Source organism: Sulfitobacter undariae (assembly GCF_014196805.1).
GTDB lineage: Bacteria > Pseudomonadota > Alphaproteobacteria > Rhodobacterales > Rhodobacteraceae > Sulfitobacter > Sulfitobacter undariae.
Map to the genome: position 1 here is coordinate 1 of NZ_JACIEI010000011.1, position 57,671 is coordinate 57,671.

Genomic DNA, 57,671 nt, shown 5'->3' on the forward strand with positions numbered 1-57,671 from the left:
CGCTCCATGGAGAAACTCCCTTATAATCCATCTGTCAGGGCTGAATCTCAGATCAGGGGCTCACAAGGAAGGTGGGGTGGGCGCACCGCTTACTGTAGACTCTCATCACGTCTGCAAAGCTTTTGCTCTGAAGGTCTGCGCGATCTTCCGATGTGTTGCAGGGGATGTCGTGGAGTATTTGTTTCCTCAGGTCCTCAATCCTCGGCTGCCGCAGTGCTCTCATTTCAAGCTTTCTAATAAAACGTTCCGGTTGTTCGTATGTTAGCCGCAGTCGAAGTTGTATTCGATAAATAAAGCGGACATTTGTACAACTCGCAGCATCGGCCATTCCGGGCTCGAAGCGGAGTTTAGCTGCAATTTGCACCCATGACCGCTTTCGGGAAAAGACAAATCTATGCGCCGAAATTTCACAACCAGATGGCTTTTAAAAAAACGTGGCCTTGGGGTAGCGTTGGAAAAATTGTTTGGAGATTATTGATGAAGTTTGTTTGAATCGCTTTGGCGCTTGGTTTGGCTGGATGTGTTACAAGCGAGCCATCTGTTAATAACACGGGACGTCCTGCGCAGGGGGCTTTGAGTACGGCAAGCCAAGATGCCACCGCTGCGTTTATAACTGCATGTATTAACACTTCAAAGGATCCGAACGCAGCGCTGCCAGCTTTGCTATCACTCGGTTTTAAAGAAATAGGTACGCGCAAAGGGATGCGACGTTTTAAGAGCGCCACGGCGACCGCTGCTCTTTCAAGTGATTCAAATGGTGGTGGGCTGGGCCAATGTTCGGTCACGCCCAAAGGCGGTAATTTTCCTTCCAGTGTGGCTGCCCTTAATCAACAAATTGGTCGTGCAACAATCTCGGCAAAAAAACTCTCAGGTGAAGCGGCTTGGCTAATCGGGGCCACAGGCGCCATCGCGATAGTCGCGCGCCAAGAGGGTGCATTTACACGCACACAGTCCAACGTTCTTAGCAACTGAATATCTGATCATTTAAGAAACTAGTATGAAACGACTTGTAACAGTACCGATTTTTCTAGCGACAGCTCGGTACGATTGTACCGAAGTCTAAGACGTCCAAGCGTTAAATCGCGTTCGTCAACTCTGGGGGAATGGTTGGTTCCGCCAGAGGTGTCGTTGATAATATCCGTTTGCATCAGCCGTTCATTGCACCCAGACAGTTTTCCAAAAAATTACTGTTAGCGAACGCCAGCAGGCCGTGTCTCAGCCGATTTTCATAACAATGCAGGTGGTGGAGCCTGTGGCGTAGAGTTTGCCGTCTTCGACGCCTCTGATTTCGCCATGTGCAACGCCGGTTGAACGGCCCACGTGGTCCGCGATGCCTGTGCAATCTACGGTCATGCCCAAGGGGATCGAACGCAGGATGTTAATCTTGTATTCCAAGGTGGTGTAGACCGATCCGCGCGGCACCCGTGTCATGACAGCGCAGGCCATGGCGCTGTCCAAAAGCGTGCCGTACCAGCCGCCGTGTACGGTGCCCATCGGGTTGGTCATGGAGAATTCGGGTGTGCCGCGGAACACGCAGTGGCCTGCTTCGACGCTGTGTAATGTATAACCGATGGTTGCGCCGATGGGTGGGCCAGGGTTGGTGCCATCCAGAATTTTTTGCATGAATTCCAAACCGCTGAGTTCAAGCGCTTCGGACGTGCTGAGCAGATCGGCGGGGGATGTGGCGATACGTGGCATAGGGGACTCCGAGTGTGACGTTTGCCACAGCCTAGAGCCCCGCAATGGCGCGTGGCAAATGTTACGCCACGTTTGAAAGGTCGGATTGTGGTGTCACACCCAATGCGCGGCAGACATTGCGTGTCAATTCGGGGCGGTTGAGGGTGTAGAAATGCAGGGCGTCGACGCCTTCCGCCACCAATTCGCTGCACATTTCGGTGCAAAGTGTGGTGGAGAGCAGTTCGGTCCGGCCATCGCGTTCGGCAGCACGGTAGGCTTCGTCCATCCACTCGGGGATGTTTGTGCCACACATGGCAGCGAATTTACGGGCCGAATTCCAGTTGGTGATCGGCATGATGCCCGGCACGATGGGTTTGGTGATACCTGCGGCAGCGCATTGATCGCGAAAGCGTAAGAAGCTTTCTGTTTCAAAGAAGAACTGCGTCAGAGCTTCATCCGCACCTGCGTCAAACTTGCGTTTGAGGTATTGGATATTGGCGTGCTGGCTGACCGCGTCAGGGTGGCTTTCGGGATAGGCGCCTACGCGGATGGTGAATTTATCCAGCAAGGCCAAAGCCTCAATCAGCTCAACCGAGTTTTTGAACCCTTCGGGATGGGGGGTGAATTTGGACGCGCCGCCTTCTGGATCACCGCGCAGGGCGACGATTTCGGTCACACCGGCGGCGTGAAACTTCTCGGCGATTTCCATGGTCTCGGCGACGCTGGCACCAACGCATGTCAGATGCGCAGAGACGGGCAGCTTGGACGTGCGGTGCAGCACATGGGCGGCGTCATGGGTCAGATCACGAGTGGTGCCGCCAGCGCCGTAGGTGACAGAGAAAAACCGTGGTTCAAGCGGCGCCAGAGCCTGTGCCGTGTCCCACAGCTTGAACGCAGCATCGACGGATTTCGGTGGAAAGACTTCGAATGATACGGCGGGGGTTGTCATGACTGGCATCCTTGTTGATTTCACCCCTTGTTGCATAGTATTGCGCATGAGACAAATTCATAACTCTCATCATTTACATGAGTCCAGCCTCATGAGGGATTTAACATGCATATCGAATTTCGCCATCTGCGTACCATCCAAGCCATTGACCGTGCAGGCGGTTTGGCCAAAGCGGCAGAGATGATGAACATCACCCAATCCGCGCTGAGCCATCAGGTGAAGGGGTTGGAGGACCAAGCAGGGGTCGAGCTGTTTGTGCGCCGTTCCAAGCCGTTGAAACTGTCTCCGGCGGGGCAGCGGCTGTTGAAGCTGGCAGAGCAAGTGTTGCCGCAGGTGGCGGCGTTGCAAGATGAGTTCAGCGGTCTGCGAGAGGGCAGCACCGGCCGCATGCACATCGCGATTGAGTGTCACGCGTGTTTTGAGTGGCTGTTTCCCGTGCTGGAGCAATTTCGCCGCAGCTTTGGCGAGGTAGATGTGGATATCCGCCCCGGTCTGGCGTTCGACGCGCTGCCTGCGCTGTTGCGGCAGGAAGTGGATTTGGTGATTTCCTCGGACCCAGAAGAGATTGATGGTGTCGATTTCATCGAGTTGTTTGATTACAAAGCGGTTTTTGTCGCAGCTAGCACACATCCTTTGGCCAAGAAGCCCTATGTAGAAGCAGAGGATTTCCGTGACGAGACGTTGATCACGTATCCGGTAGAGCGCACAAGGCTGGATGTCTTTAGCCAGTTGTTGATCCCTGCCAAAGTGGAACCCGCACACATTCGGCAGGTGGAATTGACGGCGGTCATCTTGCTGTTGGTTGCATCTAATCGCGGTGTGTCTGTGCTGCCGGATTGGGTGGTGCGCGAGGTGAAATATTCCTCGGATTATGTGACACGGCCTTTGACCAAAGGGGGGATCACGCGCAGGCTTTATGCTGCGATCCGCAGGGAAGACCGTGAAAAGCCGTTTATGCAGGAATTATTGGGATTGGCGGGGAAAGAGGCGCGTAAGCTACAGGCGGTTTGACTGGTTTGATATCTGCCACATCACGTGCATCTGGCGCTATGGCTTAGCGTATTTGAGGGTAACGATTATGAGCGAAACTGAACTATTCCTGACGCCATTGCCTGAGGCGGTAGAGCGTGCGGTTGCCATCGCCCAAGAAGCCCTGAGCGAAGCGGGGGGGCAGATGGTGGAGAAGGCGTATCAAGACCAAACCGAGCGGATGCTGGCGGGGTTGGATATGACGATGGAGGAGCTGGATAAGCTGGGTGCGCCGACATCCTGGATCGGGCCTATGGCTGAACGTGTGCAAGATTGGTGGTGGGATAAAACCGCTGCGTTCAAAGACAGCGAAGAGGATGCAGATGAGGATGAGCTGGCGTTAATGTTCTTCATGCCCATTCCAGTGCTACAGACCTGCCCGTTGCAAGAGACGCCTTTGGAGTATGATGAAGTTGATGAAAAAATGGCTGCCGCGGCATCGGAGATTATGGCGGCCATAACCCAAAGGACCGATTGGCAACCTGTACCGTTCCAACAGCCGGAACCTGACTTTGAGAGTGAATTTGACAATCCAATGGAGCAGGTTTTAGGGGTTTGGAAAACGCGCGAAGATGACGGGTTTCTTGTTCTTATTGATAGTTTTGAAGAAGATCCGATGCTTATGGGGAATGCTATTGGGTTGGTGCATCTGGTTGGCGAAGGATGCTCAAATTTTTCGGCACGGTTGCAATAAGGCACCCAAGCCGGCCCTAAACACAGCGGTCGGAAGCTGTTTGTGCTGAGGGGGAATGCTGCACAAAGGCACGCGCGCCACCTGTTCGGCGGCGCGCGTCTTGTTTTGGGTTAGATGACTTTTACCATGGCTTTGCCAGTGTTGCCGCCTGTGAGCAGCTTGATAAAGGCGTCTGGCGCATTTTCCAGACCTTCGGTGATGTCTTCTTGCACAGCAATGTCGCCCTTTGCGATCATCGGGCCAACTGCTTTGTGGAAATCACCGAGGCGGTTCCAGAAGTTGGAGATGATGAAGCCGTTCACGCTGAGTGAGCTGACGAGGATGTGACGCCAGATTTGTTGACCTGACAGGCCGTTGTCGACTTCGGAGGTGCCGTTGTACCATGCGATCATGCCGCAGATAGGAATACGGCCATGAAGGTTCATCAGGGGCAATACTGCTTCCAGCACTTTGCCGCCGACGTTTTCAAAGTAGATGTCGATGCCTTTGGGGCAGGCGGCCTTGAGGTCTTTGCGCAAGGCAGAGGCGGTATCATAGGCGTAGTGGTCAAGGCATTCGTCAAAGCCGAACTGCTCAACCGCCATTTTGCATTTATCCGGCCCCCCTGCGATGCCCACAACGCGCAGGCCCATGGATTTGGCGACTTGACCCACCATAGAACCAACAGGGCCTGTGGCCGCTGCAACAACAAGTGTTTCGCCTGATTTTGGTCTGCCAAATTCGGTCAGGCCCAACCATCCCGTAAAGCCGGGCATGCCCATAACACCAAGCGAATAGGTGATAGGAGCGGTTTTCGGGTCTACTTTGGCAAGACCTGTGGCGGGAACTGCGGCATGTGTGGCCCAACCAAAGCCGCCCATGACAAATTCACCTACTTCAAAACCGTCTGCATTGGAGGCGATGATTTCGCCGACCGAGCCGCCTTCCATTTTGCCATCAACGGGGATGTTGGCAGCGTAGGATTTCGAATCATCCATGCGGCCGCGCATATAAGGGTCGAGCGACATATAGTGAACGCGCACAAGGACTTCGCCTTCACCCGGTGTGGGGATTGGCAGTTCTTCGAGGCGGAAGTTTTCAGGAGTTGGCGCACCGTTGGGGCGGCTGGCGAGGGCAATCTGTTTCATCATTTCAGTCATGGGGGCTCCTTTTGTTTCATTGCAACGGTAGTGCAGTTGAATCGAGGTGCAAGGGGCACGCTGCGTCACTGGGTCTTGGCTTTTTGTGGGCTTCGTCCTATGAGGACGTTTAATCCATTCAGAAAAGGCCGAAATGACATGGTTGGCAGTGCAAATCTTAACATCATGATCAAAGCCGCGCGCAGAGCCGGCCGCGCCTTGGTTAAAGACTTTCGTGAAGTAGAACAGCTTCAGGTATCCATGAAAGGTGCGGGCGATTTCGTCAGCCGTGCGGATATCAACGCCGAGAGCATCCTTAAGGAAGAACTGCGCGGTGCGCGTCCGACTTATGGCTGGATCGCCGAAGAGGGCGGTGCAGAAGAGGGCGAAGACCCAACACGCCGTTGGATCGTTGATCCGCTGGACGGCACCACCAACTTCTTGCACGGCTTGCCGCATTGGGCAGTGTCCATCGCGCTAGAGCATAAAGGCCAGATCGTCGCGGGGGTTGTTTTTGACGCCGCTAAAGACGAAATGTTTTATGCCGAGAAGGGGGCAGGTGCATGGCTGAACGAGAGCCGCTTGCGCGTGTCGGGCCGCAACAAGATGATCGAATCAATCTTTGCAACGGGGATTCCTTTTGGCGGACGTTCGGACCTGCCAGCCACGTTGCAAGACATGGCGCGTATTGCGCCGACCTGCGCAGGCGTGCGCCGCTGGGGCGCTGCGGCGCTTGATTTGGCTTATGTCGCTGCGGGGCGCTATGATGGGTTCTGGGAACGTCGTTTGAACGTTTGGGATCTGGCCGCTGGTGTGATCATCGTGAAAGAAGCCGGTGGGTTGGTCGAAGCGATTAATCCGCGCGGTGATGTGTTGGTTGACGGTGAAATCATTGCCTCCAATGAAGCGATCTTTACCAACTTCTCCAAAGTTGTGCGCGGCTGATTTAGCTGCGATCTGACGGATGGTTGACGCCATCCGTCCAAGGGAGCGGTTCATGCTCCCATGTGTTTACACCCTCGATACAGCCCAGATTGATTCCGCATTGCGCAGGGTCACTACGGCGTTGATGGTAGAGGTAGATGCCACAGGTTTTGCAAAAATAATGTTTCGCGGTGTGTGTTCCCCAACTGTAGAGTTGTAGGGAGTCCGCGCCTTTGATGACCTGTACGCTGGCGGTTGTGGCCGTAACGGCGGCAGCCTGACGGCGTGCGCAAAACGAACATGTACAGCGGGCGGCATCGGTGAGCCCGTTTGGCACTGTGGCACTGATCGCACATGCGCCGCAGTGGCAGCTGGCGGTGATGTCCATGCTCATTTGCGTTTTACCTTGGGCAAGGAACTGGGCAGGATATATTGCGCCTCAGGGTGGGGCGGGTGGCCGTCGGTAACGCGCCAGAAACGCGGGCCACCAAGGCGCAGCCATAGGGGCAAGGACAGCAGGATACCTGCGATGAACCCCCCTGCATGGGCCCAATAGGCAACGCCCCCTACACCCGCAGGGGTGCCGATACCGCCGACAAATTGCATACCAAACCAGAGCATCAGCATGATCCACGCCGGGATTGGAAAGATCCGAAAGAAGATGATGAAAAACACAAAGATATCGACTTTGGCTTTGGGAAACAGCAACAGATAACTACCCATGACGCCCGCAATAGCACCAGATGCGCCCACCATCGGGACATAGGATGTGGGATCGGTTGCGACTTGGGCGAGGCCCGACAGGACGCCTGCCAGCAGGTAGAATCCCAGAAAGGGCATGTGGCCCATCTCGTCTTCAACGTTGTCACCAAATATCCACAAAAACAACATGTTGCCTGCCAGATGCATGTAACCTGCATGAAGGAATTGTGAGCTGAGCAGCGCGCCGAGGCCGTCACCTGCCATCACACGGCGCGGCAGCAGAGCGTAATTGTAATAGAACAGATTAAGCGCCTGTTGATCCTCGGAAATCGGCAACATGCTGAGAAAAATGCCGATGTTTGCGGCCATCAGCGCGTAGGTCACATAGGGAATGCGGCCAGAAGGGTTATGATCACGGATTGGAAACATAAGCGCCACGTTCTGCGATTGCTGTGCGGGCGTCAAGGCCATGTTCTGGCGAGGTTTCCCCGCGCGGTGTGATCCGCACGGGGAGGCGTAGTTTAGGCAACCGCGCCCAGCAGATCGGCGTTGCCACCAGAAGCAGTCGTATCGACGCAGACGTGACGCTCCAGCCGGACACGGGCGGTGTCGGGTAGGCCACGCATCAGCGGGATGATCGGGCCACTGCGGGTTGCCAGTGCTTTCTCATAGCTGCGTGCCGTATCTGCATCGCCCCACCACAAGATGCCGCCAAAGTCTGGCCCAGAGGCGAGGGCATCTGCCGTGATGCCACCACTAACTTCGACAGCAACACCGCCCAAAGCTTCGACTGCGCGTTTTTGTGCCGCTGCGGTGTCGGCTGTCGGGCCAAGGCAGAGGATTGCGGGGCGTGGCAGCGTCGAGAGGCGGTTGCTTTCGCCCGTTGGGCCGGGGAGAGAGAGCGTATCGAGGAAGACGGTTGTGTGATCTGGCAGGGCGGGCAAGGTGCCTGCGTTGTCCCATGCGGGGGATTGCTCAGCCATGTCTGGCGCCGAGAAGCGCGGCAGATAGTTAGGGCCGCCTGCTTTGGGGCCTGTGCCAGACAAGCCTTCGCCGCCAAAGGGTTGCGAGCCGACAATGGCACCGATCTGGTTGCGGTTAACATAAATATTGCCCGCCTCGATCCGTTCAGAGACGTGTTGCACACGGTCATCAATACGGGTGTGAAGGCCAAAGGTCAGGCCGTATCCGGTGGCGTTGATGGCGTCGATGACCTTGTCCAGCTCATGCGATTTGAAGGTTGCGATGTGCAAGACAGGACCAAAGATTTCACGCTTGAGATCGCTGATGCCGTTTACGCGGATGATGGTCGGGGCAATGTAGGTGCCGTGATCGGGTGATTTTAACTCGGCAATCAGGCGGCCTTCATTGCGGGCCGTTTCGATATGTTCGGCGATGCCTTTGCGGGCGGCCGCGTCGATGACGGGGCCGACATCGGTGCTGAGGTGCCATGGGTCACCCATCTTCAGGGTTTGCATCGCGCCGATCAGCATCTTTTGCAGCGGTTCGGCGATGTCTTCTTGTACATAAAGGCAGCGCAGCGCCGAGCAGCGTTGGCCTGCGGATTTAAAGGCGCTCTCTACTACGGCTTGCACGGCTTGCTCGGGCAGGGCGGTGCTGTCGACGATCATCGCATTCAGGCCCCCTGTTTCGGCAATCAGCGCGGTGCCGGGTGCGCAGTGATCGGCCATGGCGGCACGGATGCGCTGGGCGGTGGCGGTGGAGCCGGTGAAGGCCACACCATTGATCCGCACATCCGAGGTCAACGCAGCCCCCACATCGCCGCCGCCGGGCAGCAGTTGCAAGGCAGTGTCGGGCACGCCTGCTTCATGCAGGATGCTGATGGCCAGATGGGCGATCAGCGGTGTTTGCTCGGCTGGTTTGGCAAGAACGGCGTTGCCAGCGGCCAGCGCGGCGCTGATCTGGCCTAAGAAGATCGCAAAAGGGAAGTTCCACGGTGAAATGCATGTGAAAACACCTGCGGGTGGCATGTTGGTGGCTTGGGCGGCGTAATAGCGCAGGAAATCCACGCCTTCGCGCAGTTCGGCAACGCAATCGGGAATGCCTTTGCCTGCCTCACGGGTGAGCAGGGCGAAAATCTCGCCATAGCGTTCCTCATAGATGTCGGCGGCACGCAAGAGCGCGGCGTTGCGTTCTTCTAGCGGTGCCGCCCAAGGTGTGGCTGCGTCTAAGGCTTGGGCCACGTCTGCGGCTGTTGCGGGGTGGACTGTGCCGGGGGATGCGCCAACGCCCGCGGGGTTTTGGACCTCCTGCGCAGGGCCACCAGTTGCGCCGCCTGCGACCAGTGGTGCGCAGGCCCATGTGTGATCTGCGAATGCTGCGCGTGCTTGCTCAATGGCCGTCAAGGTCGGGGTATGGGTGATGTCAAAACCGATGGAATTCACGCGCAATGGGTGAAACATCTCGGCCCCTGTGGGGATCACGGGAACCGTATCTGCGAGTTTGGTAAATGGATCAGCCGCGACTTCTTCGGGCGGCACGTTTTCATCAACGATCTGGTTGACGAAGCTGGAGTTTGCGCCGTTTTCCAGTAGGCGGCGGACCAGATAGGCCAGCAAATCTTTATGCGCGCCCACAGGCGCATAGATGCGGCAGCGGCTGTTGTATTTGGCCAGCACGATCTTGTGTAGGGTTTCGCCCATGCCATGCAGACGCTGGAACTCATAGGTTTCTTTATCGTGGCCCATGTGCAGAACCGCAGCGACCGTATGCGCGTTATGAGTGGCGAATTGCGGGTAAATCCTATCCGTCATGCCCAATAATTTGCGTGCATTGGCGATATAGCTGACGTCAGTGGCGGCTTTGCGGGTGAAAACGGGAAAACCATCCACGCCCTCAACCTGTGCGCGTTTGATTTCAGTGTCCCAATAAGCGCCTTTGACCAGACGCACCATAATACGGCGATCATGGGTTTGGGCGATTTGGTAGAGCGCATCAATCGCGTCGCCTGCGCGGGGGCCATAGGCCTGCACGACAACGCCAAAGCCGTCCCAGCCCTCAAGTGCGGGTTCTGACATCACGGCGTTGATCACATCCAGCGACAGACCAAGGCGATCTGCCTCTTCTGCATCGACGTTCAGGCCCATGCCTGCAGATTTGGCCAGCAAGCACAGCGCGCGCAAGCGTGGCACCAGATCGCGCATCACCGAGGTTTCTTGCGCCACTTCATATCGTGGGTGCAGTGCAGACAGTTTGACAGAGATGCCCGGATTGCGGCGGATGTCTTCGTGCGTGCAGCCCCGCGCAATGGACGAGATCGCGTCAGAATAGCTCAGGTGGTATCGGCGGGCGTCGGATTCGGTGCGGGCGGCTTCTCCCAGCATGTCGTAGGAATAGGTGAAGCCCTTGGCCTCCATCCCCGCAGCGCGTTTCATTGCGCCTTTGATGTCTTCACCCAAGACAAACTGGCGGCCCATTTCTTTCATGGCCCGCGCCACAGCGGTACGAATCACAGGTTCGCCCAGCCGCTTGATCGCGGCGCGCAGGTGGCGCACGGGGCCGGGTTGTTCATCGTCCAACACGCGGCCTGTCAGCATCAGCGCCCAAGTGGAGGCATTTACCATCGTCGAGGTGGAATGCCCCATGTGACGGCCCCAATCGGAAGGGGCGATTTTATCCTCAATCAATGCATCCATGGTTTCGGCATCGGGCACACGCAACAGGGCCTCGGCCAAACACATCAGCGCAACGCCTTCGTCGGTGGAGAGACCATATTCCGCAAGAAAAACTTCCATCAGGCCCGGCGCAGTAGAGTTGCGAATGTCACGGACCAATCCAGCCGCTGTTTCGCTGATTGTGGCGCGGTCTGTTTGGGTGAGGGCTGCTGACTCAATCAACGTCTCTAAAACGCTATTCGCATTACTATAGGTGTTGTTATCAATGGTAGCGCGGAGAGAAGAGGGGGTATTGCGTGCCATTTGGCCACTCCAAACAAAAGGGATATACCTCGGTGTACCTTAGGTCTTGCAGTCAAGTTTCCTGAAGATTACCCTGATGCAATAGTTTTTGACTTTATTTTGGAGGAAATCGTGGTTCAAAACACTTCTGACTTGGATCAGTTCGATCAAGCGATTCTCAGTACTCTGGCAGAAGATGGTCGCATAAGCATCACGGATCTTGCAAAGCGGATAGGATTGTCAAAATCTCCAACCCAAGCGCGGCTGCGTCGGTTGGAGGAAAACGGCGTTATTCTGGGCTACCGCGCGATGTTGAACCCTATCCGGTTGGGGGTGGATCACGTGGCATTTGTAGAAGTGCGCCTGACCGACACGCGAGAAGCAGCGCTGACGGCGTTCAACAAAGCTGTTTCGCGTGTGCCGCAGATCGAACAGGCGCATATGATTGCCGGTAATTTCGATTACCTGCTCAAGGTACGCACCCGCGATATGAACAGCTATCGCTCGTTTTTGGGCGATACGATTTCCGCGCTGCCGCATGTTGGCTCGACTTCGACCTATGTGGCGATGGAGGCGGTTAAGGAAGTGATGTTATCTGAGGGCACATAAGGCGCTAAATGCACTTGGTTTTGTGACGCAATACGTATACCAACCGACGTGTTGACGCGCAGAACCCTGCTGCTCTCTCTATTTGGGGCGTATGGGACTGAGCTAAACCGCCGGTTGCGGGCGTGGTGGAATGGTAGACACACCAGACTTAAAATCTGTTGGGCGTATGCCCGTGGGGGTTCGAGTCCCCCCGCCCGCACCACTTTAGCTACTTATCTCATTGAGAAATAAGAAAAATAAAAAGGGGCCGCAGATGCAGCCCCCAAGCTGACCGCTATACTATGGGAAGCGTTTCAGCTGTGGCATTTGTTGTAATAAATAGGCTCTACAAGTATTGTTTTCTTTTGTTTGCCAGCACCGCCAACTGCGCTGCACACAAAGCGTCTACAAATCTAGGGATACCTCACTATTTGGAAACCTGCATTGCGCAGGCTGTTAATGCAGAAACGCCGACGCCTGACAGGGCGCCCCTAAAGGTTATTGTGATGTCTTAAGGGAGGGTCGCTTTTTTTTGCTGACGCTAGGTTTGTTCTGTCGCGTTATGCCAACCGAGAACCTCCCTCTAAATATCAACGCCAAAGTTGTTCAGTGGGTTGCGCTCTTTGGCGAGATACTTTCTCGGGCCCATTTCCATGGGAGCGCGGGCAACAAATTTGCCTTGGCCTTCTTGCGCGATCAGCTTGCCCTTATGTGTAACAAAGGCCCCTCGGTTCAATACAGTCTCCGGAACCCCTGTCAGTTCCATTCCCTCAAACGGCGTGTAATCCATGTTGTCGTGTTGATCAGCGAGGCTCATCGTGCGGCTCGTTTCAGGATCCCAAATTGCAATGTCTGCATCCATGCCCGGGGCGATGCTGCCTTTGTTGGTCATGCCAAACGTGCGGGCCGCATTTGTTGAAGACAATGCGACAAACTGCTGTAAACTGATCCGCCCTTTCACCACGCCTTCAGAAAACAAGTAGGGCAGGCGCGCGGCGATGCCGGGCATGCCATTGCTGATCTTAGGGTAAGGGGCATCGAAGCCGTTTAGAAATTTGCCTGTCTCGTCATAACGGTACGGTGCATGATCCGAGCTTACAGACGTAAATGTACCTGATTGCACATGCTTCCACAGGGCGTCTTGGGTGGCCGTGTCACGCAGGGGCGGCGAGCAGATGAACTTGGCCCCCTCCATTCCGGGGCGGTCCAGATCATCACGTGTCAGGGCAAGGTATTGTGGGCAGGTTTCTGCAAACAAGCGCGTGCCCGATAGAATTTCGCGTTGCACAATCTGTGCGCCGCCAGCGGTAGAAACATGGACAATGAATAAAGGCGCATCCACCAGTTTGGCCAGAGAGATTGCCCGATTTATGGCTTCTTCTTCGGCGAGTTCGGGGCGGGATACGGCGTGGAACTTGGGGGCGGTATGGCCACCATCGGCCAAGCGCTTGTTCATCCATTTTACCATATCGTTGTTTTCGGCATGGACCATGGTGATGGCGCCATGCTGGCGGGCAACGGTTAGAATATCCAACATGCCAGCGTCACCGATGTTCATCAAATCATAGGTCATGAAGACTTTGAATGACGTAATACCGCGTGCAAAGGCGCGGGGGAGTTGTTCGTGCAACACCTCTGGGGTCGGGTCGGAAATGATCAGATGGTAACTGTAATCCAACACAGAGCGTGCACCGCGTGCATCATAGGTTGCAATAACATCGTCAATGGATTGGCCACGTTGCTGTGCGGCAAAGGGAATAAAGGATGAATTGCCACCAAAAGCCGCCGAGATAGAACCGCTTAGGTAGTCATCCGCTGACATGACGCCAGAGGAGCTTTCTTGCGCGATGTGGGCATGTGCCTCGATGCCTCCTGGCAGAACTAAACGCCCGCCTGCGTCGATCCGCTGCGCCCCACCTGAAAGATGCTCTGCGATGGCGGCAATGCGGCCATTTGCTATGCCAATGTCTGCCTTGAAGGTATCGGTTGCTGTGCTGACTGTGCCGTCATGAATAACTGTATCAAATTCCATTATCATTTCCTTTTCAAAAGCTACTGGAGAGGCGGTTTTGTTACCGCCGCAGCAAATCTCGTGCGTCCTGATAGGCATACCATTTCGTCATTAATCCGGCCACTGCGCCTGAAATTGGCATGAACGGCACAGGGGTAAAAGACAGATCGTCAAAGGCCGTGTCTGCATCGGGTTCGCCGAGAATCTTGCGAGCCAGTTTCATGCCGAAATAAATGCTGCGGGTTACGCCCGATCCGCAATACCCGCCTGCAAGCCAAACGCCATCCTCAAATCCAATATGGGGGCTGTGATCCGTCGTATAGGCCACATCGCCAGACCAAACATGGCTGAATGCCACATTTTTAAGCTGCGGAAACACTCTGGTGGCGGATGTGGCAAACGCTTTGCGCTGTCTATCAGGGCTGCCGCCGGGCGTTCCGATACGGCCTCCAAAGATAAAGCGTTTGCCGTCTGGTGTGGGGCGAAACCACATAAAAACCCGCCCCGATTCCCCAAGGGAGCGTCCCTTGGGGGACAATTCGGCCATCATCTGGGGAGATAACTCTTCGGTGGCGACAGCCGCAGTACGGATTTGCACAATGCGGCGCTTCATCGCTTTGGCGGCGCGGTCCGAATAGGCATTGGTGGCCATGACCACTTCGCCAGCCTGAACTGTTCCAAGGCGGGTTTTAACTATCGTTTTCTTGTCATTGTGGCACAGGGCCGTGACTGGACAATTGGTAATGATCCGCACACCGGCAGCCACGGCGAGATCAGCCAATCCCAGTACTAATTTGCGGGGATGGATATTACCGTCGCGGTGATACACAACGCCGCCTCGGTAAAAATCGCTGCCTATTTCCGAGCGTTGGTCCGCCTGCGGAACCATGTCAAATGGCAGCCCCAGATTTTTGCCCAGCCAGTCACATTCACGCGCTGTGCTGTCGTAATCGGCACCTGTACGCGCGCCCCTAAAGCGACCTTGCATTTGAAGATCGCACTCAATGCCCTCTTGCTGCACAAACTCTTCGAAATACGCCAAAGCCATTAGCCCTTCGCGCATGATACTTAGGGTCTTTTGCTCGCCGTAACGAGAGAGCAAGCCAGCCGAACCGAGTTTGTGGAAACTGGGGCCCACCATACCACCATTGCGAGAAGAACAACCTGCGCCAATACCGCCCGCTTCGAAAACCGTGACATCGCGACCTGCGCGGGCAAGGTGCAAAGCAACCGAGAGCCCCGTGTAACCTGCGCCAATTACAGCAATATCGGTGCGGTCGGGCAGGGCGGGCCTGTCAGGTGTATCGGAGGGGATGCTGTCCCAGTAATTGTTCTCTTGGGTCATGATCTCAGTCTCTAATTGACCAGTTTCCTTGGTTTCTGGCTGTGGGAAAACGATCTTCCAGGCCCAGTTCGGCGATGCGTTCGATGCTGGCGTCAAACAGGCTGCGCATCACTGGGATACCGTCAGGAGCCAGTGCCACTTCGCGCAAAGTATCCGCGCGTTTGCCGTAGGCGTTCAGTAGAACACGCAGATCGTCGATGGCGGCCTGCTCGGAAATATCAATTCTCAGGTCTACAGCATCAATGCCATGTTCCCCAGTAACGCGCACAGCAGCAGATCGCAGAGGGCCTTTGATCTCGCCTCCGGCATCGCGGCCTGCTTCAAGCGCTTGCATCAACCGTTCTGCCAGAGGCAGATCGGGGTCTTGGATGAATGCATCAGCCATGCTTCGGGTAATCCGGTCATTTGCCAAAATGTTTCCCAGCGCCAGACAATCTTTGTCAGAGGTATGGGTGAAAATGGAATACATGCGCCTGCCGTGATAGACTGAGGCTGCGCCTTTAGCATCCAAAGCACCGATCTGGCGCCATTCGATGTCATTGGTGGAATTACACACCGCAGAGACAGTTTGATCAGCGTTCTTGCCGCTGGCAAGCAGTGAAATGCCTAGATCGCCCAAGCGGCTATCGGTGCGGTGCTGCGAGAGCATTGCGCCTTTGCCATGGGCCAGCCTGACACAGCGTCCTCCGACGGCCAGATCGGATGTTGTAATGGCGGCCCCAAAGGCACCTGTGCGGGCGCATCGGCCAATAATAGAAAAGGTCACGGGCGTATTCCTCTTGAGTCAGTAAAGATCGGTGGAAGGCAGCGGTACGCCGCGGTCTTCAGCACCAAAACGTTGCCACATCGCCTCTGTTGCGGCTTGGGCCTCTTGCACCGCCGCGCGTTCGTCAATGGTGGTCAGCACGCGGTCGCGCATCAAAAAGCGGCCATCAACCATTGTATCGGTGACAGTACCGGGGTGGCCATAATGCACGATGTTAGAGATGGCTGAAACGCGCGGCGACAGCGCCGGCGTCATCAAATCAAACATCGCCAGATCGGCTTTCATACCGACAGCGATGCTGCCAATGCCAGAGTGGTCCAATGCGCGCGCGGCATTCACAGTGGCATAGTTGAACACGTGTTGCGGCGTCGGTGTGACCGCACGCTGATAAGCACCTCGATGCAGGGTTAGCCCCACTTTCATGGCATGGAACATATCTTCGGTCATATTGTCTGTGCCAAGCACGATTTTGACATTGTTATCTAAGATCGCACGCATGGGAAGCGGGTGCGGGCCTTTGGCAGACATTGACGAAGGGCAGTGGGCCAGCCATGTGCCGGTTTCAGCGAGCCGCGCCACATCGCTGTCGTTGCAGAATGTCCAATGCACTGCCAGTAGATCGTCACCGAGGAAATTGTTGCGGTCTAGATATTCGGTAGAAGTGCAGCCATGTAGGCTCTCTACTTGCTCTTTTTCGCTGATGATCTGGCTCAGGTGAACCGTGCGGCGCAGCCCGTGTTTGCGCGCCAGATCGGTTAGCTGTCCCAGCATCCAAGGGCTACAGTTGTCAGGGGCATGGGCGGCGATCATGACGCGCACGCGGTCATCTTCGCTACCGTGAAATTGTTCAATAAGGTCGCGGGTGCGGGTCAGAAAGGTTTCACCAAATTCGCGGTCAAAACGGTATTTTCCACTGCCTACTTCGGTGGTTACTGCATCTGCGCAGCTTTCTGCCAGCCATAGGCGCATGCCTGTTTCGATCATCGCAGGGGCGTAATCGGCAACATGGCGTAGCGGGTCAACCATGGTGGTGGTACCCGATCGGATGGCTTCGGCACAAGCGAGGCGTGCAATCGCGGCACGTTCCTTTGGTTCTAGCAGATAGGAGGCTGGGACCATGTATTGATAGACTAAGTTACCCTCAATATCCTCAACGGTACCGCGTAATACCAGTAAAACCGCGTGGGTGTGGGCGTTAATCAAGCCGGGTGAGACAAGCTTGTCAGACATGTCCAGCGGCTCAAACTCGTCGAAATCTGTACCTGCCAACGTATCGGTAATGGCAACGATTTTGCTGCCCTGAATGGCGATGTGGCCGCTGCGGACTTTGGGCAGGCCCGTTTCATGTGAGATATAGCGGGCGTTCTTTAATAATTTACGGGTCATTTTTTGCGCATCACTCCGATGGCTGTGGCGACAAGGGTGATGACAACCAGCACGGTTGCAACGGCGGCGATGGTCGGGTCGATGTTGTCTTGGATGCCTTCCCATATCATTTTGGGCAAGGTGCTGACGCGGCGCACAGTGATGAACAACACGCCCACGATTTCATCAAAGCTGACGATGAAGGCAAAGATAAATCCTGTAGCAATCCCAGGTTTGGCTGCGGGGACCACAACGGCCCAGACGGTCTGCATAACCGACGCGCCCAAGCTGCGGGCGGCGCGGGGGATGTTGCGATCAAGATTGGTCAGTGCTGCAAACACCGAAATCGAGACATAGGGCAGGGCCAGCAATGTATGCGCAAGGATGACGCCGACATGTGTGTCGATTAGCCCCAAGACGACCCAAAAGCGGTAAAAGCCCAAAGATTGTACAACAGGGGGGACCAAGATAGGCGTGATCAACACCCAGCGGGCAATAGATGAAGCGCGATCAGACAGAAACCAGCAACCAATGGCAAAGGCTGTGCCCAGAACAGTGGCGCAGGTCGCGACGACAACCCCAATCCACACGCTGGTCCATGTGGCCCCCAACCATTTGGGATCGGTGAAGTAGTTCACATAGTGCTGTAGGGACAGCCCCTCTTTGGGCAGGCCGATATAGCTGGTGTCGGTGAAAGAAATCGGCAGCACGACGAGCAAGGGCAGTACAAGAAAGGCAATAACCGTCCAGGCACCTGTCTGGAAAAAGATTTGAAAAGCGGATCGTTGCATTATTTTCGCTCCAACAAGGCAGAGCGCAGATTGACGAAGCGCGCGGCGATCAAAAGGACAAGGGCGGTGGCGATAAGCAAGGCAACGGAGAGCGCTGAGCCGAGGCCCCAGTTCAGGAATTCCTGAATTTGGTACGTGATGTATTCGGAGATCATCAGTACGCGTCCGCCTCCCAGCAACGCTGGCGTGACGAAGAAACCAAGCGATAGAACAAAGACCAACAATGCGCCGGACATGACGCCAGGCATCGTTTGGGGGAAATACACTTGGCGAAAGGCGGTCCATTCACTGGCGCCCAGACTGCGGGCCGCTTGGACATAAGCACCCGAGATGCCTCGCATGTTTGTCAGCATCGGCAGAATGGCAAAAGGCAGCATGACGTGGATCATCGCGATCAACACGCCTGTTTCATTGTGCATCAGTCGCAAAGGTGCGTCGATCAGACCGGCACCTTTCAGGGTATCATTCACAATGCCAGAGCGGCCCAGCAGGACAATCCAGCTGAACGAGCGGATCAAAACCGATACCCAGAATGGCAAAATGACCAAGGCCACCATGAGAGGGGTGAATTTGGACGCGAAATTGCTGATTGCATAGGCCACGATATAGCCGAGGATCAGACACCCAATTGTGGTGATGGCTGCCACGCGGAAGGTGATGATAAAACTGGTTTTTACCGCGTTGGAGCCCGCCATTGCGACGAAATTTGCGACCCCGGTTTCGGGTTCTGTAAAAGCGATCTTCCAGATGCCTAGCACAGGTACGATATAGAAGATCACCATGATTGCCAGTGCTGGAGCGACCAACATCCAATAGCTGACCTTTTCGTTAATACGTGGCATTTTGACTCCTGAAAGATCAAGTGGCGTGCCAGATTTGAGCTCTGGCACGCAGGGGAGGTTAGTTAATCAACGCGTCTACATAGAGCTCTTCGGCGGCGATCTGGTTTTTGGCGTACCATTCATCGTTGTAGAGGATCTGTGTCGCCAGATTTTCAGGGCTTGACGGGTTATAGGGGGCCAGTTCCGCAGGAACCAGCTCAGCTGCCTCCGGGTTCACTGGGCCAGAACCGATCATCTCAAGCCATTTCACCTGTAATTCGGGCTTTTGACCATGTGCGATGAATTTCATCGTTTCCTCGGTGCCAGCGGGGTTTCCTTTTGGGACGACCCAGATACCAGGTGCGATAACGCCACCGTTAAAGCTCACGTTGAAGGCGTCTTTATCCATCTGATCTTTTAGGAGGTGGGCGCGGGTAGACCAGATGTTGCCGATGGCGACTTCTTCTTGCAAGAACAGGTTCTGGCTATCGCTGCCTGACCCCCAAACGATGATATTTTCGCGTAGTTCGCGAAATTTGGCAATGGCGGCATTGATACCGTCTTGGGTGCCAAGCGCCTCGTAAACTTCGTTCAATGGTACGCCTTGGGCCATCGTCGCACATTCCAATTGGCCGCGTACAGATTTACGGAAAGTCCGCATGCCAGGGAAGTCTTTGACGTTCCAAACGTCTTCCCATGTTTGGGGCACATTGCCGCCCAGCATTTTGGGGTTGGTTGCCAAAACGTAGGAATAGACATAGTTGCCTACGCCGTTTTTATAGGCGGTGCCTTCCAGCACTTTGGATTTGTCGACGATCGAATAATCAATCGGCTGGGTCATGCCTTGCTGTTCAAGAATAATGGCTGATCCAGCGCCACTGTCGCACAGATCCCAAACCACTGCGCCGCTTTCGACCATGGCACGGATTTTACCAGCAGAGGGGCCGGAGCCGTCTACGATGACAGGAATGCCTGTTTCGGCGGTGTATGTGTCACACAGGACTTCTTGTAGAACGTCCTTTGCTGCGCCGCCCCAGTTGACGACAATGATCTCTTTGGCTTGTGCATGTGCTTTGCTGCCCAAGGCAGGCAGCACGCCCAATGCGCCCATTGCGGCAACAAAACCGCGGCGTGTTAGGCGGCCTTGTTTATAACGCTCGACCGCGATTTCAGCGATGTCGCGTTTGGCTTCGAAATCTGTTGTATCAGTCATGATGATATCCTTGTTGGGGAGGGAGAAGGCGGGGTCTTTTGCCCCTTTAGTTGTCTGCGAGTACTACAGGTGCGTCGGGTTCCCAGCCGATGCTCACGGTGAGGCCCGCAACGGGCGTGATGTCTGTTTTCCATGTCGGGCAAGACACCAGCATCTCGCCCAGCGTTTTGTGTGTAACAATGACCTGACAGCGTTCGCCCAAATAGCTGACTTGTTTGACAACCGCAGGCAGGAATTCTTCATTGGGTGCGCCAAGTTTCAGGCGTTCGGGGCGAAGGGCCAGTTTAACGGTATCACCAGTGGTGTTGGTTGTATCGGTTTCGACGTCAAACGCGACATCTTGTGCGGTGCAGTGCAGCGTGCTGTTGGTCTGGCCCTTTACGGTCACGTCGATAAAATTCGACTTGCCTAAAAAGTCAGCAACAAATTTGTTACGTGGGCGGTTATACAGCGTATTGGGATCGCCTTGTTGCTGGATGCCACCATCTTTCAAGATGATGATACGGTCGGACATTGACAGCGCTTCGTCCTGATCGTGGGTTACATAGATAAACGTCACGCCCAATTGGTTGTGCAACGCTTTCAGTTCCCACTGCAAATCGGCACGCAGTTTCTTATCCAGCGCCGACAGGGGTTCATCCAACAGCAGTACTTGCGGGCTAAAGGACATGGCACGGGCTAGAGCTATCCGTTGCTGTTGACCGCCCGACAGTTGGGACGGCATACGATCAGCAAAGGCTCCCATCTGCACCATTTCGAGCGCTTCGTTCACACGTTTGGTGATCTCCGAGGATGGCTTTTTGCGCACTTTTAACGGAAAGGCGACGTTTTCGCGTACCGTCATGGTGGGGAACAATGCGTATCCCTGAAACACCATGCCAAAGTCGCGGTGCTCTGGAGGGCGGTTTGTGATGTCTTCGGCGCGCAACGTCAGCTTGCCACTATCCATTTTGATAAATCCTGCAATCGCGCTGAGTAGCGTGGTTTTGCCCGATCCTGATGGACCTAAAAGGGTCAAAAATTCACCTTCGGCGACATCTAGGTTGACCTGATTTAGGGCATGCGTATCGCCGTAGGTCTTAACTGCATCGCTGATCGAGAGAATTGGGGAGGCCATCTTTTAAACATTTCCATTCTGCGCATCTTGAAGTCCCAGAGGGGCCTCGTTTCAACAGAAAGGGATCATGCGAGAGGGCAATAATGAAATAAAAAAGAGGCCCCTTTGTATAATCAGCAGTTATAGATTGAGGCTAGGTTACAGCTTTTGCCCCTTCCTGCTTTAGGTAGTCTGACAGGAAGCTTTGAAATTGCATGGCGATGTTTGAGGTCGGAAAAAGTTTTGAGGTGATGCCGTGCATCTTGATGGGGAGCGCAGGTTTGGTTGGACGTATGGCGATGGACGTCGTCTGGTGGCCGATTAAGGCAAAGCTGTCGACCAACGCAACGCCCAATCCATTGCGCACCATTTCCAGCGCGGTCGCGGTGTGGCGCACCTCACAAAAGAACCGGCGCTCAAGCCCCTGATCGGAGAAAATATTATCAATCGTTTGCCCTAACGGGGTGCGAGCTGCGTAAGAAATATGCGCCACATGGTTCAGATCGGTCACCGACACGCGTTCCATCAGCGCCAATTCGTGATCTGGTGGGCAAATGCACATCAGATGACCATCGCCAATTTCACGAACATGGACGGCTGAAAGCCTTGGTGGAGTGATTGAAAGCCCCAGATCGGTACGGCCACTGCCCAATCGACGGGTGATTTCATCAATGCTACCCAGCTCGATAGACAATTTGAGCTTCGGACGCGTTTGCATAAATAGCCCCAGCACCCTTGGTAAAATACTGTGACCGATTGACGGGGTTGCAACAATGCTCAAGCGGCCAACGGTGCCACCTTTCAGCTCTCCGATCATGTTATCAATGCGCTTTTGCTGCATGAATAAATGCTGCGCCTCTTGCGCGATGTGCAGCGCTTCTTTGGTGGGAATCAGGCGGCCGTGCTCTCGCTTGAACAGCGGAAACCCGATGGCGTCTTCGGTGTGGCGGATCATGTTGCTGATTGCGGGCTGACTGACATTGAGCAGTTGTGCGGCGCGTGCAGTGGTGCCGACTTCGATCACGGTAGAGAGAACTTCGAGCTGGCGCGCGTTTATCATGATATAACTTTCAGTTATTTAATTGGGTCTAATATTTATTTCATACTTATTGCCTGACTGGCTAGCAAGTATGTAGGGCAACCGCCATTGCCGTTTGAACATGACGGGCCGGGCTTGGCTCAAACAGGGGTGTGAAGCAAAAATGACCTATTCATTAGCCGGACGTGACCCAAAAACAGGCGATATTGGTTTTGCTGTAACGACATCTTCGGTCTGCGTTGGCGGCCGTGTTGGCGCGGTCACAGATGGATGTGTTGTTTTTTCGCAGGCCCGCACAGACCCGCGTCTGCACAAGACCGGTTTGCGGATGTGGGACGATACCGGCGACGCCGCAAAAACATTGGCGGCAATGAAGAACGCAGCGACGGCGCTGCATTGGCGCCAGATTGGTGTTTTTTCCGAAACTGGAGAACCACTACATCACACAGGCACGTCTTGTATGGATGCAGCAGGTGGATTGACTGGGAGGGATTGTCTGGCGCTCGGGAATTTTCTGGGGTCTGAGCATGTGCTGCCCGAAATGATACGCGGGTTTGAAAGTGCCACTGGTGATCTGGCGTCCCGTTTAATGGCGGGGATGCTTGCAGGCGAGGCCGCTGGCAGTGAACGTGATCCTTTGCAATCGGCGTCGGTGGTGGTGCTGGGCGCACAGAGCTTGAAAGAGGTTGATCTACGGGTCGATTCCTCAAAAACGCCCTTGCAGGATTTGAATGAAATGCTGATCGCTTGGCTACCCAAGGCGGCGGCGTATCGGGTCCGGGCGCTTGATCCGGATGCTGCCGAATTTTCCAGCAAAATCGAGCATTGATTCATGGCAATCCGATCCAGATTTTACCCGTACAAGGTGCCCTCGTTAGCGATGTTTTTGTCTCCCGCTCTGGGTGGGTTTTCACAATGCTTAAAAGAAATGCTGATCTGGATGAAGTTTCGGCAATTGCAAAAAAAACAGATGCTTTTAGGGGGATTGCACTCTGGAAGAGTGTCATGCGTTTTATATTTTATATAACAAAAACATGAGGTAAAGCGGAATTTGTGAACTCCGCAGCAAGCGCTGCGACGCACATAGAAAATCACGTACAGCCTTCAAATGCACTCGAACTTGCCAACAATTAGGAGATCTAAGATGAACAATCAGTTTAAATTCGTTACTCTCTCAACCCTACTCGCGCTAAGTGGGCCGGCCCTTGCGCAGGACAAATACACTGTGGCGCTGGACGGTACTTTTGCGCCTCACGCGATGCCATCCCTATCGGGGGGTGTTGAAGGTTTTAACGTGGATCTGGCAAACATCATCGGCGAGCGTTTAGGCGTTGAAATGGATGTCGTTGCAACGCAGTTTTCCGGCATTCTGCCCGGTCTGGCGGCGGGCACCTATGATTTTGTTGTGGCCCCTACAACCATCACAACTGAACGTGCCGAGAGCGTCCTGTTTTCCGAAGGATACCTGAACACCGATTTCCAATTTGTGGTCAAAGCGGGCACGGATGATGTGCCTGATCTCGAAGCCCTGAAAGGCAAGATCATCGCAGTGAACAAGGGTTCGGCCTATGATTCTTGGGCACGTGAGAAAGGGGACGAGATCGGTTGGACGGTGGAAAGCTATGGCACCAATAGTGACGCAGTGCAGGCGGTTGTGTCGGGTCGTGCTTTTGCCAATGTCGCGGGCAATACCGTGTCGGCATGGGCGGTTAAGCAAAATCCTGCGATTGAGTTGAGCTACCTTTACACGACAGGTTTGGTTTGGGGGATGCCTTTTCGCAAAGGTGACGAAGCGTTGCGCGACAAGGTTGAGGCCGTTATCGAGTGCCTGAAAATTGATGGCACGATGGCAAGCTTGAGCGAGAAGTGGCTTGGCGTGACCCCCGCAGAAGGTTCCGCGGCAATTACGCCCCAGCCGGGCTTTGGTGAACCGGACTTTGCAGGATACGTGATGGACGATCACGTGCCGAGCTGTGAATAATATGGCGTCGACATATAACGAGAAAGGGACGCCGTCATCGGCGACCCTTTCGGTGCGGGCTTTGCACAAGTCCTTTGGCGTCCTTCCGGTCCTCAAAGGCATCGATCTGCATGTGCAGCGTAGCGAAATGGTCTTTGTTCTCGGGCCTTCTGGGTCAGGAAAATCCACCATGCTGCGGTGTTGCAACCTGTTGGAAGAACCTGATTCAGGTGCGATCCTGATCGAAGGTGACAAGCTGACTGGTCCGGGTGTGGACCTGAACAAAATGCGCCAGAGGATCGGGATGGTGTTTCAATCCTTCAATCTCTACCCGCATCTATCTGCATTGGGGAACGTCACATTGGCCCTGCGCCGCGTGCTAAAGATGCCCCGTGAGCAAGCCGAATCCGAAGCGATTGCAGCGCTGACCAAAGTAGGGCTGTCTAACCGCGCAGGTCATTTCCCGTCACAACTGTCTGGCGGCCAACAACAACGCGTGGCAATTGCCCGTGCCTTGGCGTTAAAGCCGACGGTTATGCTGTTTGATGAACCCACATCGGCGCTGGACCCTGAATTGGTTGGCGATGTGCTGGACGTAATGCGTGATGTGAAAGAGCAAGGTATGACGATGCTTGTGGTCAGCCACGAGATGAAGTTCGCCCGTGATGCCGCAGACCGCGTTGTCTTTATGGATGGGGGTGTGATCGTTGAGCAAGGCCCACCCGAGCAGATATTCGGTGCGCCCACCCAAGAGCGCACCCGTACCTTCCTTTCGCGATTTCACGGCTGATGCAGATGGATATGTTTCTTGATCAATTCCTGAACCAAGCCGTGCTGGTAAAATACACGCCGCTGATCCTGAAAGGGGCAGGGGTGACGGTATTGTTGTCAGTGCTGATTGTGCTTACGGGGCTGACGTTGGGTGCGGGACTGGCGTGTTTGCGGGCGTACCGCATCAAGGCTTTTTCGTTCGCGATTGTTATTTTCGCGGATGTCCTACGCGCCTTGCCGCCGTTGGTTTTAATCTTGCTGGCATTCTTTGGGTTGCCCAACATAGGTGTTGTCCTGTCGTCGTTCACCGTTCTGTTTCTTGTGCTGAGCTTGGTTTTAGCTGCATTTGCCGAGGAAATTGTCTGGGCGGGCATCACGGCGACGCCAAAGGGACAGTGGGAGGCGGCGCGCAGTACGGGGCTGACCTTCACACAGGCGTTGTGCTATGTCGTGTTGCCGCAGGCGGTGCGCATGGTGATCCCGCCGCTGACAAACCGTGCAATTGCCATCACCAAAATGACGGCTTTGGGGATGGTGATTGGCGTGCCGGATATCTTGGGGCAGGCGACTACCGCGCAATCCTTCAGTGCCAATGCCTCTCCTTTAACCTTGGCGGCTATTGCATATGTGGTGATTTTTCTACCACTCGTGATCGCTTCGCGTTGGCTGGAACAGCGCTTTACGCAAAAGGGGAGTTGAGCGATGGAAGCAATCATTCAACAGTTTTTTAACATCGAGATAATGATCAAAGCCTTGCCATTGGTGCTCAAGGGGCTGGGCGTGACGCTTTTGATTTGCGCGGTGGTGATACCATTGGGCGCGTTGGGTGGCCTATTCGCCGCGATTGCATCTGTGTCAAAGAACCGCGCTGTCAGGTGGACTGCAATTGGTTTTGTAGACTTGTTTCGCGCCATCCCGCCTTTGGTTTTGCTGATCTTCATTTACGCGGGGTTGCCGTTTGCAGGCATCCAGATTTCGCCGTTTGTGGCCGTGGCCGTGGGCTTTTTCCTGAATAATTCAGCGTACTTTGCCGAAGTATTCCGCGCGGGTATTTTATCTGTACCCAAAGGCCAGACCGAGGCGGCACGCTCCACCGGAATGACCCAAGGCCAGACCCTGTTTTGGGTCACGCTGCCACAGGCCGTGCGCAATGTGCTGCCTGACCTTTTGTCCAATGTCGTTGAGGTGGTCAAATTGACCTCGCTGGCCTCTGTCGTGTCTCTGGGCGAAATGCTGCATGCAGCGGGTTTGGTTAGATCGCTCACTTATAATGCTTCGCCGCTGGTTCTTGCGGCAGGCCTTTACCTTGTTCTGCTCTGGCCGCTGATCCGCTTGATCAGTCGTTTCGAGCGCAAAATTGATACCTAAAATGGGAGACTATACATGCGGGAAATCGTAATCGGGGGCGCACAGCTGGGTGCCATTCAGAAATCGGACAGCCGCGAAGCTGTTGTAGCACGTATGATTGCGCTGTTGTCACAGGCGGCGACAGCGGGCTGTGATCTGGTGGTTTTTCCAGAGTTGGCGTTAACCACATTTTTTCCACGTTGGTGGATGGAAGACGCTGACGAAGTAGAAACGTGGTTTGAAGCGGAAATGCCGAATGAGGCCACGCAGCCCTTGTTTGATGCGGCGAAGCAGCATGGCATCGCGATCACCTTTGGTTATGCGGAATCCACACCTGACGGCCATCACTACAACACGTCGATCTTGACGGATAAAGAAGGTAACATCGTGGGCAAATACCGTAAGGTACATCTGCCCGGCCATGTCGAGTTTGACACAGAGCGCGCATTTCAGCATCTTGAAAAACGCTATTTTGAACCTGGCGATCTGGGGTTTCCTGTGTGGAAAAATCTGGATGCATGGATGGGCATGGCGATTTGCAATGACCGTCGTTGGCCTGAAATGTACCGTGAAATGGGGCTGCAGGGCGTTGAATTGATCACGCTTGGCTACAACACGCCTTCCGTCAACAGTCAGGATGGCAATGAAGGCTTGGCGCAGCGCCTGTATCATTCCGAATTGTCGATGACAGCGGGGGCTTACCAAAATGCCTCTTGGGTCGTTGGGGTGGCCAAAGCCGGTGATGAGGATGGTCACCCGCTGATGGGCGGGTCGATAATTGTAGATCCGAACGGATTTGTAGTGGCACGCGCCGAAACCGAAGAAGACGAGCTGATTGTACATGCTTGCGATATGGACATGTGCAATTTTGGTAAGAAAACAATTTTTGATTTCGCCCGCCATCGCCGAATTGAACACTATAGCCGCATCACGGGGCAAACTGGTGTCGTATACCCCAAGTAGGGGGCATGGACGATTTATCCTAAAGGAGAATGACATGAGTAATCTCATCCACCGAAATTCTGATGGTGTGTTTATCATCGCTGCAACGCCGTTTGATGAAAGTGGCGCGATTGATTTTGACAGCGCGGATAAGATGGTCGATTTTTATCTGGAAACAGGCGTAAGCGGCCTGACCATTCTGGGTATTATGGGCGAAGCCCCTAAAATGGCAGGAGATGAAGCCGAAAGCTTTGCCCGCCATGTGATCAAACGCGTGAACGGCCGTGTCCCTGTCGTTGTGGGAGTATCTGCGGCTGGGCTCGACAACATGGCGCGGCTCAGTGCTGCCTCCATGGATGCGGGAGCAGGCGGCGTTATGGTCGCTCCGCAGCCGGGGATGATCACCGAAGCAAAACTCAAATCCTACATGGCGCAGGTTTGCGAGGCGGTTGGCGAGACGCCAATTTGTTTCCAGGACTATCCGCAGACGACGGGTGTACAGGTCTCGGTAGAGACAATCATCGGGTTGACGGTGGATCATCCGCAAATTGTGATGTTAAAACATGAGGATTGGCCGGGACTGACCAAGTTGAGCCGTGTTCGGGCGGAAACTGACACAGGTGATGTGCCGCGCATGTCGATCCTGACGGGCAACTCGGCGCTGTTTCTGGCGCAAGAAATGCAGCGCGGCGCAGATGGGGCCATGACGGGTTTTGCCTATCCCGAAATGCTGGTGCAAGTTGTCGCACGCCATCAGGCAGGCGATGTCGACGGGGCGGAAGACCTGTTTGACGCCTATCTGCCAATGGTACGCTATGAGCAACAGTTGGGCCTTGGGCTTGCGATCCGGAAAGAAGTGCTGCGGCGTCGCGGTGTGATCGCCAGCAGCAAGGTACGAGCCCCAGGTCCGGCGATGAACGCCCGCGACATGGAGGAATTGACGCGTTTAATGTCGCGTCTGGATAAACGACTGAAAGAACTGAGCTAATGGATTTTGGATTAACTGGAAAACGGGCATTGGTGATGTCTTCATCGCGGGGGCTTGGTTTGGGCTGCGCACAAATGCTGGCTGCAGAAGGTGTGCATGTGCTGCTGACGGGACGTTCCTCTGACAAATTGGCGCAAGCCGCGGCAGAGATCACCGCCAAAGGAAAAGGCAAAGCCGACTACGTTGTTTGCGATTTGACGGATAGCGGTGCTGTCGACACATTGGCAAATGCTGCTGCCGAGGTCTTAGGCGGCGTCGATATTCTAGTGAACAACACAGGTGGCCCCCCTCCGGGCCGGATGGTGGACGCAGATGTTTCCGTGCTAGCGGCGCAATTCGATACAATGGTTCTCAATGTGATTGCCCTGACCGCACGGCTTTTGCCCGCGATGCAGGCGCAAAAATGGGGGCGTGTAATTACACTTGGATCTTCGGGTGTGATACAGCCGATCCCGAACCTTGGCCTGTCTAACGCGCTGCGCTCTGCTTTGGTGGGGTGGTCGAAATCATTGTCCAACGATGTGGCGGCCGACGGTGTGACCGTGAACATGCTGTTGCCGGGCCGGATTCATACGGAACGTGTAGACGAGTTGGACGGTGCGGCGGCAAAGCGCACCGGCAAGTCGCTGGATGACACACGCAGCGCGTCACGGGCTACAATTCCCGCAGGTCGCTATGGTACCGTTGAAGAATTCGCATCGGTTTGCGCGTTTCTCGCCTCGGCCAATGCCAGTTATGTCACGGGCGGGCTGATCCGGTGTGACGGCGGCGCAATCAAGTCCGTGTGATTTTTTGATAATATAGATAAATAGGGCCGACGCAAATTGACCCTGTTCCATACCTCCATAGAAAGAAGCACCATATGAGCGGTCCCATTGTCGTGATTAACCCTAACTCCAACCAAGCGGTGACAGACGGGCTGGACCGTGCGCTGGCCCCTTTTCGCTTGGATGGGGGGCCGGAAATCAAATGCGTCACGCTGGCAGAAGGCCCGTTTGGCGTTGAGAGCCAAGTCCATTCTGATCAAGTGGTTTTACCACTGGTCAATCTTCTGGGTCAGCATCCCGATGCCTCGGCCTTTGTGATTGCATGCTATTCCGATCCCGGTATTGATGCCTGCCGTTCGGTATCCCCTGTGCCTGTTTTTGGTATTCAAGAAAGCGGTGTTCTTACAGCGTTGAGCCGCGCAGATAGGATCGGGATTGTTGCGATCTCTGGCGCATCCGAGAAGCGCCACCGCCTGTACATGCGCCGCATGGGCATTTCAGATCGTATTGCGGGCGAGCGGGCGTTGAACATTACAGTAGACGAATCCGCGCGCGGCAGCGGTACTTTTGCGCGGTTGCAGGAAATCGGTAATCGCCTAATAGAAGACGGTGCCGAGGCGTTGGTGCTAGGCTGTGCAGGAATGGCGCTACATCGCGCACCGTTGGAGGCTGAACTGGGTATTCCTGTCATCGATCCAACGCAGGCAGCGGTCACTGCGGCATTAGGGGCAGTCCTGGCCAAACGCTTTTAGGATAAAACTGCTTTCTGAGGAATCGGCATATTCCTTGAGGGTATCACACCACCGCAAGCCATTGCGGTTAAGAAGAATTGGAGGGGGGCATAACTGCCTTGCTTGGTTACAGAGCCAGATGAGGGTGGCTATCACTCATTTGACTTGAGCCTGATTAGGTAGCTTGAACCCTATCCATTCAAGGGTAATTTTTGCTGATCTTTACAAGGTGTCAAAGCGTCTGCGATTTAGAAGTTTAGCCCATTCTTCTAAATCGCAATTAACGTCATTATTCAAATTTGGGGGGTATTCAGTGGCGTCCTATTTGTGCGGGGCAAGACTTCCAAAGGGGCGGCTTTCAAGCCTGCGCCCCTTTATGCTTTCGTCTGGTACCGTCCATACGCCATCCCGATCTCGCTGAATTGTGCTCTCCGCGAGGAATCGTCACGAGTTGCCGCAATCGCCATTTTCTCGAATGTGGGATTGTTGCGGTTTTCGGTTTCTTCGTCCCTGATACGCTGGGGCTCTGTGATAGGGTCCAGACCATCGGCCAGCACGGCAATCCATTGAGCGCGGGCCTTTTGGGCCGCAGCGGGTGAAACATCAGGCATCGCTTCCATCCCTATTGCGCGCCGCCTGCCGTTCAGTGAATATCTAAACGTCCATTTTCCGCGCCGGTTTCAGTTTTCTCAAGTATCAGCCCCCCACCTAGCCCCCCATTTGGGCGTTGATATAGCGAAACAAGTTGCAACACGCTGCCACAACCGAATGTTGCTGCGTGCAGCAAGATATAGATATTATTTCAACAAGAAACATGTAGCAACTGCTACATAGTTCTCCCCGCCCGCACCAAGGCTTTGGCTGAAAGGCCATATTTCATTAACTGACTAGCACTGGCGTTGTTGTGCTGGGTACACTTTGGGGCGCAACCGATGACGTTGAGAGTGAGGTCTATGGATACATGTGACGAAATCCATGATCGGCGTTCTGGCGATGATCTGGCTGGCCATTATCAATTCATGGAATGAACGAGAGCATGGTGCGGCGATTTTGCTTGGGTCAGCCGCCACAGCAGGGCGCGGCGGCTGACTGTTCTAGGGCTTAGCTGGCGGTCGGCCATGCCCGTCTGCGGATGTCCTCAAAGCGGTGCAGTACCAATATCCGGCCGTCGCGAAAGACGGGCACAAGCGCATCTGCGCCTTTGGGGATATTGGCCGCAGGGCGGGCGACCAAGCTGCCGCTATCGCTGCGCATGGCCCCTTGTATGCCTTTGCGAGAGGTTTTGGAGTCGTTGGCGGTTACCGGATCTTTGAACACGTCATACCACACGCCGTTGCGATACAGCGCCGAGGCCTTCATTGCGTAGCCAAAGCTGTCACGGTCTAGCTTTTGCAGCAACCCGCCGCCCATACCAAAGGCGATGTTCCCGATGGCAAGGCCGCGTTGCATCATGGCCTGCATGATGTCGACAATCGAGTGACGGTTCACACCGTCGCCTTGGATCACGCGGACCTTTTCATGCAGCAGGCGGTAACCTTGTGCAGTGGTGCTATAGCCGAACTTGGCCATCAATGCTTCGATCACGTCAGGCACAATCTGTATCGGATCACCACTGTCTGGGCGCACCACCAGCACGCCGTCGCGTGCCAGAACATCGTTGCGCAGTTCGCCGCCCCAATAGTCGCGCACGGCCCGCATGAGGTCATAGCTGTCACTGACGCAGGCGATGATGCCTGAAGGATTGGCCTGCATGAAACGCCGCATTTGATCCATCTCGCCATTCGGCCCTGCGGCAGTCATGGTCGAGTGTTCGGAGGCAGGGATGGAGAAACCAGCCATATCCGCGCCGTAGTAATTACGCGCATAGACCAGCGCCGCCACAGTATCGGTGCCTTGGGCGTTCACCAAATGCGCGGCCCCGCCGATGGCTGCGGCCTCAAAGCTGGCCGCGCCGCGCGCACCGAAATCATGTAGTTTAAACTCCGCCCCCTCGGCGCTGCCATCAGTCACGATCATCGCGGCGCGGATGGATTTCATCACGCCATAAGACAGGCTGCACACGGTAGAGGCATACCAAACCGCGCGCAGCAGGCGGGTTTCCAGATAGGAGACCAGCCAGAAACAGGCGGGGTCGGTGTTCTGGATGCGCAATTGCGGCACCGCAACAGGGGCAATAGTACCCTCAGGCAAAGCCTCAATCAGGACGGGCAGGCGGCCTTGGTGGGCGTCGATGATGTGCTGCCAGCCCGCAATATAGATGTCAAAGCCGTGGGCCTTTAAAAACGGGGTTGCTTCATCCAGCATTGCTTGGGTCACGACGCAGCCCGCCAGTTTCGCCAATTCCATTTGCAGGCCAAAGAACACCACCTTATCCATATCACCCCACGCGCGGCGCGGCTCTATGTAAGATGACACATATTCAGTGCCCTCAGGGTATTGGCTGTAGTGAGAAAGTTTGTAGCTGTCGGTGTCATAGATCAGATTGTTGACGTCGATCGCGTTTTCAAACAGCGCCGCAGCGCGTTGGTTTTGAATGGTCATTGTCCTGTTCCTCCTCGGATTTGGACGGATTTTCAATCTGCGGACCTCCCGCAAATCATTTGCACACGGATATGCTCCGTGCCGGCAATCCTGCCTGTTAGGGCGGTATCTGGTTAGTCTTGTGCCATCAGGATCGAGGCGTAGGCAAAGGGTACTTCGGGCACCAATGCGTGGATGATGTCAAAGTGATCCTCGAACAGCGTGTCAGGGGTGATCTCGGTGATCGGCACCCAACGTGCGGTGGCGGCATCGCTACCGGATTTCACTTTCTCCAGCTTGGCGCGGTCTTGCAGGTCAAAGACAAATGCTTCGGTCCGTACCCAGCCCTTTTCTGATCGCTCGGGGTGGTCAAACACTCTGCGCTCGCGCAGACGGCCCAGCATGGCGCCTTTTGGCATGTCCAAACCCGCTTCTTCATAAAGCTCACGGATCGCCGCCTCTAGCGCGGTTTCACCCGGATCAATGTGCCCGCCCGGCAGCGCCCAGAGCCCTTTGCCCGGTTGCGCGGCACGTTCTACCAGCAATACATGTCCAGATTGCACCACAACTGCATCAGCCGTGTTGACGGGAATGGCATAGCCATAGACCTGCTCGGCAGCTTTTGTGCGTTCCTGATACTTGGCAACAAATGCCCCTTCTACGCGGATGGTATCGACGGCATCGGGGTTGGCGGCGATCCAGTCCATCACAGGCGCAACCTGCGCCGCGCCAAACCGTTGTGCCATCTCATCCGCATCCCCAAAGAACAGGCCAGTGCGCAAGTCAGTGGCGTTCAGGACTATGCCATCATGGCATTTTGGCGATGCATCGAGCATTTTCCATGTCGGGAACCAGCCCAGATAACGCGAGGATTTATCTTTCTCAAAACCTGTCAGGACCACTTGGGTTGTCGCAGGGTCCAGCCCCGCTTTGCGCATATGTGCCATCACGGCAGTGCGCACATTTGTGGTCCATGCACGGTCATTATAAAGGGTATCAACCAGCGGCAAAGTGGCCACAGGTTTATTCAAATCCGCTGTACCCGCCATGATAAAGGCGCGGCGTTCTGCATATGTGAAGGGGTTTTTCCAACTGCGCGGACGGTAGGAACTGCCGACCAGCAACAATGCGCTATCCGCAACCTCAAGGGCGCGTTCGACAACGTCCAAATGTCCAAGGTGGAAGGGTTGGAAACGGCCGATAAATACAGCCAGAGTCTGATTGGTTTTCATAACGTGCGTCCTCCGCAGCGATTTTGTCACCGAGACCTCCTCGGTAAATTAAACCTAGAGCGAAGATGTCAGTCGATCAATTGCTTATTTTGCAAGGTCGCTATGCGTATCGTGCCCCCTGAGCGATGATCGGGGGGCGGGCGTTTGTTTCGGTGCTGCCCAATCCGGCGATGCGTTTATAGGTGGCGGCATGCTCTTCCATCTCGGCATGGGGGATCACATCTTCAACGCGGGTGATATCGCCGTTGCTGCGCTGATCAATGATGTCGAGGATTTTGTCAGGGCCGGCTGTGCGGTTCATCAGAATGATCTTTGACGTCACGGGCAGCATTTCGGCCTCATAAGCGTGCAAGGCATCGGCGTTCAGCCCGTGGGCAAGCAGGGCGGCAGTCAAGACACGTGCGTCCAGAATGCCCGCACCCGCACCGTTAGACCCAACAGGATAGGCCGCATGTGCCGCGTCGCCGATCAGGGTGGTGCGGCCGACGGTCCAACTGTCCAGCGGATCACGGTCCACCATCGGATATTCAAACACCTCTTTCGCGCCACGGATCAGGGCAGGGATGTCTAGCCCGTCACATTGGACTTTCTCGAACGAGGGTAGGAAATCATCCAGATTGGCCTGTCGGCTGTAGTCTTCTTTGCTGAACTTCTGGGCCGGATCGAATTGCATGTTACAAATCCAGTTGATGACAGCCAGCCCTGTTTCGGGATCAGGTGCGGAAATTGGATAAACGACGAAGCGCAAACCTTCGTGGCCGATCAGGGCCATGGTCGCACCAGACAGGAAGGGTTTAGCCAGCGCTGTACCGCGCCATAGAATGGCACCGCTCCATTTCGGTTCTGCTTCATGGGGTTGCATCTGACTGCGGATGGCCGAGTGGATACCGTCTGCCCCGATCACCACCGATCCACTGACGCTGCGCGTCTCGCCTGTGCGGCTTTGGAGGTGCAGTGTCGCTGTGTCGTCTTGCGTATCAAATCCTGTGGCGCGCCAACCGGTTTGCACCGCTTCAGGGCCAGCGCGGCGGATTAATTCTTCGTATAGCATCATCTGTAAACGGCCACGGTGCACAGAATAGGCAGGCCAGTTATATCCCGCCTCTAGGCCGCGTGGCTCGCTCCAGACATGTAGGCCTTGGCTGGTATAAAGGCCGTATTCACACAGGGGGATGCCGACTTGGTCCAGCTGGTCGCGCAACCCCAGCGCAAACAGCTCGCGCACGGCGGCAGGTTGCAGATTGATGCCAACGCCAAGAGGCCGGATCTGGGCCGAGGCCTCAAAGAGCTGAAAAGGGATGCCGACCTGTTGGCAGGTCAGGGCCAAAGTCAGGCCCGAAATGCCGCCGCCTGCAATCAATACTGTCATCGCTACATTCCTCCCGAAGCTTGGCCAAGATTGCCTAGGCGGTGTCGGGATGGCAACCTCTGAGCCTCTGGTTTGGCGCGGTTTATGTCACCGTCTTTTAAAATCAAGCGGCGTGGCATTGGCGATAAGTGAATTTGACCTAGCCGCTAAGAGTGGCTTGAGCTTAGGCGACTTGTCGCCGATTGGTGTCTGATCACAGGATATTGTGGTTGAGATGCGTTTTGGGGCTTGAAGTAGTTTGCGCCGAAGCAGGGAACAAGATACCAGTATCTAAAAATCGTGTGTCAAAGCTGTGGGTTTTAGAGTTTGCATTTAAGTGAACCGGAGCGCCGCAACGTGAGTTTGAGGGTTTAGGGCGTGAAAGTATTTGCTCTGTTTTCGGTGCAACGCACCGCGGTCGCTGCTGCGGCCATCTGGATGTCTGCGGCTGCGGCGCATAGCGCCGAAGTGAAGTTGCAAGGGATCAGCGATGATAGTCTTGCGGCGACTGTGCGCGGCGGATCACTGTTGATCGAGCAGACAATGCTGGAAGATAACCCGCCCACCACGTCAGAAATACTTGCGGCTGCTCAGGCGGATTACAAACGCCTCTTGGCGGTGCTTTATGATAATGGGTATTTCAGTGGAGCTGTCACTATTTCCGTGGATGGGCGTGAAGCGGCGTCAATCCCACCAGTGCATCCGCCCAGCCAGATTTCTCAAATCAACATCACGGTTGATACAGGCCCCAAGTTCACATTCGGGCGCGCCGCCATTGCGCCTATAGCGCCGGGCAGTGAAATTCCCAAGGAATTTGCCAAAGGTGAAACCGCGAGCATTGGTGTCTTGAAAAACACGGCCTCGGCTGGTGTGGATGGCTGGCGTGTGCGCGGCCATGCCAAGGCGGCGCTAACGGGGCAGGCGATCACTGCCGATCATCCTAATAAGACTGTGAATGCCGATCTGACCCTTACCCCGGGACCACAACTGCGGTTTGGTGCGCTGTTGATAAAGGGCGAAAGTGACGTGCGCCGCGAGCGGATTGTGGACATCGCGGGATTGCCCGAAGGCGAAGTGTTTTCTCCCGAAGAAATCCGCCTGTCTACAGAACGGCTTCGTCGCACGGGGGCTTTCAATGCGGTTGCGTTGAGCGAAGCAGAGACCATCGGGCCGAATAACACATTGCCTGTTACTGCACAGATTGTGGATGCTCCGAAGCGCCGTTTGGGTTTTGGTGCAGAATTATCCACGCTTGAAGGGCTGACGCTCAGCGCGTTCTGGCTGCACCGCAATTTGTTGGGGGGCGCAGAAAGCCTGCGCTTTGACGCAGAGGTGAGCGGTATTGGCGGCGGCACAGGTGGGACAGATTATTCCCTCGGCGTTCGTTTCGAGCGGCCTGCAACCTTTAACGAAGACACAGACTTCTATGCGCTTGCCAGTCTTGAGCAGCTTGACGAGGCGTCGTATTTCTCGCGGCAGCTTGATCTGGAGGCAGGGATCAAACGGATTGCCACCGAAAAACGCACTTACATGCTGGGCCTTGGCTTGCGTACTGCAGAGACACGCGATGTTTTTGGCGAAAACAAATACACGCTGCTGACCCTGCCGCTGGGCGCCGAGTTTGATTACCGTGACAACGCGCTGAACGCTAAAAACGGGTACTATATCAAGGCTGACGTCATGCCGTTTCTGGCTTTGTCGGGCGCTGCAAACGGTGTGCGGAGCTATGTCGATGTGCGCGGTTACAAAACTTTTGGGGCGTCGCGCCCTGTGACATTGGCGCTGCGCGGTCAATTCGGGTCTGTCTATGGCCCTGATCTGTCGCAAGCACCTGCTGACTATCTGTTCTATTCTGGCGGTGGCGGCACTGTGCGCGGTCAGGAATACCAATCGCTTGGCGTGGCCGTGGGCGATGACACCACAGGCGGGCGAAGCTTTTTGGGGCTCTCTGCCGAAGCGCGGGTCAGCGTGACAGACAGTATTGGCATCGTGGCTTTTGCCGATGCGGGGTATATCGGTGAAGAAGAGTTTTATGACGGTAACGGCGAATGGCATTCAGGTGCTGGTTTAGGACTGCGTTATAATACGGCCATTGGCCCCATCCGCTTTGATGTTGCCGTGCCGACTTCGGGGCCGGAAACGGATGAGAGTTTTCAGGTTTATATCGGTATAGGGCAGTCATTCTAATGCGTATGATCCGTTTTGCACTGGCAGTTATGACACTGCTGATCGCTCTTCCTGTAGCAGCTCAGGAGGACGATAAAGGTTTTATCGTTAATAAAATTCAAGAACTGCTGAGTGGCGCTGGCCGTCAGGTTGATCTTGTCGGTTTCCAAGGCGCGCTGAGCTCTGCCGCCTCCTTTGAACGGCTGAGCATTTCCGATGATGACGGGGTCTGGTTGACGCTGGAAGATGTTGTGTTGAACTGGAACCGCACGGCGCTGTTGCGCGGACGGCTTGAAGTGACCGAGCTAAGTGCGGCGCGGATCGACATTCCACGGTTGCCCAAATCCGAGGAAGAGGCGTTGCCCGATGCGGAGGCCACGCCGTTTACTTTCCCCCAGCTTCCTGAACTTCCTGTAGCGATCAACATTGATGCCATCACAATCAAGCAGGTCAATCTAGGTGCCCCATTGATGGGGGAAGCCGCGCAATTTGAGATGAATGCCAATGCCACGCTGAATGGCGACGGGTTGGATGTTGCTTTCAAAGCAAATCGTACTGACGAAAAGCGAGGTGTTTTTGCGCTGACGGCCAAAGTGGCGCGCGGTGAGGATACGCTGGATGTGCTGTTGGAATTTGACGAAGCAGAAGAGGGGATTGTTTCCAAACTGCTGAATATTCCAGATCGTCCTTCCGTGAACCTGACTGTAAAAGCAGCAGGCACTTTAAATAATGTGATGACCGACCTGAAAATCGACACAGATGGCCAAGAGCGTTTGGCAGGTCAGGTGCAGGTTGTGACCCAAGGCGATGCCGCAAATCCGGATCGCCGGATCGTGGCAGATATTGGGGGCGACATCACGGCGGTCACTCTTCCGCAATACCGCGACTTTTTCGGCACCGAGGTCAGCCTGACCGCAGATGCGCTGATCGAGGCGGGGGGCGGCATTTCTTTGGATACGTTCGCGCTCAAAGCGGCAGCGGTGGATCTGTCAGGGAAGCTGCGCCTGTCCGAAGAAAAATGGCCCTCTTTCATTGATATTGAGGGTGTTGTTGCCAGTCGCGGTGACGTGCCTGCGCTGATCCCCGGCGGCAATGGCGCCACGCTTCAGCATATGGTGCTGAATATTGATTACGATGTTGATAACGGTGACGCCTATCAGGCGGTGTTCAACATAAAAGGTCTAAAAACTGATGCGGGCGAAGTCGGGCAGACGATCTTGCGCTCGGAAGGGACGATGACGGGCGCGTTGGGAAATGTGGGCCAACTTTTGGGAACTGTTGATTTCAGGGCCAAAGGGGTGAAGCTGGTGGATGCCGCACTGTCCGAGGCTTTGGGCGATGAGATTAAGGGCAAAACCGAAATCAACCATGTGGAAGGCCAACCCTTTCGTATCACCAATCTGGATTTACAGGGCAGTGATTATAACCTGAAGGGCAATGTCGCCCTAAGCGGTATCGGAGCGGGGCTGGAAACGGTTCTTGATGCAACGCTTCGGGCCACAGACCTGAGCCGTTTTTCCGCGCTTGCAGGTCGTGAACTGGATGGCGCGACATCTTTACAGGTCAAGGGCAGCGTGACGCCCCTGAGTGGCGAATTCAATCTGGAAGCCTTCGGCAGTGCTGATGATATCAAAACAGGTATTGCGCAGGCGGATTCTCTGTTGGAAGGGCGCACGGAAGTACAGCTCACGGCCATCCGCAATCAAAACGGTACCTTCCTGCGTGGGCTAGAGCTGAATAACGCGGCGCTTCTTTTCACGGGCTCTGCCGAACTGGCATCTACTTCCAGCCTTGTAACTGCTGACGTGGTGCTGCGCGATATTGCAACCGTGCTGCCGCAGTACGAAGGGCGTGTGGAGCTTACAGCAAAGGCCAGTGAAAACGGCGCTGGCTGGAATGTGGATGTAAAAGGCGATGGCCCCTATGAGGTTGCGCTAACGCTTGAAGGACTGGCCACAGGCGAGAATGCGGCGCTGAAATTTGCGGCCAATGTGCCCGATCTTTCTAAATTCTCCGAAGGGGTAAACGGACCACTGAACGCCGAAGGCACGCTGCGCCAAACGCCTGAAGGCTGGCTGATACAGACTGATGCAGGCGGCCCATATGACGCTAGCGCACGAATTAACGGTTTGGTGACACCTGTGCTGAACGTCGGGTTTGAACTGGCTGTGCCAGAGGTTTCTGCAATCGCGCCACAGGTTTCAGGCCCGCTGCGTGCTAACGGGCGTTTGCGCCAGACAGCCGATGGCTATGTGATCGAAACAGATGCCGCTGGCCCCTATAATGCCACGGTAAAAGTGAACGGCGCATTGACGCCCGCGATCGACATCCAGTTTGACGCCGCTGTGCCTAACGTGCAGCCGCTTGTGCCTCAGGTGAACGGTGCTGTGCGTGCCACGGGACAGTTGCGCCAAACGGATCAGGGCTTTTACGTCAACACGTCTGCGACAGGCCCCTACGGTGCACGCGCCCTTGTTGAAGGTTTGGCCACGGGCGAAAACATGTCACTTGATTTCAAAGTGAGCGTGCCCAACGTTGCACCGCTGGTGGCTGGGGTAAATGGCCCATTGGCGGCCCAAGGCACCCTGAACCAGACAGCTGCAGGGATGGCGGTGCGCGTCAACGCAAACGGACCTTACAGCAGCCGCGCTTCTGTAAATGGGGTCGTCACGGGGGATAACGCTGCGGTTGATTTCACAATGAACCTGCCAAACATCGGGGCGATTGTACCCAAACTGAGTGGCCCCGTAAGCGCAAACGGCAAAGCAGCCAAGACACCGCAGGGGTGGAAAATTGACACCTCGGGACGTGGGCCTGAAGGCACCGCTGCGACAGTTGCGGGATTGGTTGGGAACGATGGCAACATGAACCTTGCTATGAAGGGGAATGTGCACTTGGGGCTGGCGGCACCATTTATCGCGCCACGCAGCCTTCAAGGGGTGGCCAATTTTGATCTGGCTTTGCGCGGGCCTGCGGGGCTCGGCGCGCTAAGCGGTACAATCCAAACCTCAAACGCCAGCTTATCGGCGCCGACGATGCGGGTTGCACTGGAGGCGATCAACGCCAATATCCGGCTGGCAAACAGCCGCGCCGAAGTGGCCGTGACGGCAAACGCCACGGGCGGTGGTACTTTGTCCGTTAATGGCGGCGTTGGTCTGGAGGGCAGTTTCCCAACTGCTTTGGACATTGCTTTGAGTAACGTCGTTTTGACCGATCCACGCCTGTACCGCACATCGCTGAGCGGCGGGCTGCGTTTGTCTGGCCCTTTGACGGGCGGCGCTGGCCTGAGCGGTAATATCACCATCGGTGAGACAAATGTGACGGTTCCTTCAACCGGACTGACCAGCATCGGGGATATCCCGCCGATCAATCATATTCGGCCCCCTGCGGGCAATGTCGCCACGCGTGAACGGGCAGGGTTGCTGGAAGAAGGCGCTGCTAATGATCCGGCAAAAAGTGGCGGTTCCAGCGCAGGGATCGGTCTGAACATTTCAGTCAACGCGCCGGGGCGCATTTTTATTCGCGGGCGCGGGTTGGATGCTGAATTGGGCGGTAACCTCCTGATTACGGGGGACACGAACAACATCATTTCGGCAGGCCGATTTGAGTTGGCGCGCGGGCGGTTGGATATTCTGGGCAAACGATTTGACCTAGAAGAGGGATCGGCGCAGTTTCAAGGCGATTTCATCCCCTATATCTATTTCGTGACCACCACAGCAACCGAGACAGGGACTGCCAGCATCATTGTGCAGGGTCCTGCTGACGCACCCGAAGTCACGTTCGAATCTACCCCTGCAGGTCCGCAGGATGAGGTGCTGGCGCAACTTTTGTTCGGGCGCAATATCTCGGACATCTCGGCGTTTCAGGCATTGCAACTGGCCAACGCGGTCGCGACCCTTGCAGGGCGCGGCGGCAACGGGTTGATTGGTAATCTGCGCGACGGCTTTGGTCTGGATGATTTAGACGTCGCAACCACCGACAGCGGCGAGACGGCGTTGCGTGTGGGGAAATACCTGACCGACAACATCTACACCGATGCAACAGTGGCCTCGGATGGGACGGGAGAAGTCTCGCTTAACATCGACATCACACCTAACCTTGTGGGTAAGGCGACATTGGGATCGGACGGGGATTCATCGCTTGGTGTGTTCTTTGAGAAGGATTACTGATCAAGCGCAAAGCGCCAGCGATTATTGATCGGGCGCAAAGCGCTAGGGATTACTGATCGGGCGCAAAGCGCCCGAAACGCCCGCGCTTGAACAGCAGCCCGTCACTCTCGACGGGCTGTATCGCCGCTGAAGTGATCTGACCTAGAATGATGGAATGGTCACCAGCGGGATGTACGGCGTAAGTATCGCAATGGAATGTCGCAAGACAGCCGTGCAAAGTCGGTGCGCCATTGGGGCCAACGTCCCAAGGGTAGGGGCTAAAATCATGACCTTGCGTGGCAAAGTGATTGGCCAGTTCTATTTGCTCTGCACTAAGGACATGGATGCAAAATGCTGCAGTCTGCGCAAAAGCGTCGTGGCGTTTTGAGCTACAAGCGGCTGACCACAGCACCAGTGGCGGGTCCAGCGAGACAGAGGAAAAGGAATTTGCTGTCATGCCGATGGGGCCTGCATCGGTTTGCGCAGTGATCAATGCGACACCCGTGCCAAATTGTCCCAGCGCGCGGCGCAGGTCGGTGGTACGGGCGGGATCGGGCACAAAGCTTTGCATATCGGTCTTCATAAGGCAGCGGTGCCACGAGGTGCGCCATTTGTCCAGTGTGGCCTTGGAAAGACGCCCGATTGAACGTTACTCTTACGGTAATGGAACCTGATTAACACAATTGTTTAGCAAAGTTGCAATCTTGAATGCAGCACATGTTGCCATAGGTCTGGCCCCAACGGATGCGAAAACGGCGTTGGACGCCGTGCTACTGCGGCAAGAAGGTGGGCACTCCGTGTAAGCCGAGTGCCCACCCAATGGTTAATCGCCGCGCATCAAAGGTTCATGCGGTTTTCAATCAGATCATCTACAACAGAGGGATCAGCCAGCGTTGAAGTATCGCCAAGCGTCGCGTGATCGTTTTCGGCGATCTTGCGCAGGATGCGGCGCATGATCTTGCCCGAGCGTGTTTTGGGCAAGCCGGGTGCCCATTGGATCAGGTCGGGGGAAGCAATAGGGCCGATCTCGTTGCGGACCCAATTGCGCAACTCTGTGCGCAATTCATCGCTGGGCTCTTCACCGCCCATCAAGGTGACGTAGCAATAGATGCCTTGGCCTTTGACGGCGTGCGGGTATCCGACAACTGCTGCTTCGGCAACCTTTGCGTGGGCCACCAATGCGGATTCCACTTCGGCGGTCCCCATGCGGTGCCCCGATACGTTGATCACATCGTCGACGCGGCCTGTGATCCAGTAATCGCCGTCCTCGTCACGTTTGCAACCGTCACCTGTGAAATAATAGCCAGGGTAATCGGAGAAATAGGTTTTCTCAAAACGCTTGTGATCGCCCCAAACCGTGCGCATCTGGCCGGGCCAGCTGTTGGCGATGCACAACACGCCTTCGGCTGGATTGCCTTCAATAATTTCGGCGGTGGTGGGTTCTAGGATAACGGGTTTGATGCCAAAGAAGGGTTTCATCGCCGATCCCGGTTTTGTGGCATGGGCGCCGGGCAGGGGAGTCATCAGGTGGCCACCTGTTTCGGTCTGCCACCACGTGTCCACAATCGGGCAACGGCCCTCACCGACGACTTCGTTATACCAGTTCCACGCCTCAGGGTTGATGGGTTCACCGACAGTACCAAGAATGCGCAGGCTGCTTAGATCGGCCTGTTTTACGAAATCCTTGCCCAACCCCATCAGCGCACGAATTGCGGTCGGGGCGGTGTAGAATTGGGTAACGCTGTGCTTTTCGCAAATTTGCCAAAAACGGCTGGCGTCGGGATAGGTCGGTACGCCTTCAAACATCACAGTTGTCGCGCCGTTCGCCAGCGGACCATAGATGATATAGCTGTGGCCAGTGACCCAACCCACATCGGCGGTACACCAAAAGATGTCCCCGTCTTTATAGTCAAAGGTAATTTCATGCGTCATCGCGGCATAAACCAGATAGCCACCTGTTGTGTGTACCACGCCTTTGGGTTGTCCAGTTGAGCCAGAAGTATAGAGAACAAACAGCGGGTCTTCGGCGTTCATCGCCTCGGGTTCGCAGGTAGCAGCGGCTTCTTTTGCCAATGCGTTATAGTCATAGTCGCGTCCGGCGACCCATGAAGTTTGGCCGCCTGTGCGTTTCACCACAAGGCATTTGACGTTGTCGTTACAGTGCAGCAACGCTTGATCCGCGTTTGTCTTGAGTGTGGTAGAGCGGCCGCCGCGTGGGGCGTGATCTGCGGTGATCACAACCTTCGCGTCACAGCCATTCACCCGTGCAGCCAACGCATCGGGAGAGAAACCTGCAAAGACAATCGAATGGATTGCCCCGATGCGCGCGCAGGCCAGCATCGCATAGGCGGCCTCGGGGATCATGGGCATATAGATGATGACACGGTCGCCACGGGCCACGCCCATATCCTTGAGGATATTCGCCATGCGGCAGGTGTGCGCGTGCAGGTCTTTATAGGTGATGTGCTGGGCGGCTTCATCGGGGCTGTCTGGCTCCCAGATGATGGCCGTTTGATCGCCGCGTGTCTCTAGGTGGCGGTCGATGCAATTTGCGGCAACGTTCAATTCACCATCCGCATACCAATTAATTTTAACGGACCCGAGGGTGAAATCCACATTCTGCACTTGGGTAAAAGGCTTGATCCAGTCGACACGGCTCGCCTGAGCTTTCCAGAAGCTGTCAGGGTCGTTCACGGATGTTGCGTACATTGCTTCATATTTGGCTGCATCCACATGGGTGTTTGCCGCAATATTGATGGACGGGGGGTATGTTTTTGCAGGCTGTGACATGGGTTTCAATCCTCCTAAGGGTGGCTTGCGTCTTTTGGTGCGCAATATTTGCCGTCGTTCATGCGCAGCTTAGGGAGGCGGAGGCGGTATGTGAACAATGAAGGAGAGGATTGGAGGGGGTTTGTGTAAATAAATTTCCAAAATTCGGTAGTTTTGGGGAAATTATGCGGTTTGACAGGAGGTTATCGGGGTTGTCGAAGCATAAGAAGGCACGGATCACCCTGCCGCAGGGGCCTGAAGGCTCTATCGATGTCGTAAAGTTAAGAGCACTGAGTCTCGACGATACTACGGAAACGGCTGATGCATCGCCTTCAGGTTCGCAGGTATTAAGTGGCGTGTAGGGAGTCTTCGATGGTCGCCTTATCGGCGATATCGCCATTTGTCGTGCGAATGTTGCTGTCGAGGAAATGGCTGAAAATCTGCAACGCTTCGACGTTGTCGCAGACAACTTTGAACACCACCAAAAACGGTACGGCGATCAACGCGCCTGCGATGCCCCACAGCCATCCCCACAATACCACCGTCAAAAAGACCGCAACCGTGTTGATTTCCAACCGTTTGCCCACCAGCCAAGGTGTCACAAACTGCCCCTCGATTGAGGTGAGCGTCATATATCCCAACGGCACCAACATCGCATAGCCGACCGTATCAAAGGTGATCAACGCATAAGCCGCAGCAATCGCCGCGCCAATAACGCCGCCGATATAGGGCAGGAAATTCAACACAAACGCTGCGATTCCAAAGATATGTGCACCGGGCAGACCCATGAGCCAAAGCAGCAACCAGACACAAAGGCCAAGTCCCGCATTGATTACAGTGATTGTGAGCAAATAGCGCGACACACGTTTTTCAACGTCATAAACAGCCGATAATGCACGTTTCTTTCCGGTGAATGTCTGAAACGACTGCACCAGTTTGATGTAAAACATATTGCCAGAGGCCAATAAAAACATCGCCAGCACCAGCGAGACAACCAACGTGCCGCCCAGTTTCATGCCTGCGGTCATTGCGCTGTCTAGGAAGCCAGGTTGTTTGACAATCACTTCTTGCGTGCCACCCGCTGGTTCGCTGATTTTTTCCACTTCCTCGGTGGCGCGGCGTACGGTTTCGACAGTTTCGGCCATGCCATTTAGCTTGGCTTTGATCTGGATGCCCATTTGCGGCAATTCGTCTGACCACAAAGCAACAGTGCCTGCGGATGCTCCAATAAGCGATAGGATGGCTATGGCGGCCGTGCCTACCAGCACCACAGCAGATATTCCGCTGGGAATGCCGGCACGCCCGAATGTACGCATCAACGGGCTGAGCGTCAGGGCAAGGAGAAAGCCCATCAGGATCGGCAACACTAAATCTTTGGCGAAATAGGCGGTGACAAATATCGCAATCACGCAGAGCAATTGCAATGATCTGCGGATTGAAGTGATGTCTTCCAAAATAGTGCCCCTTGATGCGCTCATTACAGGTGAACGCGCCAGCAGCGTGTTTGGTTCAAATTTTGGCCTGTAGAATTTTAAGGTGTGTGATGTGGTTGCGAGGGGCTGTGCCGCAATCGCCGCTTGACCATCAGGCGGCTGACGGGCCAGATTGCGCCACTGTTTTTACCCCAACCGAAAGCCCACAATGTTCCGTTTTATCCATACGTCAGACCTGCATCTTGGTAAGCCTTTTGGCCGTCACGGCGAAGATGTGCGCGGGCGCTTGCGGCAAGCGCGCCATGGTGCGCTCAACCGTTTGGCACAGGCGGCACGGGCGCAGGGGGCTGGTGTGGTCTTGTTGGCGGGGGATACGTTTGATCAACAAACACCCGCGCCTGCGATCACCCGTCAGGCGCTGAATGCGATGGCACAGGAACACGACATCAGATGGGTTTTGATGCCCGGCAACCACGACAGCCTTGCAGCAACCGAATTATGGCAAACGATTGAGCGGGACAAACCGGACAATGTAATCACAGCGCTGACAAATGCGCCACTTGATCTGGGCGGGGCTTATGTGTTGCCCGCGCCTTGCACTACGCGCAATCCGGGACGTGATTTGACCCAAGAGATGGCGCAGCCCACGCCGCAAGGCGCGTTGCGCATCGGGTTGGGGCATGGCGGTATTCATGATTTTGCGAGCCTCGGATCGGTGGCGGCAGACGGGCCCAGCGGTACCATTGCACCCGACCGCGCCACACAGGCGGGGTTGGATTATCTGGGGTTGGGGGATTGGCATGGCCAGATCAAAGTGACGGCCAACACATGGTATTCTGGCACGCCAGAACCAGACAGCTTTAAGCATGCTCATGGCGGCACTGCTTTGGCTGTATCGATTGCTGGGGCAGGGGCGCAGCCCGAGGTGACAATTGTTCCGACAGGCGAGATCGCATGGCAGCGCATCGCATTGGAATTGACCCCGCTGGATGACTGTAACGCGGCCCTGTCCGAGGCATTGCCGGCACTAGCGACGAGGCGCGATACGTTGCTACAGGTCACCGCACAAGGGCGGTTGGGGGTGCAGCAAATGCAGCATCTGCGCAGAGCGCTGGTGCAGGTAGGGCCGGATTTCCTCAGCCTCAGCCAAGATTTGGACGCGGTTTTGTTGGCCCATGATGCCACTGATCTGGAAGCCATCGACCCGTCCGGAGGTGCGCTGCGCCATGCGGCTGATGCGCTGTCCGCCAAAGCCCAAGACGGCGACCTGTCTGCTGCCGACCGCCGCGTTGCAGCGACGGCCTTGGCGCAGTTGTTTTCCTTTGTCGCGGGAGAAGACGCATGAAGCTGCGCAGTCTCACTCTTAGCAACGTACGCAAATTCGCAGGCCAAACCGCCACGATCAGCAATATCGGCGATGGCGTCAGCGTGGTGTCCGAAGCGAATGAATTTGGTAAATCCACGTTTTTTGACGCGCTTCATGCGCTGTTCTTTTTGAAATACGGGGCTGCCACGCGTGAAGTGAAATCACTGCAACCGCGCGCTGGCGGGGCGGTACGTGTGGCGGCACAGATTGAGCTGCCGACAGGGGTGTTCACATTAGAAAAGTCGTTTCTGGCGCAAAAACGCGCATCGGTTAAGGATTCGAGCGGTAATCTGATTGCCCTTGATGACGAAGCAGAACGTTGGATCGCTGACCTGATGGGAAACGGTATAGAGGGGCCAGCAGGGTTGCTCTGGGTGCGGCAAGGCATCACCGCGTTAGAGCCTGCGGGCAATACAGGTGCGGATAAAACCGAAAAAGAGCGCTTGTTGGGGGCGCGCCGTGACTTATTGTCATCGGTTGCGGGCGAGATTGACATGGTCACTGGTGGCCGCCGCATGGACCGTGTGATCGAAGCCGCAGGGCAGGCGCTGGGGCGTTTAGCCACGGCCACGGGGCAACCCAAAGCAAACGGTCCTTGGAAAGACGCACAGCTAGAGGCGCATGCTCATGCGGTGCGACACGAAGAATTAGATCAGCTTTGCCGCAGTTTGACAGATGCCCTGACCCAGCGCCGCGAGGTTGCGGCCCGTCTTGAGGTGCTGCAAGCGCCGGGCGCGGCCGAGGCTTTGACGGATGATCTGGAAAAGGCCCAAGCAGTTCATTCCGCCGCCAAGGCCCATGCGGACAAGTTGGCGCAGATGCGTGATCAAGCTGCCTTGCGGCAGTTGGAATTGGACAGTGTAAAAGGGCGATTGGACAGTCTGATTGCGGCGGCGCTGGGATATGAAGCTGCAAAAGACGGATTGGATCAGGCCACAGCGGCGCATGTCGATGCCAGCGAAAAGGCCCAAGATGCAGACACACAGACGGATACTGCGCAAGCGGCACTTACACAGGCGGCAAGCGCGTTGACACGTGCGGCGGCGGCTAAAGAGGCGGTGCAGCAAGACGCTTTGCGCACACATGCGCAGGAAAAATACGACCAGTTGCGCGGACTGATGGCACAGGTCGCTGGAAAGCGCAGCCAGCTGGAACAGGCAAACGCGCTGCTGGCCACGCAATCTGTTACAGCCCAAGCGTTGAGCCGCATTGAGACAGCGCAGGCGAATATGGTGCGTGCGAAGGCCGAGATTGCTTCGGGGGCTGTGCAACTGCAGCTTTCTTATGAGGGCACGCAAAAGATCACTGTTGGCGGAGCCGCACTAGAGGCGGGCACACATGCGCTGGTACAGCGGCAAGTGATGGAGCTGCCCGGCATTGGGCGCATGACATTAGATCCGGGAAATGCGACGGCGGATATGGCCGCGGTCACTGCGGCACAAACAGAGTTCACAGCGGGGCTTAAGGTTGTTGGTGTGGCCGATCTGGATGCAGCCCGCCAAGCCGCCGCCAAGCGCAGTGAGACAACTGCTGAAATCGCGTTGTTGAAAAATGTATTGGAAACTCTGGCTCCGCAAGGTGTTGAGCACGTGCAAGCTGCCGAAGCACAAGCGCTTGCGCAGTTGGAAAGCCTGAAGGTATCTGCGGCAGAAGAGCCCGTTGATCCTGTTGCTGTCGCACAGCAAATGGAGGCGGCACAAGCGGCACAGGCCGAGGCGCAAATGCACTATGACCGCAGCCGCGACAGGCGCGATGCGGCCCGTGCTGCGCTGGCCCGTGCGGCGGCTCTGCGCGATGCGGCACAGGCGGCGTATCAAACCGCCGTTGCCGCATATGGTGCACCCGAAACCTTTAGTGAGCGAAAATCAGAGGCGGCCCGTGCATGTTCTGTTGCTGAAGTAGCGGCACAAGATGCGAGAACCGCTGTGGAAACGTTACAAGCCCAAGCGCCTGATCTGGCCATGGCGCAGGCGGATCTGGCACGGGCAACCTCGGCGCTTGATAACGCCCGCGAAGAACGCACACGGCTGGCCACGCGCATTGCTGATCTGGGGGCAACCATCCGCGCCCGCGCCGAAGACGGTGTAGAGGAAAAGCGGGATGAGGTTGCAGGCCTGTTGCAGGCAGCGCAGGAACGCGAAGCGCGGTTTGCCCATGAGGCCGCTGGGCTGATGCTTTTGGTTGATACCTTGCGGACCAAACGGGGCGCTGCACAAGAGGCATATTTTGGCCCTGTTCAACAAGAACTTGCGCCTTTGTTGGCCCTGCTACACGCAGATGCCGCGTTGAGCTTTGATCCTGCTTCCATGTTGCCACAGGGGTTGGTGCGCGGGGGCGCGGACGAAGCTGTCGAGATGCTCAGCGGCGGGACACAGGAGCAAATCGCGATCCTGACCCGCCTTGCTTTTGCACGCTTGTTTGCGCGGCAGGGCAAACCGATGCCGATTATTCTGGACGATGCGCTGGTCTATTCTGACGACAGCCGCATCATCGCGATGTTCACCGCCTTGCACCGTGTGGCGGCTGACCAGCAAGTGATTGTGTTCTCATGCCGTCAGATGGCTTTTGCGGGGCTGGGGGGGACACGGCCCACTGTGGAGATCGCGCAGGATCGGTAAACTGCCTGTATTTTAATCGCCTATGTCCTGAATGGTTGGTTTTTGTGCGAAAAGTCGGTGCCGCCCCTTTTGTCTGACGGGGAACTGGGGCAAGTAGCCTCCAATGAGGCTGAAATTTTTGCCACTGGCATAGCGCGTCAAACTGCAACAACCCGAGATGATCCATGATATGCAGGTGAAAGCGCCTTTCCGCGATGCTACAAAACCGATCACTGTTTACAGCCTGATCCGATAACTCAAAGGAAACCAGATGAAATATCTGCCTTACCTCACCACTGTTGCTGTGGCTGGCCCTGCGCTGGCCCATGAAGGTGTGCAGGTCGTGCCGCAAGGCGGGAAACGTCATGTTTTCGGGTTCAGCAACAAGGTGATGGGGCCGCTGGCGCTCTGCGCGGCACTGATGTTTGCGCCATTTTTTGGCGGTGCGGCACAGGCGCAAAGCGCTGCAGAGTGTATTGAGCCACAGCAGCAACAGCTGATGAATGCTTGCGCCCAGAAAGACTATGAAGTTGCAGATGCCGCACTGAATTCGGCGTGGAAATCTGCCAAATCCTTTGCCGATGCGATTGGAGAAGGTGATGCACTGCTGGATGCTCAGCGGGCATGGCTCAGCTACCGTGATGCGGCATGTGAGGTCCATGCCAGCCCGTTTGAGGGCGGTTCGCTACAGCCTTTGATCCGCACCACTTGCCTGAGCGAACTTACAGCGGAGCGCACGCGCATGCTGCTTGAATTTAATGCTTACTGAGCCAATCCGTAGAGCCAGTACAATCATACAAAGAGCACCCCAATGAAAACGCCTGATCCTTTTGGTTATTTTAACAATGCCGTCCAGATGGCCCATATCATGGTCGAGGCTCAGTCGGTGATTGGGATGCGCATGATGGGCATGGCGGGGCTCTGGTCTGTGCCCAAGGGGGAGGATGAAACCATGGTGGCCGAGAAGCTTCAGGCCATGACACGCGCCAGCGCGGACGCAACGGCCTTGATGTTGCGCGGCGGTACACCTGATCAGATTACCGCCGCAGCCTTAAAACCTTATCGCCAGAAAACCCGCGCCAATGCCAAACGCCTTGGTAAACGCGGCCTCAAAACAAGCTAACCTAAATGCTGGTCAAATCGCACTTGTGCAATATACTTATATGTATGGGCCACCCACGGGGGGCCGCATCCGCCTTGGTGATATGGGGCTGACCATTCGGGCGTCTACAAAACGGACTTGGGACAGGCGGATGGGCTCGCGGCATCGCGGGCTTGGCCAAGCAAGCGATTGCGGTGAAAAGCGCGCGCACTAATGGCCCATTTTCGACTTGTGATTTCGCGGAAATGTGGCCCGTTGAGCAACGCTATTTTCTGTTCTAAAGCCACTCCGACTCTAACGAATGAGACCCTGATATGCCCGACCACCTGACCCGAACAACCCGCCTTGCAGGTACATGGAAGACCGCTGTTGCCAGTTGTGAACTGGCGTATGATGCGCGTTTCATCTGGCGCGAGGTGATAACAACCCGTGAGGGGCAAAGTGTGCTGGTTGATCTGCCCAAGGCGACTTCCCTCAATCACGGGGATGCGCTTGAGGCGGCTGACGGTCAATTGATCGAGATCATAGCCGCGGATGAAGACCTGTTGCAGATCGCAGGCGATAATCTTGTGCAATTGGCGTGGCACATGGGTAACCGCCATACAGCCTGTCAGATTGAAGCGGATTACCTGCTGATCCAGAGTGATCCGGTGATTAAGCACATGTTGGAGCATCTAGGGGCGACTGTGACTGTGGTGCGTCGGCAGTTTACGCCTGAAGGCGGGGCATTTGGCCGTACTTGCAATCACGTACACGGCGAAATCCCCCGTAAGCATGATCACGCACATTGATCGGGGATGTGGCGGGGGAGGCATCTGGGCTGAGCCAAGGGACAGCTGCACCAGCTTAGCTTGCGCTGTTCGGATATCAGCGCATAGTCATGGATGGATTTGGCGCTAAATCTGGGGTAGACGGGCGGTAGACCCATTGATGGTGCTGCGGTTCATACGCTGCGCCACGCCCTAGTGAGCAAACAAGGAACCACGATATGACAAATGTGTTGGATCAACTGCGCACCATGACAACAGTTGTCGCCGATACTGGCGAAGTTGCTGCGGTGAAAACCTATCAGCCGGTGGATTGCACCACCAACCCCTCCTTGGTTCTCAAGGCGCTGACTGATCCCGCCTCTGAGGCGTTGGTCGTGAAAGAGATCGAGGCAGGCAAAGCCGCTGGCCTGAACGCGGAACAAGTGACCGAAGTCTTGACTGTGGCCATGGGCGCAGAACTGGCCGCGCTGGTACCGGGACGTGTCTCTACCGAAGTAGACGCCTGCCTGTCGTTTGACACAAAGGCATCCGTTGCCCGCGCCCGCGCCATCGTGGCGGAATACGACAAGCGCGGCGTCGGCAAAGACAAAATCCTGATCAAACTCGCCTCCACTTGGGAAGGCATCCGCGCTGCGGAAATCCTGCAAAACGAGGGGATTGATTGTAACCTGACGCTGCTGTTTTCTATGGCCCAAGCAGTGGCTTGCGCAGATGCAAAATCATTCCTGATCTCGCCTTTTGTGGGCCGTATCACGGATTGGTACAAAAAGGCCGAAGGCCGTGACCACTATGCGCCAGATGAAGATCCGGGTGTGAAATCTGTCCGTGCGATCTATGACTATTACAAATCCAACGGCATCAAGACCGTTGTCATGGGCGCGTCCTTCCGCAGCAGTGACCAGATCAAGGCGCTGGCGGGTTGTGACAACCTGACAATCGCGCCAAGCCTGTTGGATGAAATGGGCAATGATCCTAGCGAATTGAAGCGTGTTCTGTCGCCTGAAAACGCCGGCGGCGTTGCGGCGATTTCGATGGATGAAGCCAAGTTCCGTTGGGAAATGAATGCCGATGCGATGGCGACTGAGAAACTGGCCGAAGGCATTCGCAACTTTGATGCTGATCACCAGAAACTGATCAAGGTGATCGCAGCACGCATGTAATGCGCTGATCAAGTGTACTAATCTGATATGCCGTTCCGGAAACCTCCGGAACGGCATTTTTTATGCTATTGCGACGCTTAGAACGTCGTCGCGATGCTGACCTTAAAGTTGCGGCCGGGGGCTGCGCGTGTGGACAGGCGTGGCGTGTATTCTTTGTCGAATGCATTTTCGATCCCGAACCGGATTTGCGAATTGCGCAACACACCTTGGGACGGCTTGTAGGTTGCCCGCAGGTTATGCACGACAGAACCCGCCACAACTGCATCTGTGCCCTCATACCGTTTGCTGCCCTGCATTTCCCAGCTCAGGTCCAGCTCTTCGCCGAACTTTTTGCCCAAGGTCAGTTGCAACGTATCAGCAGGCGCTCCGCGCCAATCATCCAATGTGTTCTCAGAGCCGTATTCTTCAGCGCGCACGATGTTTGCGTTCAAATCCACATAAAGCCCACTGTCCATTGCATAGGAGGCCTCCAGTTCCAGACCTTTGGTCTCAATCTTGTCGATCGAGGTTGAGCTTCTTGCAGAGTAGGATGTTACGTCCCAAAGGGCGGTTTGATAGAGGTTGGCCTTGACTGAGAAGCTATCACCTGATGAGAAAACATCGCTTGCGGCATAAGACGCGCCAAATTCAAAGGTGCGGGATTTCTCGGATTGGGACATGTAGATGTCATTGTTCAGGTCATCAATGATCGGCAGGTTTTCAGTATAGGCGGCACTCCCGAACACGGCGAAGCCGTTGTTAAAGGCATAGCGTAAAGACAGCCCACCCATCAGCGCGTCATTGCTGTAGTTGCCATCATAAGGCGCGGTTGACCCATCAATTTGCGAGTGCTCATAGCGCAGGGCAGGGGTGACAGTCCAAGAACCGATGTCCATTGTGTCTATTGCATACAGCGCCACGCGTTTGTCTGTGCCCCCATAAGCGGAATTAGCATTCAGGCGTTTTTTGTTGATCAGTTCAAAACCTGTGCGCAATTCATGGTTGATCAGGCCAGTATCAAACAGCGCGGTGTTTTTCGCTGTCAACTTGGTCGTTTCATAGCGGTGATCGGCATTCACAGTGCCAAAGCCACCCGCAGGGAAACCATCCTGAAACCGGCATGGGTTGCTAGGATCGTCACAGGTTGAAGTACCTGCAATATATTCCTGCGTGATTTCCTGATCAGCGTAAGACAGGGTGACGTTCAGATCAATAAGGTCATTGGCGGGGTTATAGGCATAAACCAGTGCAGCCGTGCGTGAATTCACGGTGCGGTCCACATTGCCAAACATCCCGCCGCTGGTCACAAACGTATCATAAGGCACATCGGATTCGTCTGTGTTGCTGACGGTATAGGACAGCGCAATGGATTGGTCGCGGTTTTGTCCAAACGTATAGCGGCCTTTGACCAGATAGGAGGGCAGGGTGAACGCGCTGTTGCCGATCTCCGTGCCGTTGCCGCTTTGCTGTAAATCCTGATCACGCCATGTGTAGTTCAACATCGCCTCAAAATCGTCGGATACCTTCCAAGCAAGGTTGGTGGAGCTAGTGATGCCGCCACCGTTGCTGGAGAATTCCAGCGTTTGTGTGCCAACAAAGCCGATTTCCCCATTGGTGAAGTCTGACGCGTCCTTTGTCTCAAGTTTGACCACACCACCGATAATGCCTGAGCCGTATTCAAAGCTGCCTACAGTGCCGCGAATAACTTCGGCGGACTTATACAAAAAGGGATCGGTGAACAATTGCGTGCCAAGGCGGTAGATTTCTTCTGCGCCAACAGATGCCCCGTCAACAACCACAGCTACCTTTTGGTCTGTGCCGTAGGTAGAGTTTGCGCCATAGCCACGGATGTTGATCCCTGACCCTTGCGGGGTAGACCCGTTTACAAGGCTGACACCCGGTACGGTGTCAATCAGCTCGGCGATGGTGCCCGGTTGGCGGTCATCAATTTCGTCTTGGTCAATCAGCGTGACAGCCGTGGCAGTGTTGGTTTGCACCTCACGTTTGCTTTCGCCCAAGGTGATCTGCCCCAGATCAACGCCCGCCTCTTGGGCGGATGCGGCGGCAGTCAGCCCCAGTATTACAGTGCAGGCAGTAGTCATGCGCAATGCTGCGCGCCGTGATGGATAAGACATTTGATTCCCTTGTAAGCAGGTCTATCGACGGTGCTTGCTCGGGGCTGGCGTGTCGTTGAATTGGAAAAATTGTGATGATGTTTCGATCACCCTATTGCAGGTCATAGTAAAGCCGACTAAATCTGTCAAGAATGATGCGCATCGCCGTATCCGAGCCAGCCGTTCCGCGTGCCAGCCAGTGTTTTGCCTGATCGAAGCCAACTGGACCGAGGAATTACAATGACCCACCTGACCCCAATCGAGATTCGCGATCTGCGCGACAAAAGCCCGAATCTGCGTGCGCGTGACTTTACCGAGCAGAACGGGTTGAGCGAAGCAGCCTTGCTTGCGGCTTATACAGGGCAGGGCGTGACACGCATTGACGCACATCCAGACCAGATCATGGCGGCTGCGCAAGAGTTGGGTGAGGTGATGGCGCTGACACGCGTGGCGTCCTGTGTACACGAAAAGGTCGGCGTTTATGAAAACTATCATTCAGGCCAGCACGCATCCATGGTGTTAGCCGAAGACATTGATCTGCGCATTTTTGCCTCCCACTGGCAGCACGCCTTTGCGGTTGAAACGCCAACGGATGAGGGCGTGCGGCGGTCCTTGCAAGTGTTTGATGCGGCAGGGGATGCGGTGCACAAAATATTCCTGCGCGAGGCATCATTGGTTGATGCCTGGGCGGGGATCAAGGAAAAGTTGACGCTGGAAAGCCAAAGTCAGGTGATAGAGGTCAGCCCGCGCCAGCCTGCCGAGGCGGCCAAATCCGATCCACTCAAGCTGGATATCTTGCGCAAGGAATGGGCGCGGCTGACGGATACACATCAGTTTTTGCGCCTGTGTTCCAAGCTCAAGATGAACCGTTTGGGCGCTTACCGCATTGCAGGTGCGCCTTTTGTGCGGGCGCTGGCACCACAGGCCGTGGATCAGATGCTTCATCTTGTACAAGAACGCGGCACCGAGATCATGTTTTTTGTCGGCAACAGGGGGTGCATCCAGATTCACAATGGCCCGATCAAAACACTACGCGCTATGGGGCCGTGGCAAAACGTGCTGGACCCGAAATTCAATCTACATTTGCGGCTGGATCACATTGCCGAAGTCTGGGCCGTTGAAAAACCCACCCAGCGCGGCATGGCTGTCTCGGTGGAGGCTTTTGATAAAAACGGCGGGCTGATTTTCCAGACCTTCGGATTGGGTAAAGAGGGCCGCGATAATCGGCCCGCGTGGAAAGAGATTGTAGATGCGCTTGAGGGTCTGGAAGAGCAGGTGCCAGCATGATGCGCAGTAGTCTTTCAGCGGCAACGCAATTGCGCTTGGCCCTTTCGGCAGCATGTGTCGGGATCGCGGCGCTTTGTGCTGGGCCCGTTTCGGCGCAATCCTCTGATGCGACACGTATTTTGTCCATCGGTGGCTCGGTGACAGAAATCGTCTATGCGTTGAACCAGCAACACCGCTTGATTGCGCGTGATACGACGTCGGTGTTCCCCGAGGCCGCAATCAAATTACCGGATGTGGGCTATATCCGTGCGCTTTCCGCTGAAGGCGTGCTCTCTGTCGCGCCAGAGCTGATCTTGTCGGAAGAGGGCGCAGGCCCGCCCGAGACAGTTGCCGCGTTGCAGGCAGCGTCGATCCCCTTTGTCACCATTCCCGAAGCCTATACGGCCCAAGGAGTCGTGGCCAAAGTGCTGGCCGTGGGCGAGGCCTTGGGGCAACAGCAGGCTGCACAGGCGCTGGGCGATCAGATCAACCAGCAGTTTGCGCAGGCGGCTGACAAGTTGAACGGCGTGACCGAGCGCAAGAAGGTGCTGTTTGTGCTCTCTACCCAAGGCGGGCGGGTGCTGGCTTCTGGTACGCACACGGCAGCGGACGGGATCATCACCATGGCGGGGGGCATCAATGCGATCACGGCGTTTGAGGGCTATAAACCCCTGACAGATGAAGCGATTTTGGCTGCGGCCCCTGATGTGATCCTGATGATGGACCGTACAGGCGATCACGCAATTGATGATGAGGCCATTCGCGCAATGCCTGCGTTTATGCCCACAGCAGCCGCACAAACAGGCGCGATTATACGTATGGATGGCGCGTATCTACTGGGGTTTGGCCCGCGTACGGCACAAGCGGCACTTGACCTGCACGCAGCCCTATACGGCGGGTGATCTGATGACGGCTCTGAGCGAGGCTCCCCGCGTGATGGACCGGATGCAACTGGCCCGTATGGCGCATCTGTGGCTGGCGGTATTGCTGGTTCTTGTGTCGGTGGCCAGTTTGGCCATTGGTGCTTCTGGTACGTCGCTTTGGGCTGCTTTGATGAAAGTGGCGCAGGGGCAGACGTTGACTCAGACCGAAGAGGTTGTGTTATGGGATATCCGTGCGCCGCGTCTGGTGTTGGGTATCTTGGTCGGCGCGTCGCTTGCGGTATCAGGGGCGGTCATGCAGGGGTTGTTTCGCAATCCGCTTGCCGATCCGGGCCTTGTCGGGGTGAGCGCGGGCGCGGGATTGGGCGCAATCAGTGCGATTGTTCTGGGCGGTCTGCTGCCTGCATCTGTGGCGGCAATCACGGGGCCTTATCTGGTGCCTGTTGCTGCGTTTTTGGGCGGATGGTGCTCAACAATGTTGCTCTACCGTGTGGCGACACGGGGCGGGCGCACGTCCGTGGCGACGATGCTGCTGGCGGGGATCGCATTGGGCGCGCTGTCTGGTGCGGCATCGGGTCTGTTGGTTTATGCTGCGGATGATCGTCAATTGCGAGACCTGACCTTTTGGGGCCTCGGATCATTGGCGGGGGCCAGTTGGGCCAAGGTGATGATCGCGGGGCCTTTGATTTTACTGGCGGTTGGCGTTGCCACCACTTTGGGGCGCGGTTTGAACGGGCTGGCGATGGGGGAGGCCACAGCCCATCACATCGGTATTCCAGTACAACGGATGAAAAACATCGCCATTTTGACTGTCGCCGCCGCGACGGGGGCGGCGGTGGCTGTATCTGGGGGCATCGGGTTTATCGGGATCGTTGTGCCGCATCTGCTACGCCTGTGGACGGGGCCGGATCACCGCACCTTACTAATCAATTCGGCGCTGTTGGGCGCTATTTTACTGCTGGTGGCAGATATGATCAGCCGCGTGGTGATCGCGCCTGCCGAACTGCCCATCGGGATTGTAACTGCCGTGTTGGGTGCGCCTGTGTTCTTGTGGATACTGCTGCGTAAACGCGGCATGGTGGATATGTGATATGATCAAAGCTGTTGATATTTCTGTGACGCTGGGCAAACGCCTGATTTTGGATCATGTGGCGTTTGAAGCGCAGGCGGGACAAGTGACCGCTATTGTCGGGCCGAACGGATCGGGTAAAACGACGCTGCTGCGGGCTGTTACAGGAGATGTTGCGCATAAGGGCGTGGTGTCACTGG

General features: G+C 55.6%; 49 protein-coding genes, 1 tRNA gene and 1 pseudogene (1 of these 51 running past the window's edge). 27 read left to right on the top strand and 24 right to left on the bottom strand.

Going from position 1 to position 57,671, the window contains the following annotated elements; all coding sequences use genetic code 11:
• Positions 1 to 407: 407 nt before the first annotated feature.
• From GGR95_RS13500 to metF, 3 genes are all read right to left on the bottom strand, one after another.
• Positions 408 to 791, bottom strand: coding sequence for a hypothetical protein (locus GGR95_RS13500; protein ID WP_184566725.1), 384 nt, complete (start codon positions 789 to 791; stop codon positions 408 to 410).
• A 424-nt stretch (positions 792 to 1,215) separates the two neighbouring features.
• Positions 1,216 to 1,698, bottom strand: a complete 483-nt coding sequence (locus GGR95_RS13505) for a PaaI family thioesterase (protein WP_184566727.1) — start codon at positions 1,696 to 1,698, stop codon at positions 1,216 to 1,218.
• A 61-nt stretch (positions 1,699 to 1,759) separates the two neighbouring features.
• Entirely contained in the window at positions 1,760 to 2,626 is an 867-nt protein-coding gene (gene metF / locus GGR95_RS13510; protein WP_184566729.1) for a methylenetetrahydrofolate reductase [NAD(P)H], read from the bottom strand.
• Positions 2,627 to 2,731: 105 nt separating this feature from the next.
• Between metF and GGR95_RS13515 the strand changes: the two genes are divergently transcribed.
• Together GGR95_RS13515 and GGR95_RS13520 are read left to right on the top strand one after the other, a co-directional pair.
• The gene (locus GGR95_RS13515) at positions 2,732 to 3,637 is read left to right on the top strand and encodes a LysR family transcriptional regulator (protein WP_184566731.1); all 906 of its coding nucleotides are present in this window, start codon (positions 2,732 to 2,734) and stop codon (positions 3,635 to 3,637) included.
• A gap of 67 nt (positions 3,638 to 3,704) precedes the next feature.
• Positions 3,705 to 4,349 (top strand): hypothetical protein, encoded by a 645-nt coding sequence (locus GGR95_RS13520; protein ID WP_184566733.1) that lies wholly within the window; start codon positions 3,705 to 3,707, stop codon positions 4,347 to 4,349.
• A gap of 110 nt (positions 4,350 to 4,459) precedes the next feature.
• Here the strand turns inward: GGR95_RS13520 and GGR95_RS13525 are convergent, their stop codons facing one another.
• On the bottom strand, positions 4,460 to 5,488 hold the full coding sequence (locus GGR95_RS13525; RefSeq protein ID WP_184566735.1) for an NADP-dependent oxidoreductase: 1,029 nt from the start codon (positions 5,486 to 5,488) through the stop codon (positions 4,460 to 4,462).
• A 138-nt stretch (positions 5,489 to 5,626) separates the two neighbouring features.
• Here GGR95_RS13525 and GGR95_RS13530 point away from each other — a divergent pair, with 138 nt between their 5' ends.
• Positions 5,627 to 6,412, top strand: coding sequence for an inositol monophosphatase family protein (locus tag GGR95_RS13530; RefSeq protein WP_184566737.1), 786 nt, complete (start codon positions 5,627 to 5,629; stop codon positions 6,410 to 6,412).
• Between the two features lies 1 nt (position 6,413).
• On the opposite strand, the gene GGR95_RS13535 is transcribed toward GGR95_RS13530, so the two are convergent.
• The 3 genes from GGR95_RS13535 to putA form a co-directional block, all read right to left on the bottom strand.
• Positions 6,414 to 6,785, bottom strand: a complete 372-nt coding sequence (locus tag GGR95_RS13535; protein ID WP_184566739.1) for a GFA family protein — start codon at positions 6,783 to 6,785, stop codon at positions 6,414 to 6,416.
• On the bottom strand, positions 6,782 to 7,522 hold the full coding sequence (locus GGR95_RS13540) for a rhomboid family intramembrane serine protease (protein ID WP_184566864.1): 741 nt from the start codon (positions 7,520 to 7,522) through the stop codon (positions 6,782 to 6,784). The genes GGR95_RS13535 and GGR95_RS13540 overlap by 4 nt, the downstream gene beginning before the upstream one ends.
• 92 nt (positions 7,523 to 7,614) lie before the next feature.
• Positions 7,615 to 11,031, bottom strand: coding sequence for a bifunctional proline dehydrogenase/L-glutamate gamma-semialdehyde dehydrogenase PutA (gene putA, locus GGR95_RS13545; RefSeq protein ID WP_184566741.1), 3,417 nt, complete (start codon positions 11,029 to 11,031; stop codon positions 7,615 to 7,617).
• Between the two features lie 132 nt (positions 11,032 to 11,163).
• On the opposite strand from putA, the gene GGR95_RS13550 reads away from it, so the two are divergent.
• Both GGR95_RS13550 and GGR95_RS13555 read left to right on the top strand, forming a co-directional pair.
• Entirely contained in the window at positions 11,164 to 11,619 is a 456-nt protein-coding gene (locus GGR95_RS13550; protein ID WP_221384922.1) for an Lrp/AsnC family transcriptional regulator, read from the top strand.
• Between the two features lie 116 nt (positions 11,620 to 11,735).
• Positions 11,736 to 11,821: transfer RNA gene (locus GGR95_RS13555), tRNA-Leu, on the top strand.
• Positions 11,822 to 12,181: 360 nt separating this feature from the next.
• Here GGR95_RS13555 and hydA read toward each other — a convergent pair.
• The 9 genes from hydA to GGR95_RS13600 form a co-directional block, all read right to left on the bottom strand.
• Positions 12,182 to 13,630, bottom strand: coding sequence for a dihydropyrimidinase (gene hydA, locus GGR95_RS13560; RefSeq protein ID WP_184566745.1), 1,449 nt, complete (start codon positions 13,628 to 13,630; stop codon positions 12,182 to 12,184).
• 40 nt (positions 13,631 to 13,670) lie between these two features.
• Positions 13,671 to 14,954 (bottom strand): NAD(P)/FAD-dependent oxidoreductase, encoded by a 1,284-nt coding sequence (locus GGR95_RS13565; protein ID WP_184566747.1) that lies wholly within the window; start codon positions 14,952 to 14,954, stop codon positions 13,671 to 13,673.
• 4 nt (positions 14,955 to 14,958) lie between these two features.
• The gene (locus GGR95_RS13570) at positions 14,959 to 15,720 is read right to left on the bottom strand and encodes a DUF1028 domain-containing protein (RefSeq protein ID WP_184566748.1); all 762 of its coding nucleotides are present in this window, start codon (positions 15,718 to 15,720) and stop codon (positions 14,959 to 14,961) included.
• An 18-nt stretch (positions 15,721 to 15,738) separates the two neighbouring features.
• A complete protein-coding gene (locus GGR95_RS13575) occupies positions 15,739 to 17,106 on the bottom strand; it encodes an amidohydrolase family protein (protein ID WP_184566749.1) in 1,368 nt (455 codons plus the stop codon).
• Positions 17,103 to 17,876 (bottom strand): ABC transporter permease, encoded by a 774-nt coding sequence (locus GGR95_RS13580; RefSeq protein WP_184566750.1) that lies wholly within the window; start codon positions 17,874 to 17,876, stop codon positions 17,103 to 17,105. The genes GGR95_RS13575 and GGR95_RS13580 overlap by 4 nt, the downstream gene beginning before the upstream one ends.
• Complete coding sequence (locus tag GGR95_RS13585; RefSeq protein ID WP_184566751.1) at positions 17,876 to 18,718, bottom strand: ABC transporter permease; 843 nt, start codon at positions 18,716 to 18,718, stop codon at positions 17,876 to 17,878. The genes GGR95_RS13580 and GGR95_RS13585 overlap by 1 nt, the downstream gene beginning before the upstream one ends.
• 58 nt (positions 18,719 to 18,776) lie before the next feature.
• Positions 18,777 to 19,910 carry an extracellular solute-binding protein gene (locus tag GGR95_RS13590; RefSeq protein WP_184566752.1) on the bottom strand — a complete coding sequence of 378 codons (1,134 nt, stop codon included), beginning with the start codon at positions 19,908 to 19,910 and terminating at the stop codon, positions 18,777 to 18,779.
• Between the two features lie 46 nt (positions 19,911 to 19,956).
• A complete protein-coding gene (locus tag GGR95_RS13595) occupies positions 19,957 to 21,027 on the bottom strand; it encodes an ABC transporter ATP-binding protein (protein ID WP_184566753.1) in 1,071 nt (356 codons plus the stop codon).
• A 133-nt stretch (positions 21,028 to 21,160) separates the two neighbouring features.
• Positions 21,161 to 22,066, bottom strand: coding sequence for a LysR family transcriptional regulator (locus GGR95_RS13600; protein ID WP_184566754.1), 906 nt, complete (start codon positions 22,064 to 22,066; stop codon positions 21,161 to 21,163).
• A 142-nt stretch (positions 22,067 to 22,208) separates the two neighbouring features.
• Here GGR95_RS13600 and GGR95_RS13605 point away from each other — a divergent pair, with 142 nt between their 5' ends.
• The 9 genes from GGR95_RS13605 (at position 22,209) to GGR95_RS13645 (ending at position 29,572) form a co-directional block, all read left to right on the top strand.
• Entirely contained in the window at positions 22,209 to 22,874 is a 666-nt protein-coding gene (locus tag GGR95_RS13605) for a DUF1028 domain-containing protein (RefSeq protein ID WP_184566755.1), read from the top strand.
• A 315-nt stretch (positions 22,875 to 23,189) separates the two neighbouring features.
• Positions 23,190 to 24,026: a transporter substrate-binding domain-containing protein gene (locus GGR95_RS13610; RefSeq protein WP_184566757.1), complete on the top strand. Its 837-nt coding sequence runs from the start codon at positions 23,190 to 23,192 to the stop codon at positions 24,024 to 24,026.
• Between the two features lies 1 nt (position 24,027).
• Positions 24,028 to 24,795, top strand: a complete 768-nt coding sequence (locus tag GGR95_RS13615; RefSeq protein WP_184566759.1) for an amino acid ABC transporter ATP-binding protein — start codon at positions 24,028 to 24,030, stop codon at positions 24,793 to 24,795.
• A 5-nt stretch (positions 24,796 to 24,800) separates the two neighbouring features.
• Entirely contained in the window at positions 24,801 to 25,475 is a 675-nt protein-coding gene (locus GGR95_RS13620) for an amino acid ABC transporter permease (RefSeq protein ID WP_184566761.1), read from the top strand.
• Between the two features lie 3 nt (positions 25,476 to 25,478).
• Entirely contained in the window at positions 25,479 to 26,144 is a 666-nt protein-coding gene (locus GGR95_RS13625; protein ID WP_184566763.1) for an amino acid ABC transporter permease, read from the top strand.
• 15 nt (positions 26,145 to 26,159) lie between these two features.
• Positions 26,160 to 27,086, top strand: coding sequence for an N-carbamoyl-D-amino-acid hydrolase (locus tag GGR95_RS13630; RefSeq protein WP_184566765.1), 927 nt, complete (start codon positions 26,160 to 26,162; stop codon positions 27,084 to 27,086).
• 34 nt (positions 27,087 to 27,120) lie between these two features.
• Entirely contained in the window at positions 27,121 to 28,053 is a 933-nt protein-coding gene (locus GGR95_RS13635) for a dihydrodipicolinate synthase family protein (RefSeq protein ID WP_184566767.1), read from the top strand.
• On the top strand, positions 28,053 to 28,841 hold the full coding sequence (locus GGR95_RS13640; protein ID WP_184566769.1) for an SDR family oxidoreductase: 789 nt from the start codon (positions 28,053 to 28,055) through the stop codon (positions 28,839 to 28,841). The genes GGR95_RS13635 and GGR95_RS13640 overlap by 1 nt, the downstream gene beginning before the upstream one ends.
• 74 nt (positions 28,842 to 28,915) lie before the next feature.
• A complete protein-coding gene (locus GGR95_RS13645) occupies positions 28,916 to 29,572 on the top strand; it encodes an aspartate/glutamate racemase family protein (RefSeq protein WP_184566771.1) in 657 nt (218 codons plus the stop codon).
• A 353-nt stretch (positions 29,573 to 29,925) separates the two neighbouring features.
• Here GGR95_RS13645 and GGR95_RS13650 read toward each other — a convergent pair.
• Positions 29,926 to 30,207, bottom strand: a pseudogene (locus GGR95_RS13650) (hypothetical protein); the annotation flags it as partial.
• A gap of 307 nt (positions 30,208 to 30,514) precedes the next feature.
• Here GGR95_RS13650 and GGR95_RS19045 point away from each other — a divergent pair.
• Complete coding sequence (locus GGR95_RS19045; protein WP_281395951.1) at positions 30,515 to 30,640, top strand: hypothetical protein; 126 nt, start codon at positions 30,515 to 30,517, stop codon at positions 30,638 to 30,640.
• 12 nt (positions 30,641 to 30,652) lie between these two features.
• On the opposite strand, the gene GGR95_RS13655 is transcribed toward GGR95_RS19045, so the two are convergent.
• The 3 genes from GGR95_RS13655 to GGR95_RS13665 all read right to left on the bottom strand — a co-directional run bounded on the left by GGR95_RS13655 (position 30,653) and on the right by GGR95_RS13665 (position 34,672).
• Positions 30,653 to 32,092 (bottom strand): nicotinate phosphoribosyltransferase, encoded by a 1,440-nt coding sequence (locus GGR95_RS13655; protein WP_184566775.1) that lies wholly within the window; start codon positions 32,090 to 32,092, stop codon positions 30,653 to 30,655.
• Between the two features lie 113 nt (positions 32,093 to 32,205).
• Positions 32,206 to 33,303, bottom strand: a complete 1,098-nt coding sequence (locus GGR95_RS13660; RefSeq protein WP_184566777.1) for an NUDIX domain-containing protein — start codon at positions 33,301 to 33,303, stop codon at positions 32,206 to 32,208.
• Between the two features lie 100 nt (positions 33,304 to 33,403).
• Positions 33,404 to 34,672: a flavin-dependent oxidoreductase gene (locus GGR95_RS13665; protein WP_184566779.1), complete on the bottom strand. Its 1,269-nt coding sequence runs from the start codon at positions 34,670 to 34,672 to the stop codon at positions 33,404 to 33,406.
• A gap of 357 nt (positions 34,673 to 35,029) precedes the next feature.
• Here GGR95_RS13665 and GGR95_RS13670 point away from each other — a divergent pair, with 357 nt between their 5' ends.
• Together GGR95_RS13670 and GGR95_RS13675 are read left to right on the top strand one after the other, a co-directional pair.
• On the top strand, positions 35,030 to 36,838 hold the full coding sequence (locus GGR95_RS13670; protein ID WP_343042283.1) for an autotransporter assembly complex protein TamA: 1,809 nt from the start codon (positions 35,030 to 35,032) through the stop codon (positions 36,836 to 36,838).
• The gene (locus GGR95_RS13675; RefSeq protein WP_246423380.1) at positions 36,838 to 40,986 is read left to right on the top strand and encodes a translocation/assembly module TamB domain-containing protein; all 4,149 of its coding nucleotides are present in this window, start codon (positions 36,838 to 36,840) and stop codon (positions 40,984 to 40,986) included. Before GGR95_RS13670 ends, GGR95_RS13675 begins: the two co-directional genes overlap by 1 nt.
• A gap of 49 nt (positions 40,987 to 41,035) precedes the next feature.
• Here GGR95_RS13675 and GGR95_RS13680 read toward each other — a convergent pair whose 3' ends face one another.
• From GGR95_RS13680 to GGR95_RS13690, 3 genes are all read right to left on the bottom strand, one after another.
• Positions 41,036 to 41,548, bottom strand: coding sequence for a flavin reductase family protein (locus GGR95_RS13680; RefSeq protein WP_184566781.1), 513 nt, complete (start codon positions 41,546 to 41,548; stop codon positions 41,036 to 41,038).
• 254 nt (positions 41,549 to 41,802) lie between these two features.
• Complete coding sequence (acs, locus tag GGR95_RS13685; RefSeq protein ID WP_184566783.1) at positions 41,803 to 43,755, bottom strand: acetate--CoA ligase; 1,953 nt, start codon at positions 43,753 to 43,755, stop codon at positions 41,803 to 41,805.
• A 326-nt stretch (positions 43,756 to 44,081) separates the two neighbouring features.
• On the bottom strand, positions 44,082 to 45,212 hold the full coding sequence (locus tag GGR95_RS13690; RefSeq protein WP_184566785.1) for an AI-2E family transporter: 1,131 nt from the start codon (positions 45,210 to 45,212) through the stop codon (positions 44,082 to 44,084).
• A 163-nt stretch (positions 45,213 to 45,375) separates the two neighbouring features.
• Between GGR95_RS13690 and GGR95_RS13695 the strand changes: the two genes are divergently transcribed.
• The 6 genes from GGR95_RS13695 to tal all read left to right on the top strand — a co-directional run bounded on the left by GGR95_RS13695 (position 45,376) and on the right by tal (position 52,162).
• A complete protein-coding gene (locus GGR95_RS13695; protein ID WP_184566787.1) occupies positions 45,376 to 46,512 on the top strand; it encodes a metallophosphoesterase family protein in 1,137 nt (378 codons plus the stop codon).
• The gene (locus GGR95_RS13700) at positions 46,509 to 49,151 is read left to right on the top strand and encodes an AAA family ATPase (protein ID WP_184566789.1); all 2,643 of its coding nucleotides are present in this window, start codon (positions 46,509 to 46,511) and stop codon (positions 49,149 to 49,151) included. The genes GGR95_RS13695 and GGR95_RS13700 overlap by 4 nt, the downstream gene beginning before the upstream one ends.
• Before the next feature lie 250 nt (positions 49,152 to 49,401).
• Positions 49,402 to 49,899, top strand: a complete 498-nt coding sequence (locus GGR95_RS13705; protein WP_246423381.1) for a lysozyme inhibitor LprI family protein — start codon at positions 49,402 to 49,404, stop codon at positions 49,897 to 49,899.
• Between the two features lie 42 nt (positions 49,900 to 49,941).
• The gene (locus GGR95_RS13710) at positions 49,942 to 50,253 is read left to right on the top strand and encodes an antifreeze protein (RefSeq protein ID WP_184566791.1); all 312 of its coding nucleotides are present in this window, start codon (positions 49,942 to 49,944) and stop codon (positions 50,251 to 50,253) included.
• 293 nt (positions 50,254 to 50,546) lie between these two features.
• On the top strand, positions 50,547 to 51,023 hold the full coding sequence (locus tag GGR95_RS13715) for an urease accessory protein UreE (RefSeq protein WP_184566792.1): 477 nt from the start codon (positions 50,547 to 50,549) through the stop codon (positions 51,021 to 51,023).
• 197 nt (positions 51,024 to 51,220) lie between these two features.
• Entirely contained in the window at positions 51,221 to 52,162 is a 942-nt protein-coding gene (tal, locus tag GGR95_RS13720) for a transaldolase (RefSeq protein WP_184566794.1), read from the top strand.
• A gap of 77 nt (positions 52,163 to 52,239) precedes the next feature.
• Here the strand turns inward: tal and GGR95_RS13725 are convergent, their stop codons facing one another.
• A complete protein-coding gene (locus GGR95_RS13725) occupies positions 52,240 to 54,276 on the bottom strand; it encodes a TonB-dependent receptor domain-containing protein (protein WP_246423382.1) in 2,037 nt (678 codons plus the stop codon).
• 219 nt (positions 54,277 to 54,495) lie between these two features.
• Here GGR95_RS13725 and GGR95_RS13730 point away from each other — a divergent pair, with 219 nt between their 5' ends.
• The 4 genes in view from GGR95_RS13730 to GGR95_RS13745 are tightly spaced (at most 4 nt apart) and all read left to right on the top strand, a layout consistent with a single transcriptional unit that may run on beyond the window.
• A complete protein-coding gene (locus GGR95_RS13730) occupies positions 54,496 to 55,542 on the top strand; it encodes a hemin-degrading factor (RefSeq protein WP_184566796.1) in 1,047 nt (348 codons plus the stop codon).
• Positions 55,539 to 56,423: a heme/hemin ABC transporter substrate-binding protein gene (locus tag GGR95_RS13735; RefSeq protein WP_246423383.1), complete on the top strand. Its 885-nt coding sequence runs from the start codon at positions 55,539 to 55,541 to the stop codon at positions 56,421 to 56,423. The genes GGR95_RS13730 and GGR95_RS13735 overlap by 4 nt, the downstream gene beginning before the upstream one ends.
• Positions 56,424 to 56,427: 4 nt before the next feature.
• Positions 56,428 to 57,492 carry a FecCD family ABC transporter permease gene (locus GGR95_RS13740; RefSeq protein WP_184566874.1) on the top strand — a complete coding sequence of 355 codons (1,065 nt, stop codon included), beginning with the start codon at positions 56,428 to 56,430 and terminating at the stop codon, positions 57,490 to 57,492.
• Between the two features lies 1 nt (position 57,493).
• Positions 57,494 to 57,671, top strand: partial view of a heme ABC transporter ATP-binding protein gene (locus GGR95_RS13745; protein ID WP_184566798.1) — the 5' end (the start) only. The gene runs 602 nt beyond the window's last position; the window shows 178 of its 780 coding nt (coding positions 1–178); its start codon is at positions 57,494 to 57,496; its stop codon lies beyond the right edge, outside the window.

Coding starts and splice junctions, on each gene's coding strand:
- GGR95_RS13505 (WP_184566727.1), bottom strand. CDS start 1,698: ATGCCACGTATCGCCACATCCCCCGCCGATCTGCTCAGCACGTCCGAA.
- metF (WP_184566729.1), bottom strand. CDS start 2,626: ATGACAACCCCCGCCGTATCATTCGAAGTCTTTCCACCGAAATCCGTC.
- GGR95_RS13515 (WP_184566731.1), top strand. CDS start 2,732: ATGCATATCGAATTTCGCCATCTGCGTACCATCCAAGCCATTGACCGT.
- GGR95_RS13520 (WP_184566733.1), top strand. CDS start 3,705: ATGAGCGAAACTGAACTATTCCTGACGCCATTGCCTGAGGCGGTAGAG.
- GGR95_RS13525 (WP_184566735.1), bottom strand. CDS start 5,488: ATGACTGAAATGATGAAACAGATTGCCCTCGCCAGCCGCCCCAACGGT.
- GGR95_RS13530 (WP_184566737.1), top strand. CDS start 5,627: ATGGTTGGCAGTGCAAATCTTAACATCATGATCAAAGCCGCGCGCAGA.
- GGR95_RS13535 (WP_184566739.1), bottom strand. CDS start 6,785: ATGAGCATGGACATCACCGCCAGCTGCCACTGCGGCGCATGTGCGATC.
- GGR95_RS13540 (WP_184566864.1), bottom strand. CDS start 7,522: ATGTTTCCAATCCGTGATCATAACCCTTCTGGCCGCATTCCCTATGTG.
- putA (WP_184566741.1), bottom strand. CDS start 11,031: ATGGCACGCAATACCCCCTCTTCTCTCCGCGCTACCATTGATAACAAC.
- hydA (WP_184566745.1), bottom strand. CDS start 13,630: ATGGAATTTGATACAGTTATTCATGACGGCACAGTCAGCACAGCAACC.
- GGR95_RS13565 (WP_184566747.1), bottom strand. CDS start 14,954: ATGACCCAAGAGAACAATTACTGGGACAGCATCCCCTCCGATACACCT.
- GGR95_RS13575 (WP_184566749.1), bottom strand. CDS start 17,106: ATGACCCGTAAATTATTAAAGAACGCCCGCTATATCTCACATGAAACG.
- GGR95_RS13580 (WP_184566750.1), bottom strand. CDS start 17,876: ATGCAACGATCCGCTTTTCAAATCTTTTTCCAGACAGGTGCCTGGACG.
- GGR95_RS13585 (WP_184566751.1), bottom strand. CDS start 18,718: ATGCCACGTATTAACGAAAAGGTCAGCTATTGGATGTTGGTCGCTCCA.
- GGR95_RS13590 (WP_184566752.1), bottom strand. CDS start 19,910: ATGACTGATACAACAGATTTCGAAGCCAAACGCGACATCGCTGAAATC.
- GGR95_RS13595 (WP_184566753.1), bottom strand. CDS start 21,027: ATGGCCTCCCCAATTCTCTCGATCAGCGATGCAGTTAAGACCTACGGC.
- GGR95_RS13600 (WP_184566754.1), bottom strand. CDS start 22,066: ATGATAAACGCGCGCCAGCTCGAAGTTCTCTCTACCGTGATCGAAGTC.
- GGR95_RS13605 (WP_184566755.1), top strand. CDS start 22,209: ATGACCTATTCATTAGCCGGACGTGACCCAAAAACAGGCGATATTGGT.
- GGR95_RS13610 (WP_184566757.1), top strand. CDS start 23,190: ATGAACAATCAGTTTAAATTCGTTACTCTCTCAACCCTACTCGCGCTA.
- GGR95_RS13615 (WP_184566759.1), top strand. CDS start 24,028: ATGGCGTCGACATATAACGAGAAAGGGACGCCGTCATCGGCGACCCTT.
- GGR95_RS13620 (WP_184566761.1), top strand. CDS start 24,801: ATGGATATGTTTCTTGATCAATTCCTGAACCAAGCCGTGCTGGTAAAA.
- GGR95_RS13625 (WP_184566763.1), top strand. CDS start 25,479: ATGGAAGCAATCATTCAACAGTTTTTTAACATCGAGATAATGATCAAA.
- GGR95_RS13630 (WP_184566765.1), top strand. CDS start 26,160: ATGCGGGAAATCGTAATCGGGGGCGCACAGCTGGGTGCCATTCAGAAA.
- GGR95_RS13635 (WP_184566767.1), top strand. CDS start 27,121: ATGAGTAATCTCATCCACCGAAATTCTGATGGTGTGTTTATCATCGCT.
- GGR95_RS13640 (WP_184566769.1), top strand. CDS start 28,053: ATGGATTTTGGATTAACTGGAAAACGGGCATTGGTGATGTCTTCATCG.
- GGR95_RS13645 (WP_184566771.1), top strand. CDS start 28,916: ATGAGCGGTCCCATTGTCGTGATTAACCCTAACTCCAACCAAGCGGTG.
- GGR95_RS13655 (WP_184566775.1), bottom strand. CDS start 32,092: ATGACCATTCAAAACCAACGCGCTGCGGCGCTGTTTGAAAACGCGATC.
- GGR95_RS13660 (WP_184566777.1), bottom strand. CDS start 33,303: ATGAAAACCAATCAGACTCTGGCTGTATTTATCGGCCGTTTCCAACCC.
- GGR95_RS13665 (WP_184566779.1), bottom strand. CDS start 34,672: ATGACAGTATTGATTGCAGGCGGCGGCATTTCGGGCCTGACTTTGGCC.
- GGR95_RS13675 (WP_246423380.1), top strand. CDS start 36,838: ATGCGTATGATCCGTTTTGCACTGGCAGTTATGACACTGCTGATCGCT.
- GGR95_RS13680 (WP_184566781.1), bottom strand. CDS start 41,548: ATGAAGACCGATATGCAAAGCTTTGTGCCCGATCCCGCCCGTACCACC.
- acs (WP_184566783.1), bottom strand. CDS start 43,755: ATGTCACAGCCTGCAAAAACATACCCCCCGTCCATCAATATTGCGGCA.
- GGR95_RS13690 (WP_184566785.1), bottom strand. CDS start 45,212: ATGAGCGCATCAAGGGGCACTATTTTGGAAGACATCACTTCAATCCGC.
- GGR95_RS13695 (WP_184566787.1), top strand. CDS start 45,376: ATGTTCCGTTTTATCCATACGTCAGACCTGCATCTTGGTAAGCCTTTT.
- GGR95_RS13700 (WP_184566789.1), top strand. CDS start 46,509: ATGAAGCTGCGCAGTCTCACTCTTAGCAACGTACGCAAATTCGCAGGC.
- GGR95_RS13705 (WP_246423381.1), top strand. CDS start 49,402: ATGAAATATCTGCCTTACCTCACCACTGTTGCTGTGGCTGGCCCTGCG.
- GGR95_RS13710 (WP_184566791.1), top strand. CDS start 49,942: ATGAAAACGCCTGATCCTTTTGGTTATTTTAACAATGCCGTCCAGATG.
- GGR95_RS13715 (WP_184566792.1), top strand. CDS start 50,547: ATGCCCGACCACCTGACCCGAACAACCCGCCTTGCAGGTACATGGAAG.
- tal (WP_184566794.1), top strand. CDS start 51,221: ATGACAAATGTGTTGGATCAACTGCGCACCATGACAACAGTTGTCGCC.
- GGR95_RS13725 (WP_246423382.1), bottom strand. CDS start 54,276: ATGTCTTATCCATCACGGCGCGCAGCATTGCGCATGACTACTGCCTGC.
- GGR95_RS13730 (WP_184566796.1), top strand. CDS start 54,496: ATGACCCACCTGACCCCAATCGAGATTCGCGATCTGCGCGACAAAAGC.
- GGR95_RS13735 (WP_246423383.1), top strand. CDS start 55,539: ATGATGCGCAGTAGTCTTTCAGCGGCAACGCAATTGCGCTTGGCCCTT.
- GGR95_RS13740 (WP_184566874.1), top strand. CDS start 56,428: ATGACGGCTCTGAGCGAGGCTCCCCGCGTGATGGACCGGATGCAACTG.